Source organism: Paenibacillus dendritiformis (genome assembly GCF_945605565.1).
Taxonomy (GTDB): Bacteria; Bacillota; Bacilli; order Paenibacillales; family Paenibacillaceae; genus Paenibacillus_B; species Paenibacillus_B dendritiformis_A.
In genome coordinates, this window is record NZ_OX216966.1 from 3,961,281 (window position 1) to 4,018,951 (window position 57,671).

Here is a 57,671-nt window from a genome sequence, read left to right on the forward strand (position 1 = left end):
CAGCGGGAAAATCGTACAGCATCGCTTCGAAATAGTCCTGGGTATGATCATATTGGCTTGTTCTGTAAAAAACTTGTTCCCCGGGCTTCCCTAAATAAAGATCAAACCCGCATTGCCCGGTGGCAGGCATATGGTATAAATCGGCCTTATTGGCCAATTGTACGCGGATGGCCAACTGACCAGAGCGGGTCTGGAAGGCAAGCTGCCCGCCTGCTGTATGGTTAGCGAGCACATCGACAACGGGAGGGATCGGATGCCGTGAATGAAGAGGAAGTCTCCGGAACAACCGCTCCTGCTCGAACCAGGAGAAGCCGCTTAACCGAAACGGTTTTTCTTCAGGGGATAACCACTTCAACCCCCACAGCCCATTTTGTTCCACACGCATATCAGGATCAAGATCGGATCCTTTCTTATCATTCCCATCCATAGGTTGGTCAGCCATGATGAAGATAAGCCTCCTTGAACAGTAGTGTGGTTTCTCTTCGATATTACCATAATATTTCTGGAGTGCATTCATTCACTTGTCTCGTCATAATTTCGTAACCGCAAAGATGATTTCACGTATAAAGTCTTAACCCCGATCCGACGATTGGCCGGGGCACGAATGAATTCATACGAGAAGCTGAGGGACATCCTATGAATTACGAACGTACAGATCAAGCCGATAGAGGGTACCGGATGGCTGAGCAGAAGGCAGCACACTATTTTGCATCCCTTTCTGCGCAGGTCAGGGACAAAACTTATGTGCCTGCACTGACAGAAGATTTTGAGCTATGGAAAAAGGACCATATTCATACTTCATCATGGCTATCCTTGTTGTCGCGCAGCAAGAGAAAACCTGATTCTTCGGATTATTATAAATATATACAATGGCTGAATTCTACCGGAAAATTGGATGCTTACTTGGATCGAAGCGTTTCCTATATTTACATGAGGGATCTGGGCAAAGCTCTGGATTCAACTGACACACAGACCCGAATTCAGCGTGTCGTGGGGGACGTCAAAAATTACTTCCTTCAGTCTACCGCGACAAAGGGGGGAGAACTGACCGAATATATGAGTGTCGCCGGAGCATATCGATGGGCGCAGAAGGAGGGGGTAGAAGACGCCACGATATGGGTGATCAACAAACTGAGGAGCGTATCCGCTCATATTCCGGAAGGAATGAATGCGGAGCAAGCCCAGCGCAAGCTGATCAAAATCATTGTCGGGGTTGTTCTCCATGTCATTGAAGAGATGGATGACGACCTATTGCCTGCGGAACGCGCCTGTAGACTGGATGAAGCCATCAGGCTAGGCTATTCCTATGGGCTGACCTATCCTTTTATTGACGACTTGCTCGATTCTCAAGTGTTGAACACGCAAGAGAAAGAACAATATTCCCGGATGATACGTTCCGCGATCATCACGGGAGCGGTGCCGGAATGGGGAGAGTGGGGCGGTAATAACAAGGAATTGCTCCATTTCATCCACTCGGAGCTCCGGGATGCCTTTAAGTATATTAAAAGATATCAGCGGCCGGAGACAGAGAAAACATTTTTCGAGCAGTCCTATGTGTTTTTTCATTCCCAGGATATGGACCGTGCCAAGGAGCTCTCGAATCCGAATTACAGCAATGAAGAGCTGTATGTGCCCATCATTCTGAAATCCTCTTCTTCCCGATTGATCGTCCGCTCGGTCATTCGCGCGCCCGTGGATGAAGGCTTTAATCATCGCACCTTCTGTTATGGCATCTACAACCAGTTGGCCGATGATTTTGCGGACATGTTCGACGATATGAGAGACGGTGCCGTAACACCCTATACCTATTATTTAACATACCACGGTCAGCGCAAGGATTTGATCAATCCCTTTGAATTATACTGGGCGGTCATCGCCCATTTGATCCATAACGTGTATCGCTCCGATGCCAAGACCCGTGAGGTAATCCTGGATCGTGCCATCAACGGTCTAAAACGTTGTAAACAGCGCGTCGGAATTGAAAAATATAACGAAATTATGGCTATCTTCGCCTCCGGAATTCCGGAATTCAATCGTCTCATCCAACATCTGGTTCGCAAAGCGGATGATGTCGATTTCCTCGATAAACTGCTTCGGGACCATATGGTGACCGTTCTGAAAAATGAACGAAAAGAAAAGGAACAGTTTTTCGATACAATCAAAACGGTTCGCGACCAGATTAACGAGCTGTTGCCGATTCCGAAGCATCACGGAATTCCGGCGATGAAGGAAACGCTTATTGATGCCGCCAATTACAGTCTCGAAGGGGACGGCAAGCGCTTGAGACCGATGCTGGCCTGGGTCATGGGCATACAGGAATATGGCTTGAATGCTTCAGCGATTGTGCCGCTGCTGCGCTCATTGGAGTATATGCATACCGCCTCCTTGATCTTCGATGATCTGCCGTCTCAGGATAATGCGTCTACGCGTAGAGGACGGCCGACCCTGCATCAGGCACATAACAGCGCCACTGCCGAATTAACCGGCCTGTTCCTGATTCAGAAGGCGATTGAAGAACAAGCATCCCTTAATGGGTTCGATGCGAGCACCGTGCTTGCCTTGATGCGATATTCGTCCCAAAAGGCAGCAGATATTTGCATGGGTCAGGCGATGGATTTGCAGTCCAAAGGCAAAGCATTGACACTGGAGCAAATGAACATGATATGTTTTTACAAAACCGGAATTGCATTTGAGGCTTGTCTCGTCATGCCTGCCATTCTCGCCCAGGTGACCGAAACGGAAATGGCGGCTTTGCAAACATTCGCCTATCATGCGGGCATTGCCTTTCAGATTAAGGATGATTTGCTTGATTATGAAGGAGATCAGCATGTGCTCGGCAAACCCGTCGGCAAGGATGCGGAAAACAACACTTCGACTTTTGTAACCATCCTCGGTGATGAAGGCGCCAGAAGAGAGATGTGGGAACACTACTGTCTCGCCAGCGAAGCGTTGAGAGCAGTGCCCCGCAATACTTCTTTTCTGAAGCATTTATTGAATTATTTGGTGAACCGGGACCGTTAATAGCAGTAAGCAGCTCTTTTGCAAAAGCAAGAGCTGCTTTTTCTCGTTTCAATCAGGCGCTTGCGGGCTCTCGAGATGCATTCTCCGGCATTCCTTGAATGTATGTAAGCACAAAGAGCCCCCTCGTCAAAAAGAGAGAGCCTGCAACGCTGCATCGCGTTCGTCCTTTCACTATGCGATGTTTATCATTATTTCACCACGCAGGAGAAAGGGTTATGAAAAGGGTAAAGCTAAAGCCAGATTCTTGGCGCGCAGAGGGATATTCGTTCATTCCAAGCTGTCCTGGAACGAATAATGTATCTAAAGAGACGAGGAGGCGATCTGAATGCCGGTCAAAAACGGGAGCGAGTATATCGAGCGGATAAACAATAATTCCCCGGACGTCTGGATCGCGGGAGAGCAGGTGCAGGGAGCTATTTCGGAACATAAAGCTTTCAAAGGACTTATGGCTACACAAGCTTCCATGTACGATATGCAGCATGCCAAAAAATCGCAAGCAACCATGGTATATTCTTCGCCCTTGACAGGCGATCCGGTCGGATTGTCCTTCAAGCAACCGAAAACAAAGAAGGATCTTGCGCTGCGCAGACAGATGATGCAGGCCTGGGCAAGCATTCATCACGGCTTCCTGGGACGTTCTCCTGATTATATGAACACCGCCATTATGGCTTTCTCCGCTGCGGCTGGGGTACTTGAGGAGCAATATCCAGAGTATGCAGCCAACTTGAAACGGTATTACGAAGATTGCCGGGAAAACGATATTACGCTTTCTCACGTGTTCATTCAGCCGAAGGCGGGACGAGTGTCCACTTTTCTTCGGACATTCGAAGAACCGGAGGCGGCTCGAATCATCGACAAAAATAAAGACGGTCTCGTGATTCGCGGAGCCTTTCTGTTAGATACACAAGGAGCAACTTCGGATGAGATTTTGGTATATCCCACTCCTTTCTCTTTATCAGGGGCGGAGGAAAGTCCCTATTCCTTCGCCTTTGCTGTTCCGAGCAGCCTGGAAGGCGTCAGCTTTATCTGCCGGGAAAGCTTTGTAGGCGGAGAATCCACTTACAATTATCCGTTAAGCTCCCGGTTTGAAGAAATGGATACGCTCGTCATTTTCGATGATGCTACCGTTCCATGGGACCGTGTCTTTGTATGCGGGGATGAGAAAATGGCGTACCGTTTATTGGATGAAAGTCATTTTCATACCTATGCCGGCACGCAGATCCTATGCAAAAACATTGCCAAAACGGAGTTTCTGTTAGGAACCATTGAAATGCTGGTTAAGGCCGCCGGATTGGAGAGTCATGGCCATATCATCGATAAGGTGACAGAGGTGATCGTAGCCGTTGAGACGCTCAAGGCATTTCAGCTTGCCGCCGAGAAAGGGGCTTCTCCCGATCGATGGGGCAATATGCTTCCCGCCCGGAAACCGCTGCTTGCTGCGAATGTATATTTTCAACAGGTCTATCCGCGAATGATTGAAATCATTCAACTGATTGGCGCCAGCAATCTGATTATGATTCCGGATGAAAAGGATTTTGATGCGGTTATGAGCGATCAATTGAACCGATACATGAAGGGCATCGATCTGGATGCCAAAAAAAGTGTTCAGTTAGCCAGATTGGCATGGGAGCTAAGCGTCAGTACATTTGGCGGCAGGCAGACCGTCTACGAGCGTTTCTTCTTTGGAAATGCTTCTGTGGTGAACAATCGGCTGTACACGGATTACCAAGGGGTCAGGGATAAATATAGAGACAGAGTCAAAGACTTTTTGTCATAGCTTTCCATCCCAATTCTTTACCTAAAGGTCCGTACGAAGGTCCAACAATTTTACTCTAACCATGAAAAAGAACAGGCAGTCGATAGATCGCTACGTAGAAGCGCCTATCCGTACCTGTTCCTGCTATAAATCGCTCCTTATACAACATTCTTACTTCTTTATATCGTTGTCAAACCTAGCAGCCAAGATTGCTGCCCGTAGGGACGCCAAGCAAATTGGCGAAAATCGTGTAAAAGTTAATTCGATTCGTCACGGCAGCAGGGTTAGCCCCATTACATTCCTTCACGCCGTTGATGGACCGAATCGTCTCGCCGAAGCCTGAACCATTGACCATTGCGTTATGCGGGGTCATCGTCCCTGCTCCGTTCTGCGTGTTCCAGAACCACAAAGCTGTTTTCCAGGCTACGGAAGAATCCTGTGCGACCAAGTCCGGATTGGTTAGAAGGGGGAGTCCTAAAGCAGCGCCGGCAGCGCCATAATTAAAGTTCCAGCTTAATTGGAGCGGTCCTCGCCCGTAGTACTGCTTGCCTGGAGCGCATGGGTACAGCACACTCGAATTATCGCAATAAAACGGATAGTTGGCTGTATCTAACTCAACGATGTATCGTAAATGTCCCGATTCTTGGGCAACGTTTCCTAGAAAAGCGGCGGCTTCTTGTTTTTTGATCGTGTCGGTTCCCGTATTGGCGAATGCGGGGTAGGCGGAGAGGGCGGATACGAAACCGGAGTAGGTATAAAATGGATTGCGGTCAGGGAACATTTGGTTGAACTGCGCTTCGGTAACGACGAATCCGCCGCCGGTACCGCCGCCCGTTGGGGTGCATGTTTTGCTGGCGCTTTGTGGTGAAGTCGTCACCGGACTGGTAGTGTCATTCTGGGCGGCAACGGTATACGTATACGTTGTTCCGTTGGTCAATCCCGTATCAGACGAGGACAAAGCATTTGTCCATCGATACCAGCTGCCGTTGCGATAGATATCATAACCGGTTGCACCGGGAATGGCGTTCCAGCTTAAGGTGCAGGTTGCATTGGACGCACTGATATTTAGGGTAGGGGTGGATAAAGCTCCGAATGCGGTAAACGGAAAGATAAGAACGGTTCCTAGCATAATGACAAGCATGACGATTGGTTTGAGAATACTTCTTTTCATAGCAGACCTCCTTAATATGCGAAGCGCATGTCACCAACACTTCAGTGAATTGGAAATCGTCTATTGCGAATACAAACCTCACACATTCATACTCCATCACTCCTAACTTGATTAACCCGAGCTTCAATCGAAAAAATGAAAAAGGCCCCAATTTCTTAGAGTAATCGTGTTTCTTTGGAACAAAATTACCTAAGAAAAGGGGCATCTTCGAGGTAAATATTAGCATATTCATCAAAAAAATCAAGAATGATTTTCGGACATCGAGATGTTTTGTGTGCTGAATGAATTTGGCGGTTATCGGGGCTTTCTTCCTTTTACGTGATGATGGTATGATATTCCTATATCTTATTGGAAGGAAGCGGGATTCTATTGAAAACGATTGGACTTATAGGCGGAATGAGTTGGGAATCAACAGCTGAGTACTATAAAATTGTTAACGAAGAAGTTAAACATAGATTGGGAGGATTGCACTCCGCAAAATGTCTATTATACAGCGTTGATTTTGAAGAAATTGAACGTTATCAGGCAGAAGATAGGTGGGCAGAGGCTGGTTCACTATTAGGCGACGCTGCCCACTCATTAGAAAGAGCAGGAGCAGACTTTATCGTTATTTGTACAAATACAATGCATAAAGTAATGGAATATATTGAAGAAAAAATAGACATACCTACTTTACATATCGCTGATGCAACGGCAAATCAAATTAATAAATCAAATATCGGAACGATTGGGCTGTTAGGTACGAAATATACAATGGAACAAAATTTTTATAAATCACGATTGGAGTCAAACGGGATCAAGGTTTTAACACCCAATCCTTTAGAACGAGAAATGGTTAATAAGGTCATATATGAAGAGTTATGTGTAGGCAACATTCAGCAATCATCAAGAGAATATTATAGACAAGTCATCAAAAACTTGGTTGATGCTGGGGCAGAAGGAATCGTTCTCGGTTGTACGGAAATTGGTTTATTGGTAAAACCAGAAGATTCAGAAGTGCCATTATTTGATACGACTGTGATACACGCTGTTGAATCCGTTAATCTGGCATTAGAATCATAATTCGGACAAATAGCTGTCCTGCACCGTTGCAGGACAGCTTTTCCTATGCTTGGTTCCGATGCATAAAACGGGCTCGGTCTATTTTACGCTTACTTTTAGGCTCGATAACGTTTATAATAAATCAAGCACAAAGTATATAAGAAAAGGTGTCATGGATGAGCATATTAAACGTAGAACGACTAAGCCACGGCTTTGGAGACCGTGCAATTTTCAAGGATGTATCCTTCCGCCTGCTCAAAGGCGAGCACATTGGCCTTATCGGCGCCAACGGAGAAGGCAAGTCCACATTTATGAATATCATCACCGGCAAGCTTCAACCAGATGAAGGCAAGGTTGAATGGTCCAAGCGCGTACGTGTCGGCTACCTTGATCAGCATGCCGTACTTAGCAAGGGCTCAACGATTCGTGATGTGTTAAGGGGAGCCTTCCAATATTTATTTGACCTGGAACAAGAAATGAACGACATGTACGGCAAGATGGGGGACGTAACGCCAGAAGAGCTGGAGAAGCTCCTCGAGGAAGTCGGTACGATTCAAGATACGTTAACCAATCAAGATTTCTATATGATTGATGCCAAGGTCGAAGAGACGGCACGCGGCCTCGGGCTGAATGATATCGGTCTCGATAAGGACGTCAACGATCTGAGCGGCGGTCAACGCACGAAGGTGCTGCTGGCGAAGCTCTTGCTCGAGAAGCCGGACATCCTGTTATTGGACGAGCCGACAAACTATCTGGATGAACAGCATATCGAATGGTTGAAGCGATATCTGCAAGCCTATGAGAATGCATTTATTCTCATCTCGCATGATATTCCGTTCTTGAATAGCGTCATTAACCTGATCTACCATATGGAAAACCAGGAGCTAACGCGCTATGTCGGCGACTATGATAAGTTCCAGCAAGTCTATGAAATGAAGAAGCAGCAGCTGGAAGCTGCTTATAAGCGTCAGCAGCAGGAGATTGCCGACCTGAAGGACTTCGTGGCACGCAACAAGGCCAGTGTCGCTACGCGCAACATGGCGATGTCGAGACAGAAGAAGCTGGATAAGATGGAGATTATCGAGCTGGCGAAGGAAAAGCCGAAGCCGCAGTTCAACTTCAAAGATTCCCGTGCTTCCAGCAAGCTGGTGTTCGAGACAACAGATCTGGTCATCGGTTATGATGAGCCGTTGTCCCGTCCGTTGAACCTCCGAATGGAACGCGGTCAGAAGATCGCATTGGTTGGTGCGAACGGTATCGGTAAAACGACGCTGCTGCGCAGTATTCTCGGCGAGATTCCAGCGATATCCGGCTCTGTGGAACGGGGAGATAATCTCGATATCGGCTATTTCGAACAGGAAGTCAAAGATGCGAACTATAATACGTGCATCGAAGAGATCTGGAACGAGTTCCCTTCCTTCACCCAATTCGAGGTGCGTGCGGCACTGGCGAAGTGCGGGCTGACGACGAAGCATATCGAGAGCAAGATCGCCGTGCTCAGCGGCGGCGAGAAGGCGAAGGTTCGCCTCTGCAAGCTCGTCAATATCGAGACCAACCTGCTCGTGCTCGATGAGCCGACGAACCATCTGGATGTCGATGCGAAGGAAGAATTGAAGCGTGCACTCAAGGCATACAAGGGCAGCATCCTGCTCATTTCCCACGAACCTGAATTTTATCGTGATGTCGTGACGGAGACATGGAATTGTGAATCCTGGACGACGAAAGTATTTTAACATTGGAGCGTAAAGCCGACTCTATCGCAAATGATGCGATAGAGTCTTTTTTTCATGCTCTACCTCGTTCATAACGAAATCATCGCTATTCTAACCGCATGGGAATTTCCTTTGTTCCGGTTCGTGGAACATATTGCCGCAGATCCAGCGATAAGAGGAACCGGCGTAGGAAGAAAATTAATGACCTCGTATATCGAAGAATCCGTACAGCCCATTCTATTGGAGGTGGAACTCTCAATCACGGAGTTGGCCCAACGGAGAGTAAGCTTTTACGAGCGATTGGGGTTTCATATCATTTCGAACATGTGCAGCCTCCGCTTCAGGACGGGCAGCCTGGTTTACCGCTCAAGATGATGAGTTATCCTCAATCTCTCACGGAAGCGGAGTTTATCCTTTTTACAGGAGTCCTGTATACAAAGGTGTATAAGGTTAGTGGAGCACAGCAGCACATCAACTCGTTTTGGAAGTCAAAAAATATGAATAATTAAAATCCTTTTTGGTGGGAGAGAGAAAACGTGGTTACATACACGATGCTGAACAGGAAGGAACTGCCGCTACCAAGCATGGCAAGCGATTCGGCAGCACGCTGCAAGACAATCTTCCAGAAGAAAATCGTCGTTCGTTTTTTATATGTTCATTTATTACTGGCCTTCTGACTCGCCACTTGTCCAAAGAAAATAAAGTATTAGACTGCCGCCGCTAAGCTAACGGGCAGGATAACTCCAATATGTGCTAATATATAAATGTTTAGAGGGTAGATTCAATCTGTCTTGAATACCAGCCTCATTAAGCTATCGAGATCGTTAGTTGAACTTTGCTCAGCTGCGATTTACGAAAAGCGATCCCCTTGTAGAGGAGGGAGAGCTCGCTTTTTATGCAACGAATTGCTTAGCGTACGTTTTCCGCGTTTTGTCGGCGGTACCCAAACAGAATTAAATAAAGAAGGGAGATTACACCATGTCGGATGAGATCACAGTGCACCCCGTCGCCTGGCCACCTGCCCCGATCATGACCGAGCGGCTCGTGCTCCGCCAGTCCGAGGCCCGGGACCGTGCGGCGCTGATCGACCTGTTCGCCTCACCAGAGGTGGGCACCTACGTCGGCGGCTCCCGACCGCGTGACGAGCTCGAGCGCGCGCTGCCCGAGGTGCCCGGGCAGCGCTTCGGCTTCTTCGTGGTCGAGCTCAACGGAACAACGATCGGCATGATCACGCTCGATCGGCGCGACCCGGAGCGTAAGGGTCACATCCGTCCAGAGGGCGGGGAGCCCGGGCTCGGCTACATGTTCCTGCCGCAGGCGTGGGGACGCGGGTACGCCACCGAGGCGTGCGCAGCGGTGCTCGACTGGTTCTCCGACGCGCATCCCGGCGAGCCGGTGGTGCTCTCCACCCAGACCGCCAACGAGGCCTCGATGCGCGTCGCGGCGAAGCTGGGGTTCACCGAGGTGGAGCGGTTCGAGGACTACGGCGCCGAACAGTGGCTCGGCGTATGGTACCCGGACACGCCGTCCGAATGAGCTCATGCCCGACAAGGCTCGGGTACCTATTATTATGCAACATGCGGACAGCTTCCCGGATGAACGCACGATGGAACACTGGCTTCATGTTCTGCACGACCTGTTGGAATTGAAGCTGGTTAATGATCCGCACCCAGTACGGTATGCACCAATTAATCAAGAGTCGATAATCGACCTTTACCGGGAGCTGTTCCAATGGGGTAGCGAGCATGAGGATGACTCGCTGACAGGCTTAATCAGCAATATCCTGGGATTCGATCATCCGCTGATGGAGAAGTATACACAACTAAGAACGAGAATGGAAATGGGCATCCGGCAAAAATTAGAATTGGAGGCTATGGCAAGCGGTGGGGACAGCCATTATGTCAGATAACGATGCACAATACTTTTTTTATTTTTCGCCGCTAAGGCACTAGGAAAAACTTTTCTGAACAGGGGAATTCAACGTGCAAACATTATTAACTTGTCGAACAGACCCTTTAAAAATATGAACCACATGAATGAAATGTTAATCCAAAACTGGAACAGTTATGTTACAGATTACGATGACATATATATTTTGGGAGATTTTTTATTTGGCGGCACAGGTGAAGATGCCAATAAAGTATTGCGAAGGTTAAAAGGAAAAAAATATTTAATCCGCGGTAATCATGATAAATTTTTACATGATCCTGAATTTGATTCGACAGCATTTGAATGGGTCAAAGACTACTATGTGCTGCATTATAATAAGCTGAAGTTTATTTTATTTCATTATCCAATATTGGAGTGGGAAGGGTATTTTAAAGATACAATTCATTTATACGGCCATGTTCATAATCCAAACAAAAGTAATATTCAAAGAGAATGGCTGTTTTAGGAAATAATGCGGTCAACGTAGGTGTGGATGTGAATGATTATTTTCCAGTAAGCATGAATAAGATTCTAGCCAAAGTCGGGAAGTAGGGGCATATGTTCATACAAAGCAGATGTCCAACGTTTCGGAGTTCTTTTATTACCTTGGATATTTTACGCATGGAAGGATAACCTTGGTTTTCGCCTTTGATTTCTCCATGCAACCCCATATATCCAGTTATCAAAGAACAACATAGGTTGATTTTACCAGAACGCGCTGTAAGGTTTTTGAAGTGAGGGACTTTTTGCTGCATTGTTTCCATGTTATTATTCGTATATACTGGGTATATTAATTGATTAATCACTAATATGAAAAGGAGAAGTTACATCAGATGGCAAAAATCGAGACGACCACGGTTAACCGCAGATCGGACATCATTTCGGCTGCGATCGATGTATTTGCGGAGATCGGATACTTTCGGGCAACAACAGCACAGGTTGCGGAACGGGCCAAAATATCTCAGCCGTATATTTTTCGTTTTTTCTCAACGAAGGAAGCTTTGTTGCTTACGGCGTTGGAGGTGTCCTGGGCACGGGTGATCGATTCCTTCCGCAAGGTCGTGGAGTCCGCGTCGCCGGAACAGCTGGAGACCGGCCTGATTCAGGCCTACGAAGATATTCTGGACTCGTATCAAAGTGAAGTTCTGCTTCAGATGCAGGCTCAGACGATCCGGGAAGACTCGATCCGGGAAGCAATGCGCAATGGATTCGGGGAAGTCCGCCGAATGGTTCTGGACGCTTTCAGGGCAGCCGGCATTCCGAATGCCGAGGAACGGACGATGCTGTTCCTGGCCCGTGGCATGCTGTGCAACGTTTCGGTAGCACTGGCGATGCCCGAATTGAAGGAAATATGAGAAGGGTACAATCTTATAACATGATGTGATTGACTAATCAATTACAACATGTTATGTTGGTTTCAGGTTAGTGATTAATCAATTACAAATAAATTATAGAGGTGATTCCTTTGGAAAAAGCAATTGTAGTTGGAGCAACGGGAGGCACGGGAGCTTCGGTTACAGAGGAGCTGGTTAAGCGAGGAATTCGGACGGTGGCCTTCGGGCGTTCTCGCGAGAAGCTGGAGCAGCTAAGGGCTAGACTAGGCAATCCGGAACATTTGACGGTTGCCGTAGGCGATGCCTTCCATCCGGACAGCATCGTCATCGCTTCGGAAGACGCGGACGTCCTGTTCCATTGCGCGAACGTACCGTATCATGAGATGGTAAGCAAGTTGATTCCTCTCGGGGAATCGGTGATGGAGGCCGCGGAACAGATGAGCTTGAAAGTAGTGGTGATCGACGGCATTTATCCTTATGGAAGAAGACAGATGGCGCGAGCGACCGAGGAGCATCCGAAGCAGCCGCATACGAGGAAGGGCAAGATCAGGCTGGCTTACGAGAACATGCTGTTCAGCGACCGGTGGAGCCGGGCCAGGGTCATGATCGTTCGCTTGCCGGATTATTACGGGCCTGCAGCGAACGAGGCTTCTTATCTGGGCTCTACACTCGAAGCGATTGCGACTGGCAAGATGGCATTTTTCATCGGTAATATGCGTGTCCCCCGGGAGTTCGTCTATTTACCGGACGCGGCGTTCATGATCGCGGAGCTTGCCGATAGGGACGAAGCCTATGGGCAGAATTGGCATATTCCGGGCGCAGGATTGATTTCGGGCAGGGAAATCGTGAGAATCGCCCGGCAGGCAGGCGGAAGCGACAAACCGGTCATTCCGCTCGGAAGAGTCGGGCTGTCCTTGCTCGGCATGGTCGTCCCGGTAATGAAGGAGGTAGTGGAGATGCTCTATTTGACCGAAGAACCGCTTGTCTTGAGCGGGGACAAATACGAGCGGTTGATCGGACCGGTACGAGCGACGGCTTTCGAAGAGGCAATCACGGTTACGGTTCGCGAATTGCAGAGAAGAAACGGGTCTTTTTTTGTGGCTAATAGTAATTGATTAATCACTAACTAATGGAGGGATGAAGAAGACACGAAAAATAATGTCTTGCCTGCAAGCAAGCGGCTCTCCTAAGATTAGGGGAGCCGCTTTGACTTATCCGAGCGGCGACTCAGTAACGGGTATGCGTACTTGCAGCCGCGGGTGCGCAGCCATGCAAGCAGAAGGGACTGACCCATGCAGGTCAGTCCCGGTAGATACAGCTTCGTCTAGCTATTATTCTACAAGCTTCCAGGAGTCATCGCTTCCCGGAATGCTCTGTGTCCACCACTTGGCTTGATAGGTCTTGCCTTCATAGCGAACTAAGTCCCCTTCTACATATATATTGCCCGGCACGTAATTAACACTGCCGTCTTCATTTGGAACCACTTCTTTTTGCCAGGCTTGCGAGGTATCTGGCGCTTGGCCTTGTACCCACCATTTCGCCGTGTATTTCTCGCCTTTGTAGATGACAGAATCACCTTCGTAGTAGATCTTCTTCGGATCATACGTATCCGCAAGTCCATCGAAAACGGTAATCTGGCGCTCTGCAGAGGCTTGCAGGCCTTGACTGTCTTCTACGGTGTATATCAACTCATATGTTCCTGGAGCAGAGGAATCAACCGTTCCTTCGATCACGATGCGATCGGTCAGGTCGCCATCCTCTTCATCCGTAGCGGTAACCCCTTCTCTCGGATCGAAGTGCTCGCCAACGAGAATCGTTTTATCCGTTGCGCCATGAATCACAGGCTTGTGATTGATCTTTTCTTCAACGGTGATAGAACGTTCAGCAACCGCTTGCTGCCCTTGGCTGTTCTCTACGGTGTACACCAGCTTATATGCTCCTGGAGTAGAGGAATCAACCGTTCCTTCGATCACGATGCGATCGGTCAGGTCGCCGTCCGTTTTGTCCGTAGCGGTAACTCCTTCTCTCGGATCGAAGTGCTCGCCAACGAAAATCGTTTTATCCGTTGCGCCATGAATCACGGGTTTTGAAGCTACTGGCGGAGTGCTTCCATTTCCGAATGCTTTAAAAATATCGGTAAATTGGTATTGCGCTGTTACGCCACTATTATTTTCCAACATCGCATCCCGGTTCATCGACCAGAAGGAGGTCATCGCCAGCCCTTTCTCGATCGCATGGTCCACAACCCACTGAGACCACTCCGTCGTAAAGACTGGATGAGCCGCGCCTTCAAAGCCGATAGATGGCGTCGTTCCAATGATTCCATAAGCCTCTTCATCGGTTAGATCCGCGTTGGCATACTGCTTGTAGTATTGCTTCACTTGATTCTTCGTCGAATCAACGGCTCTCAGCGAAGCGGAACCATAGTTCTCGCCAGGCAGGAGCGTTCCGTTGCCATAGCACATCGTCATGATGTTCACGACTTTGACATCCACGCCGGCAGACAAGTAAGCTTCCAACACATCCAATTGAACGGAAGTCAGACCGCTTGGCAGGACAGGGAGGGTTAATACGATATCGACTCCCGTTGCATCTTGCAGCTTCTTAATCGCCTTCGCATTGGCGACATTGAGGGCTTTGTTCTGAGCGCCGCCCTCAATGTCGAGGTCTAGTCTCGTCAGTCCATAGCCTTGTACCAGCTCCAAATACGTATTGAAGAGGATATCGGTGTCTTGAGTGACTTCCCAGAACGTAACACCGTTCAAGCCGCCAAGGGAGATTGTGACATCTCCGCCCATCTCGCGCAGCTCCCGGATGGACTGCTTCATTCCTTGATATTGGGCGTTGTCTGCGTTCTTTTCATTCAGTACGGAGTATCCGCCCCAGCCCCATTGCACTTTACCGTCAACGATTTGCTTCGAAATGGATTGAATGAAGCCGAGATTGAAGAATTTCACGCCGGTATCCTCGGAAATTCTGGCGAGGTTAGGGGCGCCATTGTTGGAATAGCCCGGCTTGGTAACCCATGCAACCATATCGATGAATGGAGAATTGACTTGCTTCGGCCACTTGATTCCTTGGCCAACTCCGAAGTCATGCCCCGGAGCTGTCACTTCGACAACTGTAATGTTGCGTTTTTTCTCGGCCGATAATCCTTGTGAATCCGTAACGGAGTACACAAGCTCATACTTGCCGGCCACATTCGTATTGACTTCTCCCGTCACGGTAATATGAGATGTCAGATTTCCGTCTTCTGCGTCCGTAGCGGTTACGCCGGCCAGCTTATCGAAGATATCGCCGACTTGAATCGTCAGGTCTGTTATCCCATGCAATACAGGCGGTTGATTCTTGCTTGGAGCCTCATCACCCAGAATGAGTTGTCTGTTCATTTCCGGGCTGTTATTCGACACCCGCTGAACAAGCTCCATGCTTGTAATCTCGGCATCTCCTTTAAGTTTGAACGTGTAGGAAGCGCCAGGTTCAATCGTTTTTGCGTCATAGACCGATTTCAGGTCGACGACCGTGTAACCATTTTCATAGGTTACGGAGCCAGCCAGATAATCGCCGGAAGTCAACGGTCCATCTGTCTTGATATACAGCTTCGGCAGCTTAATCGTTTTTGCGCCTCGTTCCAAGCCTCTCAATACTTGATTCGATTCGGTCAAAGACTCGTTATTGAAGAGGGTAATTTCATACCCTTTATTGTTGCCCCAAGGCTCTGTATACGGTTTCACAGCAGCCGTCACGTCCAACTTGGTATATTGGATCTCATGTGTTTTCAACGGCTGGCTTCCAAAGAGGCCTTCTTTCGTTGCCTTTGTTAATTTGTCACGCTTGGCAGGGTCCGCAGTAGGGGCGTCATTGGAAGCCATCCATGCAATGACGCCGCCCAGGCCGCGCTCAAGCACATATTTCGTCTTCTCTTGAATGGATCTCTCATTGTCATAGGTGTAGAATACGCCAGTTGTCTCATCATACAGATAAGGAGCTTTTGCAGCATCATCCCAGTATTCTTTGAGATTCGGGTAAGTGGCCTTCAACTTGTCGAGATTGCGATAAGACCAAGTCCCAGTTCGGCGGCCGCCGTCCCCAAGGACGAGAGGGGATTCGCCAACCGCGCCGCGGGATGGAGTCTGATCCGCATCCTTGGCGGATAATGCGGCTTGACCGAATAGTCCCGGATGATTCGGATCGGGTCCTTGCGATACTTTATCCCAGCCGCGGGTATAGTAGGCTGCCCCGATGACAATCTTGTTCGGCTCGGCACCTTGCTGAATCAAATAATTCACGCTCTCGTCAATGGACAGATTGTTGCCGGTGAGCGGTTCATTGGGATTCGGATATAAGCCGGTATGATGCCCGCTTACTTCATCCCATGCGCCGCGCATGTCATAAGTCATGATATTGGCAAAGTCTACAATGTTAAATAACTTAGGCACATCAATGCCGATATCAATCTTCTTTTTGGGAGCGGGCAGGGCAACAGACAGTTCATACGTTTTCCCAAGCTCGGCTCCTTGTTGATTCAATGCGTTTTTTAAGTCTTGCAGGAGCAAAATATAATTATTTTTATCCTCCGGGGTGGCGTATTTCGTGCCTTCATCGTTTTTATTATCAACAAGATCAGGTTGTCGCACTTCAGCCGGGAACTCCCAGTCCACATCGACGAAGTCCATGTTCGTGTACTTAACGAATTTCATAACATTCTGAACCAAATTCGCGCGTTTCGAAGCATCGGCCGCTACAACGGAGAAGTCGCCTGATTTCGACCATCCGCCAAGAGAGATGCCGATTTTCAGATTCGGGTTTTCGGCACGCAATTGCTGCAGGGCGATGAGGACTCCTGCATTGGCTGCGTCCCATTGTACGCCATCCTGACCGACAGGAGCGCCTACAGCCGCATCCTTGTCCGTAAAGACGAGGTTGCCTTGGGCATCAAAATCAAGGAAGGCATAGTTCAAGTGGGTTAGTTGATCGGCGGGTATATCCTTGGGATAAAAGTTCCCTTGTCCTCCCCAGATCGACCAATCGCCATAGTACATGACATTCCGGATTTCCTGTGCTGAGCCCTGTTTGAGATCAGGTTCCTTTGCTGCGGGAACAGTCGTTCCTGCATAAGCCGGCGCCAAGGAAGAGACGAACATCATGATGGTCATTACCGTCATGGCGAACAATCTTCGGGCACTCTGCTTTCTCCTAGTCTTCATCCGTTATTCACTTCCTATCAATAGATTATATTAATAGGCAGCTAGGGGGTATTGCTTACCATGAACAATACAAAAATAACGCATACGACGAATAGAGTGTGGTGTCTATTCGCCGGCAACTGGCTGGCATAGAATTTCTTCCTTAGCCCCTTTAGCTTTGCGTCACTAGATTTCCCTAGCTTTGCCTAGTAATACCTCGACAAAAATGCATACGCTTTTACTTTTTATGGCGACTATTTATCCTGTATCTTGTATAACGATGCATGTTTGCACCGTTTAATATACAGTAATTTTACGTTTATTTAATGGGTCATGCGGCTTATTTGTGAATATATGAACATGGGCCCATCTTATTATTCATTCGAAACAAATAATGTGAAAATCCGGAGGCGAGAAGGGGATGTATTTTGATTCCATATGGTTTTCTGCTGTGCATCAGCCCAGTAACTGCGCCATTCCCTTGATATTCCTTGTTATGCATTTTTACCGATTTCAGATGGCCGGAAAGGTTTGGGCAATAGGTCTTAGGGAGGAGATGAGATATATCTTGGTTTGGATTAACTAGCCAGAGTTCGCAAAATGATAACCGAATATAACTATCCTTATTTTAAGTCAAATCCATGGAAAATGTCGTTCTTTCGCTAGATGAAAAAGAGGGATTCAGCAAGTTGCCTACACATTTGGATTTGTAGTACGATGATAATGAATCCAAGTAATGGTAGATTATAGCTCGTATTACAGAGGATAGGAGTGTTACTACATGCTGACGCCACTGAAGGGTAAAACGGTCGTCGTAACCGGAGCCAGCAAAGGAATCGGCAAAGGAATTGCGAGAACCTTCGCCTCGCAGGGGGCCAAAGTCGCGGTCGTCGCACGCAGCCTGACGAAAGCGGAAGAAACCGCGGCGGAAATCCGGGAGAACGGAGGCGTTGCTCATGCCTTCCTAGGCGATGTCGCCGATTTAGAGTCGATGAAGTGCGTTGCAGGCGAGACGGCAGGTATTTTCGGGGGGATCGACGTGCTGTGCGCCAATGCCGGTATATTTCCGAATGCGCCGATTGAGGAGATGACCGGCGAGCATTGGGATCAGGTGATGAACACGAATGCACGCGGGACGCTGTTTTCCCTTCAAGCCTGCCTGCCCTTTCTGAAGAAAGCGGAATACGGCCGGATCATCGTTACCTCTTCGATTACGGGGCCGGCCACCGGCTATGCCGGCTGGTCGCACTACGGCGCAAGCAAAGCCGCTCAGCTTGGATTCATGCGCAGTGCGGCGCTCGAGCTCGCGCGTTACCGCATTACCATGAATGCCGTCATGCCCGGCAACATCATGACGGAAGGCTTGGAAGGCCTTGGTGACCATTATCTGCAGGCGATGACGGCGTCCATCCCGCTCAAGCGGCTCGGAAGCGTCGAAGATATCGCTTACGCCGCTCTCTTTTTGGCTTCGAAGGAAGCAGGTTATATTACGGGGCAAACCATCATCGTGGATGGCGGTCAGATTATTCCGGAAAGTCTGGAAGCGATGGGGCAAACCTGATTCGATACCATAGGACACATGTCATCATGAACCTCTGCTGGCCGAGCTCAATGTAATCATCATATTATATGTATAAGTGGAATACTGTCACACAACCGATATGGTAATCAACGAATTTATTGATTTATTTGAAATTCATGAAAGTGAAGAAATGGAGATGCATAAAAATCAACACATGGAGACTTCTGTATCGGAGAATACAGACTCTATAGATCATGCTGAGAAAGGAAATGAATCCGATGAAGCAAATAAATAGTTATATCGATTCCGTGTTTTATAAACAAGATGCTCTTTTGGAAGAAGTCATTTTGTCCATCAAAGAAAAGGGGATGCCTTCCATCTCGGTATCTGCTTCCTCTGGAAAACTTCTAACGATGCTTGTATCCATTTCCGGAGCCAAAAACGTTCTGGAAATAGGGGCCTTGGGAGGCTATAGCGGGATTTGTCTTGCCAGAGGATTCGGTAAAGAAGGAAAATTAACTTCCCTTGAGTTAGAGGAGAGATACGCAAAGCTGGCATATAGCAATCTATCTAAAGCTGGGTTTGGCGATCAAGTATCCTATATTATCGGGGAAGCCATGCAGAGCCTTGACAAATTAGCCGGGGACAATAAGCGATTTGATTTTTTCTTCATTGATGCCGACAAAGAAAATTATGAAAACTACCTGAGGTATTGCATTAGACTGGCGGAAGCGGGTGCTTTAATCGTTACAGATAACGTACTTGCAGGCGGCAGTGTAGCAGACCAGGAAGTTCAACCTAAACGTTACACTGAATTAATGAAGAAATTTAATGAAACTGTGGCCAATCATCCTCAATTAGAATCCCTGCTTATTCCAATCGGTGATGGGATGACCGTTTCAAAAGTAAAGAAATAACCTCGGCAAGAAAGGGCCGTCATCCATACACCGCCGAAAAGGGAAGATCTTCCTTTTGAGTTGCAACATCTTCCTGTAAACCCCAAATGTGATGGGCGAGCGGAAACAAAAGAAAAAGAATCGAATCACTTTAAGACGGGTTCGTAGCATTGATCTTTCTAATTTCCACTTTTCGGATTCGATGTCGGTCCTTCTCCCTAATAATAAAATGCAATGTTTCGTATTTCCACGTTACATCTTTCTTTAGCGACGGCCGTAAGGTATAGAGCCATCCTCCTATGGTATCCAAGTCTTCGCTCTCTAGCTCTACATTCAAAATATTACTTATTGTATCGAGCGACACCTTGCCGTCAACTAAGATGTGATCCTCGTCGATGATTTCGACATCGGGAGTTTCTTCTTTATCAAATTCGTCTCTAATGTCTCCAACTATCTCTTCTAATATATCCTCGATCGTTATTAACCCGGATGTTCCACCATATTCGTCAACAAGTATTGCAATATGAACTTGCTGCTGTTGCATCTTGTGAAGGAGAGTTTTTACGGGACTTGCTTCTGAAATGCTGAGAACCGGTTGTATTAACTTTGACATGTCCACATCGGGATTGTCATGTAATTGCATAAAAAACTGTTTTGTATTTATGAAGCCGATGATCTGATCCTTATGCCCATCCATGACAGGAAAACGTGTATATTGTTCCGTTTTCATCATGTCAATGATTTGGTTTTTTTCATCCTGAATATCAATACATACCATGTCCGTTCTTGGTACCATAATTTCGCGAGCAAGCAGTTCGTCGAAAGTAAATATCTTGTTTACATAACCGTATTCGGACTGATTAATTTTTCCGCTTTGATAACTCTCTGTTAAAATAATGCGCAATTCTTCCTCAGAGTGTGCTTCTTCGTGCTCTTTAGCCGGTTTTAAACCAAATAAGCGTACAAACCAGTTAGCCGAGCCATTTAAAGCCCAAATAAATGGATACATGACTTTATAAAAAAATATAAGAGGTTTTGCAGTAAGCATACTGACTTGTTCCGCTTTCTGTATGGCAACGGTTTTGGGCGCAAGCTCACCGAGAACCACATGCAGAAATGTGATGGATGCGAACGCGATCGCAAAAGATAAAATCGTACTTACTCCAACCGGAACGCTGAAATGCTCAAAAAGGGGGTGCAGCATACGTTCAACTGTAGGTTCACCAAGCCAACCCAAACCCAAAGCTGTGATGGTAATCCCTAATTGACAGGCTGACAGATAGCCATCTAAGTTGGACGTTACTCTCTTTACAGCCAAAGCATTCTTTTGGCCTTCCATAACCATTTGATTTACCCTGCTGGATCGTAATCGAACAATAGCAAATTCAGCAGCGACAAAAAAAGCTGTGGCAATAATTAAGATAGCTACAAGAAATAAATTAACCGTGAACACGCAGGAGCTCCTTTCTTAATTAACTATATGCTAATGAAATAGGAGACACAGCCATCATGGATCATGCTAGGCTGTATCTCCTTATCTTAAAATCCTTTATATTGTGGTTCTTCGTTTTCTAACTGCTTAACCCGGCCTTCTACCTGGTCAACGATTTGTTGTGTCTGTTGGGCAGCGTCGGTATAGAGGGACTTTGCCTCCTGATTTTCCGTCGCCAATGCGAACTGTTCAAGACTGGCTTGTGCGCTCTTCAATGAAGCCAGGCAAGTTTTCACTTGGGATCCTACTGTCATTTGTGTCACCACCTTTCCAAATGAGTAGTCAAGAATTCTAATCTGCTTTAGTTGAATTTAACAATTATAACGTGCCTTATTGAACTTGGAATGATACATGGAAAATTAATGATTGGGTTCCCGGTAATATAGAACCTGTCATGGAAAATGTATCGGGGCATTTGGTTCAGTGTTTTGACAAATAATCTGTGTTGACATGACGAAGGGAGGTACATTACGTGCCGCAATGGCTGGAGATCGCTTGGCGTACATTTATGGCCGTCATTGTTCTTTTCCTTATGACCAAGCTGTTAGGGAAAAGGCAAGTGACGCAGCTGTCCGTATTCGAATATATTACCGGAATTACCATCGGGAGCCTTGCCGCTTATGTTTCGATGGATTTGGAAGCCACGTGGTATTTAGGACTCGTGTCATTAGGTGTGTGGGTTGCTGTGACATTAGGGATTGAATTTTTACAGCTGAAAAGTAAAACCGTCAGGGATTTTGTTGACAGCAGAGCTACGGTCTTAATCAAAGACGGAAAAATAATGGAAGACAACCTCAAAAAAGAACGGATTACCACAGATGAACTATTAGAGCAGTTGCGTCGAAAACAGGTTTTTCAAGCTGCCGACGTTGAATTCGCCATTATGGAGCCGAGCGGGGAAGTCAATGTCCTGCTAAAAAGGGAAAATCAACCGCTAACTCCAAAACATCTGGGGATAAAAGTAGCGCCGGAACAAGAACCGCAGACGGTAATGATGGACGGAAATATTATGGATGAGCCGCTGGCCACCATAGGCTTGAACCGGCAATGGCTGAATACGGAATTAGAAAAGATAGGGGTTGCGGCCGAAAATGTTTTTCTCGGTCAAGTGGACGCGCACGGACAATTGTATGTCGATCTGTACGATGATCAAATTAAGGTCCCAGAGCCCCAAAAACGCGCTGTTCTCTTCGCAACATTAAAAAAATGCGAAGCCGATCTGGAAATGTTCGGACTTGCCACCCAGAATCGTGATGCGAAACAAATGTATGAGCAGTGCTCTCAGAAATTGATAAACGTTATTTCGGAACTAAAGCCTTTATTACATCGGTAAAGGAGAAAAAACTATGGCGAACAATAAAAAGAAAAAATTAACCCCCGTTCAACAGGAGTATCAAGAACTTGCCAAAAAGAGAGAGCCGGCGCGGCCGGTGTTCAGAAATTGTGTCCGGGCATTTATTTCTGGGGGACTTATCTGCTTCATCGGACAGTGTATACAGGACTTGTTCATTCATTGGGGCGGATTCGATGAGAAAAAGGCGAGTAATCCTACCGTTGCTGTGTTAGTCCTGATTTCAGTCATTCTGACCAGCCTGGGTGTATACGATAAAATCGGACAGTGGGCTGGAGCGGGTTCAGCCGTACCTGTAACCGGATTCGCCAATTCCATGGCCTCGGCGGCAATCGAGCATCAGAGCGAAGGACTTGTATTGGGCGTTGGAGGAAAAATGTTCAAACTGGCCGGGCCGGTCATTGTGTTCGGGACGGTAGCCGCGTTTATTATCGGGATTCTTACCTTTATTTTCAACCCCTCTGTAGGAGGTCATTGACGATGCTCAAGGGACATCAAAGCTGGATTTTTGAAAATCGGCCAGCAATTCTTTCCACAGCAACCGTCGTTGGGCCTTTTGAAGGACAAGGTCCGCTTGCGAATGATTTCGACATTATTCATGGAGACCTGATGCTGGGACAGGACAGCTGGGAAAAAGCAGAAAGGACGTTAGTGGAGGAAGCGGCCAAGCTTGCGATCGAAAATGCGGGCCTGACAAAAGAACAAGTGAATTTCTTCGTCGGAGGAGACTTGTTGAATCAAATTATCAGCACAAGCTTCGCCGCTCGAACGATGTCCATTCCCTATATCGGAGTGTTCGGGGCATGCTCCACATCGATGGAAAGTCTGGCTCTCGCTTCCGCGCTTGTCAATTCCCGTTCAGCGAAATTTGCGCTCGCGAGTGCCGGCAGCCATAATGCCTCTTCCGAGAAGCAGTTCCGTTATCCGACCGAATATGGATCGCAAAAGCCCCCTACCGCACAGTTTACCGTTACTGGCGCCGGAGCGTCTGTCGTCGGGCAGCACGGGGAAGGACCATACGTCACATCGGCAACGATCGGCAGGGTCATCGATATGGGAATCGCCGACCCGTTTAATATGGGAGCGGCGATGGCCCCGGCTGCCGTAGACACCATTCAGGCGCATCTTCGCGATTTGCAAATTGAGCCGGGTTACTACGACCTGATCGTAACGGGCGATTTATCCAAGGTAGGGTATCAGCTCGCCTGTGATTTGTTTGCAAAGCATAAAATACCCATCGAACAAACCGAATATAAAGATTGTGGAATGTTGATTTACGATTTCGAGAAGCAGATGGTTCAAGCCGGAGCAAGCGGCTGCGCATGTTCAGCCGTCGTCACTTATGGCCATCTGTTGAACAGAATGCGCAAAGGGGAGTTGAACCGATTGCTCGTGGTCGCTACCGGTGCGCTGTTATCACCGCTGTCTTATCAGCAAGGGGAAAGTATTCCTTGCATTGCTCATGCCGTTTCGATTGAGAATGGAGGGGTGAAGTGATGATTTATTTGTGGGCTGTCATCGTTGGCGGAGCGATTTGCGTATTCGGACAAATCTGCTTCGATGTATTCAAGCTGACCCCAGCGCATACGATGACCCTTCTTGTCGTACTGGGAGCAGTTCTGGATGGGATCGGCGTGTATGATCCGCTGATCAAATTTGCCGGCGCCGGAGCTACGGTCCCAATCACAAGTTTTGGCAACTCTTTGGTGCACGGAGCGCTTGAAGAGTTGAAACAAGACGGGTGGATCGGCATCATCACCGGTATATTCGAAGTAACCAGCGCGGGGATCTCCGCGGCAATCATTTTTTCCTTCCTGGCCGCCTTGTTCGTAAAGCCCAAAGGGTAAAGAAAAAGATTCAGAATACCCGCTTCACGACAATGGCATACTAATTCCGATACACATACGTACCAAAAGCAGTATCCGGGTAAACCGGATACATTTTTTTATAAAAAATGAAACGAAAGGTCCGGAAACATGAAAAAGATCATTCTCCTTCTGATTGATTCGTTAATGCCAACCATATTGGACGATTGCATACGCCATCGAACGGTGCCAGGACTGAAATTTTTGATGGATCGTGGCAAGTATTGGCCCAATTGCGTGACTGTGTTTCCCACAATGACGGCATCGGTCGACTGTTCATTACTTACAGGCACTTATCCAGACCAACACCGGATACCCGGGCTTATTTGGTATGATCCGGAGAATGAAGAAATCATTAATTATGTTAACGGATGGAACTGCATTCGCAAGCTTGGCTTGTCCAACTGCGCACAGCATGTCTTGTTCAATCTCAATGAAAAACACTTGAGCACCCGGGTGTCGACCATTTTCGAGGAGCTGAATCAGCGAGGAAAGACATCGGCCTCCATCAATGCGATTGTCCACCGCAGTGTCACCCGGCATGCCGTCCGGCTTCCTTTTCTCATGAATGTATCGACCGGATTTCGATTTATGAACCGCAGTATAGCAGGGCCTGACATCATGACGTTGGGAGCTATGGTTGATGCGAAAATGAATCAGGAACTCCCCCGGACCATGCTGCGCTATACACGCCGCTGCGGCATCAATGACGCATATGCCGCTTATGTAACTCGAGATCTTATTCGCTCGAATCAACTGCCGGATTTTACGCTTGTTTATTTTCCTGACAATGACCACGAAATCCATAAAAAAAATCCAGCTCATGGAGAGGAGCCTCTCATCCGCGTCGATCAGCATATTCAGCAGATTTTGAATGCATTTGATTCATGGGAGGAGGCAGTCAACCAGTGTGTGTTTATTACGACCAGCGACCACGGACAGACCAGAATCGGGAAGGGCGATCACTTTAACATCGATCTGGATCAACTGCTTCAAGCGTTCAGCGTACTGCAATTGGGGCACAAGGTGTCCAGCACTCACGATCTGGTTGTATGCAATAATGAACGAATGGCTTATCTCTATCCTCTCCGCATGGATAAGTTCCAGGCCATGATAGAACAGCTGGCGAGCGAGCCGCGGATTGATCTCATCGCATGGAAAGATAAAGGGCAAGTAACGGTCATAGAGAGCGGATCGGGAAGAACAATGCATTATCAGCCCGGAGGCGTATATACGGATAAATATGGTTGTTCATGGACCGTAATTGGAGAAGAATCCGTGCTAGATTTGAAGATTAACGATGGGCATATACAGTATGGAGATTATCCGGATGCGATGGCACGGTTATACGGCGCGTTACATTCTCAAGATGTTCCGATGATCGTGATCACCGCTCGTCCGCGATATGAATTCAAAAGCCGTTATTATCCGGTTCATCTGGGCGGCGGCAGTCATGGTTCATTACACAAATATGATTCCGACATCCCTCTAATCATCACGGGAGCGGCACATGCCATGCAAGAACCACCGCGCTTGGTCGATTTGAAAGCTTACATCCTTGAATTATTGGGTGGGAGCTGAATGGATCAATTGTTAGAAATAATACTGAAACTTACCACCCATGAATTTGGTTTTCCCAAGACAAAATAAGTGCAGATCTTTTGTTAAAGGGGAACAGGTTCATGTGGATCAAATTCTTTGCCTTATCAATCTGGAATGTCATTGATCCGGTTTATTATGCATGCACCAGATTGAAATGTATTGGCCAGGACAGAACATTTCGAGTCAGACTTACGTCGTTCAGAGGCAGACAGGTTATCTTAGCAGACGGAACCATGATCAAACGAGGCGACATCTTATTAAAAATTCATTTGTATAATGTTTTCCTGTTGAAAAGCATGTATCCGATAAAAAGCGAACTCAAAAGGGGAAAGCTCCTGTATCGAGTCATTGAAAACTCGATGCCTGATCTGGCCGAATATGTGCGGAATCATCCAAAGCACGATGATATTAAAGGGCTCATCGGGATAACGATGCTAAATCGGGGAGGAGGCGGATTAGGGTTTGAAACGATACAGATCGAGAATGTGTTGTATAAATGGATCAAATATGTAACGATGATGCCAATCTATTTTTTCTCGGCAAATCATCCCTTTAAAAACATAAGAAAACAAACCCCCGCCTATATGTTCATGTCCAAAAATGTATTAATGAAAAAGTACGGAACCGAATCTGCGGAAATCAAGGAAAGAGACTATTGGTCAGGCACAATGTCGCCATCAGGGGCAAATGATCTGATGCCACAGGAAGGCTCGTAATCACCTCGGTTGAAGCAATATGGAAATGCCGGCTCACCAATATATAATCCAATCGCAATCGTGGCCGAATAGAAGGGAACGTATAGCAAGGGATACCGGCATGATGACATGCGTCTGTTGCGAATCGTTGCAGCTTATGCCAAGCCTTCGTGCCGGGTCTTGTATTAAAGTCACCCATTGCGATTACAGGGCAAGTGTCCTGCGTAATTTTATCGCCAAGGAAGTCGATTTGTCTCGAGCGAATATACGGAGCAAGACTTAAATGCGTAACGTATATTTTGACGAGGTGCCTGTGGATGTGCACGGAGACTTCCAACACAGCCCGCTTCTCGAAATCGAAGGGCGAACGATGAAACACATAGTTGTGCCGGGATACGATCGGAAAGCGGGACAAGACGGCATTTCCATACTGTGCAATTACAGAACCGGACTTCGAAGAAGATGAAATGGCCGGGCCAAAAAAGGAATGACGCATGCATAAACGATCGGATAACCACTGTAATTGGTCCGCATAACCGCTTCTCCGGGAAAAATGTTTGTCCACTTCATTTAACGCAATAATATCCGCTTGGCTATCTTCTATACCTTGGGCGATTCGCTCCAGATTTAATTTCCCATCGATTCCTCTACCATGATGAATGTTGAACGTTGCTACCTTGATCTCCATGTTTTTCCCACCAACACGAGTATAGGTACTTTACAGCTAGTATGATCCAAAATACGGTTCATATGCATACTGCAGGTAAAATGTCTTTTCCTGAAGAAAATATTGTAAAAGTCCATTAGGAAAGTGATAATAGAAAACAAGGACCTATTTCAGAAATTACATATGTTTTTTTATGATTCAAGTTGTTATTTCATCATGAGATAACGACAAGGCAGGAGGCAATGATAATGGAAAATAATAAACCGATGGTCATCTGTGAACAAGGAGAGCTAGTTGGAACTCAGGAAAAACAGGCTTTGGCGTTTTATAATATTCCTTATGGAGCGGATAAAGGGAGATGTAAGCCAGTTGGAGAACCCTCTAAGTGGACTGGAACAAGGGATGCAACCAAACCAGGACCTGTATTCCCTCAATTGCCAAGCCGGCTTTCGACAGTCGTTGGGACAAAGAAAGAAGAACGGAATCAACAGGAAGATGCCTTCATTTTAAATATATGGACAAAACTCACCAATGAAAAACGGCCTGTTCTTTTCTGGATCCATGGGGGAGGATGGTTGTCAGGCGGCGGCTCCTTGCCATGGTATAACGGAAGTGAGATGGCTTCCAACGGAGATGTAGTCGTCGTTACTGTCAACTACCGATTAGGAGCTTTAGGAAATCTATATGTACCAGGCATATCTGAGGGGAACCTTGCATTGCAGGATTTAATTGCTGCCTTGCATTGGGTTAAGAAAAACATTGAAGCATTTGGCGGAGACCCTCACCAGATCACGGTAGCCGGGCAATCAGCCGGTGCATGGTATTCTGTCGCATTAATGGCATGTGAAGAAGTCAAAGGCATGTTTAACCGCACAGCATTATTTAGTTTTCCCGCTTGTACGAAAGCTTTGGATGAAAATGCTTCACTGGAATTATCTAATTTGCTATTAGAAAGATTAGGAATTGATGAACGCAATAAGGAAAAGATTTTGGGTGTGCCTATTGAAGATATCCTATCTTCGCAGGTGGAAGTTATAAGGGAAGTGCAACGCAGAAACAATGATCTGCTCACCGCGTTTTTACCCATCGTAGACGGCGTGTTGCTCAAAGGGGATATTTGGAGTGAGGCCATTCGAATTTCTGGCGGGAATGTAAATGTAATCGCTGGAATAACTGGCGAGGAAACAGCCGCCTTTTTCCATCAGACTGACTTGAGAAATAAAGATAACTACTTTGAACTAGTGAAGAGAAGTTCGGATGAGATCTTTGGCCAGACCCATGAGTTTATGCTCAGTATTAATGAAGGCGGCAGTGATACTTATTTATTTCACTTCAACTATCCATCGCCAGATCCCTATTTATTAGCTTGCCATTGTATGGATTTGCCGTTTGTATTCGGAAATTTCGAAAAGTGGGATAATGCCCCGATGCTTGCGGATATTCATGTGGAAGAAGCTCTACATTTATCAGACCAGGTTCAAGGTTATCTGCTTCGTTTTATCAAGAACGGTTCGCCTAATCATGAAAATCGTATAGATTGGCCTGTATATGAAAGAAAACAAAGAAATATTCTTATCTTTGATAAAAAGATAGAGCTAAAATCTTCATTATGGCCATTTTCGGATACGCCGGCATATTGATCAGCGCGCTCCTGCTGATCCGGGTCGCGATCCATGCAGTGCGGAATTTGAAGCAAATAAAGGAGTAGCGCAAGCGCGGCAAAACAAGAAAAACCGCCGGGAATCGGCGTGAAATGGATCATGTTTGTGTTATGCCTAAAGACATGGTAAAATATAGGTGGTCAATTATTTTCATTACCGAAGGAGTGAAGCTGTGAGCACCCTTGCTACGAAGCCAAAGAGCTTGGGGGAGCTAATACACTACCATCGGCAGAAGAAGGAAATGACTCTGTCGAAGCTGCAGGAAGCGGTCGGCATTGATAAAGGCAGCCTGTCGAGAATTGAAAACAGCGAGGTCAAACGCCCTGATTTTCAATCCATCTTGTCCATCGCTGCGGTATTAGACATTCCCCATAGTGACATCGTAGAAAAGTACATCGAGATTGGACATAAGTCGGAAGTCGTATACACTATATTACAGAACGAATTAACAACACTTGAACATCCTTCGCTGATACCGAAAATAGCCGCCAAGTTTCTTGAATCACCAAATGAAGACAGCCTGTATTTAGTAGGGAAATTGTATCGCGATACAGAGCCCATCGCTAACGACTCCATTAAACTTTCGTTGTACGACCTCATCCTTGATTACTCACGTTCCCACGGAATTATGCCTTACATAGCTAAAAGCATGTATCAACGTTATCTTATTGAACGAAATGATTTCAGCAGATTGAAGGAAACTTACTATAGTGGAAAGTACATTTTGCATTACATCGATTTCTTGCCGGAAGACGAGCAACTTGAGTTACACTATAAGTTAGGGGTTCATGCTTACAACTTGAGGTTCTACAACGAGAGTATCGACCATTGCAAAAAAGTACTCGCTGAAGATGGCGGTCAAAGTCCTTATAAAATATACGCGCTTGGTGTGCTTAGAGACGCGCACTTTAGTATAAGGGAATACAAAGAGGCTGAAGTGTACTCCATTCAGTACAAGCAATTCAACTATCCACATACGCAAGAGAATATTGGCCTTATGGATGCATTATTTGCTGCAACGAAGGGGAATAACAAGCAAGCCATCGAACAGCTCTTATCCTTCCTTGAGACTTGCAGTGATATTTCGGCCATCCCTGCATCCAGACAATTGCTTCGTTTGTACCTGCAACAAAACAGTCTCGAAGACGCTAAAAACCTATTAGATAATTGCAAAATCAATCCGCCTGATATAGGCACTTGTAATCCTTTAATTTGTTCTAGATATGCTGATTACTTGCAGGTTAAGGGAGAATATTACCTTGCTGTTGGAGATTATGACAAATGTATAACTTATATGGTGGAAAGCGCATTGTGGCATTCCAAAGTCAACGATACTGCTAAAGAAAAAGAGTGCCTTAATAAGGTTATGCGTATCCACTTAGAGCACAATGTCTCCCCACAATCTACATTTGAAAAATTGAGCGCATACTATCAAAGCGCCAAAGAAATGGAGGATCAAGCATGAAGAACTTGATGAAAAAACTATATGTCAAATCTCTTTTCTACACAGTTATCTTCGTAACTACGGCGGCGGCATTCTCTGGTGACTCCGGAAGCATTCATCCTTGGTAAAGCACCTTCATGGTGCTTTTTTTAAAAGTTAAGCACGTACTTTATTAAAAGCACTAAAGAAATGGAGGGTTAAGCATGAAGAACTTGATGAAAAATCTATATGTCAAATCTCTTTTCTACACAGTTATCTTCGTAACTACGGCGGCGGCATTCTCTGGTGACTCCGGAAGTATTTACCCTTGGTAAAGCACCTTCATGGTGCTTTTTTTATTTTGTTCATATCATGCTTACGGTCACAATTATATCAATACGAACGGTAACTATGTGATAAACTAGTACGTACACGTCAGGCATTGGCGTGGCCTGATTCAGCTTAACCTGATTTGGAGGCTTGTAAATGGCGGATGTGACCTTTTACCGTGACGAAGCGCTGCCTTTTCTAGAAGCGAAGCGATGCCATAAGAATGACCTGGCGTATCAGAAGCATTTTCACGAGGAGTATTCCATCGGTTTAATCGATGAAGGCGAGACGCAGGCATGGTGTGATGGCGTCTTGTGGCGCGTTGGAACGGGACGAATGATTAGCTTCCCGCCGCATATTCTCCACGCCTGTCAGCCTGCGGAAGATGCGCAATGGAAATACAAAATGCTGTTCATTAAGCCGGAATGGTTCGCTCAGCTTGAAATGCCCGATATCAACCGGCTTCATATTCCGTTCTTGCTCGAAAAGGGGAAGAATGAAGCTTGCAGCAAGCGGCTCAATCGTATTATGGACGCACTGATCCGGAGCGGGTCGCCGCTCGAAACCGAAATGGCGTTAATCGAACTGGTCCACAAGCTCGTAAACAAGCATGCCTCCGATCTGGCGCATGAGCCTTATGGCATGTCATGCTGGAACCGAAGTACGTCAATCTGATCAAGGAATATATCCATGCGCATTATACGGATCGGATCACACTGGAAACGCTGGAGCAGAAAGCCGGGATCAGCCGTTATCATCTCATTCGCATGTTCAAGAAAAGCACGCATCTACCGCCTCATGCGTATCAAAATCTGCTCCGCATCAATCATGCCAAGAAGGAATTGAAAAATCGGCGGCCCATTGCCGAAATTGCGGTGGATACCGGCTTCTATGATCAGAGCCATTTTGCAAAAGCCTTTGCTAAAATCGTCGGGACAACCCCTCAAACTTATGCCATGTCCGTATAGATAAGCGCAATTTTTTACAATCCTCTCCTCCTGTCCTCTTGTACATTGAATCTGTAAGACAAGAGGAGGGACCACTGATGGTGACAACGACTAATTTGGAAAAAAAATTTGCCGAGGCCATGAAATCCATTGCCCGCCGAGCCGATGTGAAGACTTATGTCGAGCAGACGCCGGCCATCTACCAGCTGCTGCAGCGTGCAGCAGCTAAGTATGTGACGGGGGAGAAGCGGGAGGATGGTCTTGAGGCAGGTCGACAGCTGGCTGATAAAGGGTACGCCATCTCGCTTGAATATATCGGCGAAAATACGGCAGATGTCCAAGCATGCGAAGCGGCGGCTCTGGAGCTGTCGCTGCTCGTTCATGCGTTGGCAGAGCGTGGAATACCGGCTCGCGTGTCGTTCGATCTGTCCCACATCGGCTTATCGCTAGACGGCAATCTGGCATATATGAATCTGACAGCACTTGCCGCTCTAGCCCGGCAGGCCGGCATCGAGCTGTTTGTCAGCATGGAAGAATCAGCCAAGACCGATGCGATACTCGCGATCTATGAAAGGGCGACGTCCGCCTATGCGAACATCGGCATTACGCTGCAGGCACAATTGAAGCGGACGGCTCAGGACTTGAACGCATTACAGCCGATCCCTGGCCGGATCCGCATCGTGAAAGGGGCGTATCAAGAGCCGGAGCAGCTCGCGATACCGCGTTCATCCGCCCTAAATGAGCGATATGTGCAGCTTGTGGAGCAGGCTATCCGCATAGGCCATCGGGTGTCGATCGCCACCCACGATGAGTCTGTCATTGATGAGGTCATCAAGCGGGGATGGATCCATGAGCCGGGCGTTGAGTTTGAGTTGTTATACGGGATTCGGCCGGATTTGAGCAGCCGATTGAAGAAGGCGGGTTATCCCGTTCGCGTTTATTTAACGTATGGCCGTGAATGGTATTTGTATCTATGCCACCGGATCGCCGAATATCCCCCCAATCTATTCCAAGCGCTCCTCGACATCACGAGCACCGGAAAGGCAGATCCCGTACTGGAGTATGAATAAGTCTGAGTCTGGCACGACTCGACTGTATCCTCTATACGTCCATCCCCAAGAACGGCAAGCCATTCCGGTTTGCCGCTTTTCCGTATTTTCAGCCGCAGCACCCATCAAAAGAGGAGAGGGGCCCGTAATAAAGAACGTAACAAAAACTTATAGGAGACCAAGAACAAATGATATGCCGACTGATTGATGTGCTTTGATTTCTTAGGGAAAATGGGGTGAAAATCCAACTAACAGGAAAGGATAAGAACGAAGTAAAAAGACAATGGAGGTACAAAATGCCAAGAGAACACAACCACAACAGAGAGGTTGTGGAAAGCATCGTTGTTCCGGAGCCCATTTCTTTCAACGTCGAACCTGATGGGGGGATCAATTATCGAAAAAAGCTCAATGAAGTCCCGCTTGTTCCAGTCAGCGGATCTAAAATTGAGATGTCTGCGATTGAGGCGCCGAACCGGGTATCATCCACGACCTTCGCAGGAGGACAGCGTGTACTGTATCGATACTCCCCGGATCGAACGAAATTGGTATCCGTTCAAACGGTGGGCAAAGTTCGCGTCAAAGTGCGTGACGAGAAGGCCCGGCCTCTTGAAGGGGTTCAGTTTACTGTCATCGCGCTGATGGAGGACGAGGCGCCTATGAATCTGGCCATCCTCACTACCGATCAAATGGGATACGGCTCGATCGATCTCTCTCACATTGAAGCCGATCCGCTGCTTGAATTACGTCTGATACCAGTCACGGAAGATTCTACTCGGGAGAACGTCTCTTTTGAGATCTTGCACGCTCATATGTACGAAGGAATACGAGACGCAGGCTTACCGCATGAATTGATCCTGAATAAAGACTTGTTAAAACGAATCATACGCGTGCCGTCCGGCACCGGAACGATCACGATCGATTATCCTGACTCGGCAGACATTCGGAATTCACCCGCCTCTTTTGATCAGTCAATCTCGGTAGAAGGGGCAGACTGTACGCTGTCGATTGCCCGAAATTTTGCAACAAGACAGTTTTTCTTCCGGCAGATCGTGAGGGAACAGACTCCCGATCTGCAGTATGACTTTGGCATTCATGATCCCGATCAACCGTACCGCGGACTTTTTCCAAGGGGAGAGATCAGAAGAGCAATCGGCTTCGATGAGGATATGTATGCGATTCAGGCGGGCAATCCAGTGCTCGGCAAAGTCAATTTGTATCGCCAAGCATGGATGCCGATGGGACACAGTTTGGGTGAACTGCTGTACTCCCTAGCGCTTGCCCCTTGTGAAGAGACCAAGATCGCGATCATCGAATGGTCGCGGCATGAGGAACATGCCCGTCGGGAGTTCACGGCCCAAGCGGAGCAGCTGCAACACGATCTTTTTCGCGATCGTGAAATCGGAGAAGTGGTCCAGTCCGTACTCAACGAGATGCAATCGGGAAGCAGTTGGGGCGCTCAAGCTGGCGCAGGATTGAATCTGGGCTTTTTCTCAATCGGCGGAGGGGGCGGCTATTCAAGCAGTTCCTCGGAAGGACACCGCCAGATACAGGCTTCAACCATTCAAAATCTCGCTGATGCCATCGTGCAGCGGGCGTCCGCTTATCGTTCCCTCCGTTCCACGATCATTACGCAATCCACTCAGGCGGAACGAGAGGAGATCCGAACGCGGACGGTGCGCAATCACAATGTGAACCACGCTCTGACAATCGAGTATTTTGAAGTGCTCAAGCATTTTCGCATCCGAACCGAACTCGTCGAGCAAGCGGATGTGCTGTTGATCCCTTACGAGGTCCCCGCCTTTTTGTATCAGTCGCTACCGGATTTTCAAACCTTTCGAACCTCCGGATTCTCGTTGCCTTTTGTAAAATGGTTGGACAAGCACGCCTCAGATTTGCGTCAGTTGCTTCCTTCCGAATATGCCCATTGCTTCGAGGCATTACGACGGGTGTTGAACTGCGGTGACGTGTACGGGTATCAAGAGCCGTTTGCGACGGCGTCCCGCTGGACGGTCGAGATGAACGAAGCATGGAACTCCGACATTCGTTTGACCATCAATACATTCGACGGAGAAGCGGTCGAGTTGGGTACCTATCAGGAAAAGCCGGGGGGAGTTGTCCGTTTCACTTCCGACCCTATCGATCTGTCCAAAGTCGATACTTTGGAGATCGTGTATGATGCGCCTAAAAAATTGGTCACGAAGACTCTGCCTTCGCCGACCGGTCCACTGGTGTATACGGAAGAGGTGGATCAAGAGTACTTGCTTAAGCGCATTCGCCTGATAGCCCATACGGATCCATCGGAGTTTTTGCGAGGCACGCACAGTTACAAAGTAGGGGATGAGCCTAACGCGGCGGTGCCTATCGTCTTGAAAAAAGGAGCCAACTCCCACGTGATCAATCTCAGGGTGCCTAAGATCGATTTTTCCGGATATCGGGGACAGGCGCATCGCGATTATTGCTGCATCAAGGAGCTTGCGGCCTTGATTCGCGAAGATCCGATGAAATATTTGCGTGCTTTGTGGATGGCAGAAGATCCGGACCGACGTGCCCTAAGATTGGATGCCTACTTGTTCCAAGGACAATCACTGCTCGATCAAATTCAGAATGAAGCAGTCGGAGTGATCGGTAACCTGGTAGCCTTTCCGTTGCTCGAGAACGGCCAATTGAAGCGGCACGCCTCCATGGCAAGGCTGGTAGCGGAACGGCATATCACCTTACCGACGCGCGGTGTGTTTGCCGAAACCCTGTTATCCAGATGCAACGCGACGGAGCAGCGGGACGTTACGCGCATCATCGATTCGGACACAGGTTGCAATGTGCACGCGCCCGATATCACGGGAATTACTCCGGGGACCCGCAAATCGGATGCTCATCTCTCTCCGACTCCTTTTGCCAGTCCGATGATCGCGATTCAGAACGCTCCAGAGGCACCGGCGCCAAAAGGATTGACCTCCGCGCTCGAATTGCTTGGCAAAGCAGAACTCTTCCGCAACATGTCGTTGGGAGCGGAGACGGTCAACGCCATCAAGTCTTTGTCATCGGAAGCGTTGCATGAAGCATCCGAATCGGAGCGCCAAATCGTAGATAACGTAAGCAAAGCGCTGAACGCGGAAGCCGGGGAATCGTTGCGCACATCGAATCCAGCCAAAGTATACGATCACTTGCAAAACATCGAGTTGGCCAGAAATAGGGGAGCTATCACGGAAGAAGATGCGAAAACGGCGGTTCGCAATCTGCTCGGTGCTCCCGGCGGAGATTTGACAGGGGAGTTGGTGAGTCTAAATCTGCCGCGCGGAGCCGAAGACAATAACTTTCATGTAAGCGGCTCGCTCTTGAAAGACCCGAACGGGAATCCATTTGTTATGCGCGGAGTCAATAACCCGCATATTTGGTGGGACACCGAATCCTACAACTCACTTGCCACGATTCGTTCGTATGGCGCCAATAGTGTGCGTATTGTCTGGGAAACGAAAGGCCGGGCCCACCGTCTGAAGCAAATTCTCGAACGCTGCAAGCAGTTGAAACTGGTCGCGATTATCGAGCTGCATGACGTAACAGGAAGCAACGACGCTGAGCGTTTGAATGACATGGCCAAATATTTTGCACAGGACGATATCAGCACCGTCCTGAAATCGCATTCCAAGTATGCGCTGATCAATATTGCCAACGAATGGGGCGACAACAGCCTGACCGATACCGCTTGGCGCGACGCCTACAAAACCGCTATCACAACAATCCGGAAAGCGGGGTTGAAGAACCCGATCGTCATCGACGGTTCGGGTTACGGGCAAAATTCTTCTCCCATCAAGACGTATGGCAGCACGTTGCTGCAGCACGATCCAAACAAAAATGTCTTGTTCTCCATTCACATGTACGGCAAATGGAACGATGCGGGTAAAATCGGGAAGGAACTGAAAGCGATTAAAACTATGGGGCTCTGCGTCATTATCGGCGAGTTCGGATACAACTACAACAATGGTAACAATAATTTGCACTGCAAAGTAGACGCTTTTGAGGTTATGAAGCAGTGTAAATTGAACGACATTGGTTATTTGGCTTGGTCCTGGACCGGGAATAACAGTGAAAATGCTTGGCTCGACCTCGTGGAAGCCAGCGATTGGAAAACTCTCACGGAGTGGGGCGATCACGTGTTCAACAGCAAATACGGTATCAAAAAGACGAGCAAGCTCGCTTCGATCTTTTAAATTAAGTCGGACTTCGGTCCGGCTTTTTTTGTTTTCCCGTCTGCTCTAAAATTGACTAGTGCATCGAAAAGAATCGCCTGGTCATCCAACATACAATTTAATCTCTACGCTACATGTGATCAAGCTTATATATTCCCGCTAAACGTAATGCGCATCTTTCCGTCATAGATTAATTCAGACTTTGTACGTTGGCGTAACACAGCGCACCTAAGATAGTGATGTCAGATAAAAGCATTAACGGAGGGAAATCACATGATAATAACACGATTTAATTACAGGCGGCACTGGTACAGGCATTTCTATATGAATACTACTAATTATCCTCCAAGCTCCCCCAAGGGAGCCTTTTTCGTTTGGTGAGGAAGACAAAGGTAGACATCGAAATCCCGAAACCTCATAGTGGAAATCGGTTATTAGGAATCCCTGACGTAACCGTTTTTTGGTAGGCGGATGTCATAGGAACACTAGCGGAGTTAATTTCATAAAATATCCAGTCGAGATTGGGGATGGGCAGCATGGCGGTCTGACCCAGATCTAAATATTCTCATTTAACGATTGTCACCTGCTGGGACAGTGAAATGAATGATACGGAGGGTATAAAATGAGCGATTTCCAGAAGGATCTGCAAAACTTGAATGTCGGCAAGTTCAGTTCGACGGGGATGACGCCTGCGTCGGGGCAAAATCAGGGAGGTCCGGGGGATCCCCGCTTATGTGTTGGCTTTTGCTTTTTTTGTGTAGGCTTTTGCGGCGGGTTTTGTTCATGCGGCAACTGTTTCCGCTGCAGCAACTGCTTCCGCTGCAGTAACTGCTTCAACTGTGCCCACTGCAGTAACTGCGCACGTTGCGGGAGCTGCGCTCGCTGCCGCTGAGTACCGAAAAGCTCGCTTGGCGATCCGCAAAAACGATATGCCCCTGCAGATGTTTCGTCCTGCAGGGGCTGTTCCTTTTTTTGTTGCAGGCATGAAGGACAAAACGCTCTACATAACTTAAAAGCGAGGGGAAACCGAAGTCCTGCGTACAATGCGGTTTTTCCTCCGGCAAAACCTTAAGGAGGAATAAAAACTTGAATCCTTCTATGCGTCTGAAAGTGAAAGGGGATACGTTCTTTCTCCCCGATGCAAATGGTGGCGTCTACTTTCGCAACAATACGGGTTCGTTCCGAATGGAAGGCGACATGATCGATCGGTGGATTGAAAAATTGATGCCCATGTTGAGCGGGGATTATTCCATGGCGGAGCTGACGGACGGGTTGCCGGAACCGTACAGGTTACGGGTTTATGAAATTGCGGAAGTACTGCTCAATAACGGCTTTGTCCGGGATTCCAGCCAAGACCGCCCGCACAGCCTCCCGGAAGCGGTAGAACGGAAATATGCCGCACAGATCGAATTTCTGGACAGCTTGGGCGGTTCGGGCGCTTACCGCTTTCAAACCTATCGCCAGGCTAATCCGATTGCGGTTGGTTCCGGTCCGATATTTGTCTCCCTCGTTGCGGCCTTGTTGGAATCCGGATTGCCCCGGTTTCGCATGCTGATCACGAACCGGGCGACCACGGATCGCCAGCGGATCTCCGAGCTGACGGCGACCGCCCGTCTATTGGACAGCGAGATCGAGGTCGAGGAGATCTGTCCGTCGAATGACGGCTTCCTCGATTGGCCGGAAGTCGTGCGGCTCGCAGATTCCGTTCTATACGTCGCTCAGGATGACGATCCAGGAGAGCTTAGAGCACTGCACGCGGCCTGCAGGGACGCGAAGAAGCTGCTGATACCTGCCATCTACTTGCGACAGGCGGGCATAGCAGGGCCGTTGGTGCACCCGGATTCGGACGTCTGCTTCGAATCCGCATGGCGCAGGATTCACCGAACCGCGCTTGGCGATGCGGATCGGCCGACCGCCGTCTCTTCAACGCCGGAAGCCATGCTCGCGAATGTGGTCGTATTCGAATGGCTTAAGACCGTGTCGGGGACGACCTCTTCGGAATTGAACGGACAGCTGTTCCTGCTGAATCCGGAAACATTAGAAGGCGAGTGGCAGTCGGTACTTCCTCATCCGCTGGTCAGGGGTCTTCGCCCGGCCGAACCTACGGATCCGTTCGGCCTTCCGTTTGATCAACGTAAGGATCGGCAGGAAGCAGACCGTCTCCTTTCCTATTTCTATCGCTTGACTTCGGCGAAGACCGGCATTCTTCACCGTTGGGAGGAAGGGGACTCGAAGCAGCTTCCGCTCTCGCAGTGTCGCGTCCAGGCAGTCGACCCGCTGTCGGAAGGCCCCGCCGAGCTGCTGCCGCAGATCGTCTGTATGGGAATGACGCACCATGAAGCAAGGAGGGAAGCGGGCTTAGCCGGCATTGAGGCGTACGTATCGCGACTGGCCGGGGTGCTGAAGGCGGCCAAATCTGCGCAGCCGGATTCCGCAAGCCTGCTCGACTTGCAACCACATGAATATGTAGGGATCGGAGCGGGAGAGACAGCAGCGGAAGCGATCCTGCGCGGACTTCGGAAATGTCTGTTCGAGGAGCTGAAAAGTCGTTCCGATTCCAGTCTGCCCTCCGTGTATCGCATCACATTAAGCAAGGTTGAGGACGATTTTTGCCGCTATTGCTTGCGCGCATTGGAGACGATGCAGGACGCCCCGGTAATCGGACTGGGACAAGAAGCGGCGGGCTTTCCGGTCATCTGGGTCGGTACGAACGGGTACTGGTACGGCGGAGTCGGAGTCAACCGCACGATGGCGCTGCGAGAAGCGCTCCGGCAGGCGCTGATGAAAATCCAAAACGATGCGGCGGACATCCAAGGCCAAATACTGGAGCGCACTTCGGTCAAGGTGGAAGATGCCTTGCCGCAAAGTCTGACGATCCCCGGCTTCGATGAGTCGGAATACGGCATGATGCTGCAGTCCGTCCGGCAGATTCTGCAAGGGAACCGCAAGCGAATCGCGGTCGTTGATTTGTCGGCAGAACCGTTTATGCAAGAAGAGCTGGCAGGCGTGTTTGGCGTATCGCTGCGAGAGGAGGAGATGCATTGAGCGCGATCGTGACGGTCATCGGGGAAGGACAGCTCGCGGATTTGGTAATCAAGCAATTGTCTGCCGATGACCGCTATCGGCTGGTCTGGCAGAGGAGCATGGAGTCCGGAGAAGCGGCAACGGGAGACTTGGCGCTCGTCTTGAACGATGCTTGGGATCCGTCCGTTCATCCTGCGGCAGAGGAGCGGTTCCGACAATCGGGAACGCCCTGGCTGCGCGGCTTTGTTGCATTCGGAGAAGGGATTGTCGGTCCGCTGGTTCGCCCGGAGGGACAAGGATGCTCGCAATGCGCAAATACCCGCCTCCTGCTGGCGGGAAGCGACCGCAGGGAATCGTGGGGCCTACAGCAGAAGCTGGCGTCGCATGGGGGAATTGCCCGGGACGCTTGGGCGTCTCGCACGGGATTATTGCAGGTGGCGCACCTTGTTGCGGCAGAAGCCGTGAAGATGCTGGAGGGCGTACAGCCGGAGACGGAAAGCCGGATGTACTTGATCGATCTGCATACGCTGAAAAGCTCGTCGCACTTCTTCCTGCCCGATCCGCTGTGTCCGATCTGCGGCCGATTGCCGGAAGATGATGCGCAGATGGCCCGCATTACGCTGCAGCCAAGCCTGAAAATCAGCGCCGAAACGTATCGCAGCCGTTCTCTAAATGAGCTGAAGGATGTGTTGTCCACAGAATACCTGGATACCAGGACCGGTTTTCTGAACGGGAAAATGGTTGACCTTGTGTCTCCTTTCGCCGATGCGAGCATCAATTTGCCCTTGTTCGGCGGAGATGAGGCTTGCGCAGGCCGGACTCACTCCTATGCGGATAGCGAAATGACGGCCATCCTGGAGGGTTTGGAGCGTTATTGCGGTCTGTCTCCCCGCGGCAAACGAACCGTCGTTCATGACAGTTTCCGCAATGTACAGGACCGGGCGCTCGATCCTCTCCGTGTAGGCGTCCATGCGAAGGAACAGTATGAACGCTCCTGCTTCCCGTTCAAGCCCTTCGATCCCGAACGGCCGATCGATTGGGTATGGGGCTATTCGTTCCTGCAGGAGCGTCCGATTCTCGTACCGGAGCTGCTGGCCTATTACAGTGCGGGCTGCGGACACGGATTCGTCTATGAAACGTCAAATGGCTGCGCGTTGGGCGGCAGTCTGGAGGAAGCGATCTTCTACGGGATGCTGGAAGTGGTGGAGCGCGACTCCTTCCTCATGACCTGGTATGCGCGGCTGCCCCTGCCTCGCCTGGATCTCCGCTCGGTCCCGGACCGGGAATTGAGATGGATGACGGATCGTTTGGAGGCCGTGGCGGGCTATGACGTGTATTTGTATAAGTCGACTATGGAGCATGGCATACCAAGCGTGTGGGCGCTCGCGAAAAACAAGAAAGAGCGGGGCGTGAACCTCATTTGCGCGGCGGGCGCCCATCCAGATCCGATCCGCGCGGCAAAGAGCGCGATCCACGAGGTGGCGGGCATGCTGCTCACGGTCAGCGAGAAATTCGAGGAAAACCGTCAGCAGTATGAACGGATGCTTCTCGATCCATACCAGGTCGTTCAGATGGAGGACCACTCCATGCTGTACGGGTTGAAACAGGCCGAGGAACGGCTCGATTTTCTGCTGAATGACGATCGTCCGATGCAAACGTTCGCCGAAGCGTTTGAACCGAAGGGCTGGAACGCCGATCTGACCGATGATCTGAAGGCCATGTTGGATGTTTTTCGCCACTTGAATCTTGAAGTGATCGTGGTCGACCAGACGACTCCGGAGACGCGCCGCAACGGACTCTATTGCGTGAAAGTACTCATTCCCGGCATGCTGCCGATGACGTTCGGGCAGCATCTCATCCGTGTGACGGGACTGGATAGGGTGCTCAGGGTCCCTGCGGAGCTGTCTTATACGCTGGAGCCCTTGTCGCCCGAGCAGCTTAATCCATATCCGCACCCGTTCCCATAAAGTACGGCTATGGGGCGGTGCGGTTGATGCCAGGGAGGAAAGCGATGAGTCTGATGAATCTGGACGATTTTCTTCACCGTTTGCAATATGATCCGGATAAGGTCAAGCCCTTGGATTGGGAGACGGATTGGGATGACGCGCCACTTCCTTACAAGCTTTATCGCGGCTTGCCGATGTTTCCGCTATCCAGGGAAGTGCCGGCAACGCTCGAAGGCAGGGATACGCCCGGTGTGCCCAGCCTTCGCGATATCGGGCATTTCCTCTACTATGTATACGGGCTTGCCCAATTGACCCAATCCGTCATGGAACGGGATCCATCGGAAGAATCGGGAGGCGTCTTGCAGATGTGCCGGCGCTTCGTTGCTTCCGGAGGCGGGCTATATCCGAGCGAACTGTATCTCTATCTGAAGCTTGGCGAATTGCCTGCCGGCGTATACCATTACGATGCGGCGCATCATCGGTTGGCGTTGCTGCGCGAAGGGAATTTCGATGATTTTTTGACGAGGTCGCTCGGTCATCGCTCTGAGGCGAACGGTTGCTTCGGTGCCGCGTTCGTATCTACCGTTTACTGGAAAAACTTTTACAAATACAATAATTTTGCCTTCCGGCTGCAGGGACTGGACGCCGGCGTTGTGATCGGACAGCTGCTCGAAATCGCGAAACGATTCGGATTTTCGTCTGTCGTGCATTTTCAATTTCTCGATCAAACCATCAATCATCTGCTCGGACTATCGGAACAGGAGGAGAGCGTGTATGCGGTAATCCCGTTATCGACGGAACCCGCGATCCGGTGGGTGGAAAGCGGGAACGAGGAGGAGGACACGGTGTCCGCCTCCGATCTGTGCCGGGAGTTGTCGCCAATCAGTCATGATCACTATGTCAGGTCACGGCGGATCGCAGATTATCCGCTGCTGCTTCAGATGAGTGCTGCGTCCCGACTGGATTCGGCGCGATTGTTTCGTCAGATCCGGTCAGATGAGCAAGCAATCCCGGATCAAGCGCTCACACTGCCTCTGCCGCCTGTAGACCGCTTGTCGTATGATTTGGCGGCGGTGTGCCGCAGCCGGTTCTCGCCCGAGACGGAATTTGTCTTGAAGCCGATCGGTCTCTCACGGCTTGCCGCTCTGCTTCGGGAAGCAACGGCTTCCTTCACGTATCGCAACGACCTGGATGGCCCGCAGGAGCGGGCGGAACCCCGCGTATGCCTGTATGGCTGCTTCTACGGAGTCGAAGACGTTCCGGATGGCGCCTATCGTTACGATGGCGCCTCGCATTCGCTGCGGTCGGTGTGCCTTGGAGATCACCGGCAACGGATGCAGGAGGGAATGTCGGTTCCCAATATCAATTTGTTTCAAGTTCCGCTCTGCTTGCATGTGGCAGGGAAGAGGGGGTTCTTGCAATCGCAGCTCGGCAAGCGGGGATACCGTATACAGCAAATGGAGGCCGGGATGCTCGTACACCGATTATTGCTGGCAGCATCCGCCCTCGGGATGGGAGGCCGTCCGCTTCTCGCGTTTGACGCCAATTCCAGCGATGCGCTTTATCGGACGGCTTCCCGGGATGAGACGGGACTGATTTTCATACCGATCGGTCCCTATCGTCACCGATTGCGATTGGCGGGCAGCTTGAGCCGTTAAAATAAAAGAATCATCGCTAACAACATTGACGCAAACCGTCATGTCGTTAGCGATGAACCCCGCTCTTTCAACCGGATTCCTCTTACCAATGATGGTGATCCCACGGATGATGGCCATGCGCGTGGGGATGGTCCCATGGATGGAACCAATCATGATGGTAGTCGACAGGGCAGCAATCCCACCCGGAAGATAGATAAGAATGAAGGTAGTCATCCATATGCGGATCCCATGGATGCTGCATGAAAGGATGGTTCATGGACGGATAGTGAGCATGCTCCCAGGGGTGAACCATATCGGGGTGCACATGCTCCAGGGGCTGAACCATCGCAGGAAAGTGCACGTTCTCCCCGGGATGAGCCATTACGGCTTGCTGTTCGTCCCCCCAAGGATGACACATTCCGGGATGGTGTCCGTGATGATGAGGAATATGGTGCCAGGTAGAATGGGACTCGTGAAATACGTCATCGCGAGGTCTAATTTGAATATTCGACTGCTCGAGTGCTTGCTCGGACGGATCGGAACCCTGCAAGCCGACCGGTTGAACGTAAGTTTGATGGCATGTCATGGTTGGTTTTCCTCCTAATCTTTTGAGGGGCAATGCATTGTGAACAACCCTCTTCTTGTAAAACTCGCTTTGGAAGCCTTCGCTCGGAATAATTTACAATATGCCGAGATTGGAAAAAGGGCACTTGACCCGATAAAATGGGCAGCTGGAGGAATACTGATGTCGGTTGACAAGAACATGGAGACATTACATGCCGCGTAAAACGCGGCTTTTCGTATGATTAGGCCAATCAGAATTTCTGGTTGGCCTATTTTTGCAGGTATATAAAGATGGCGGTAAGCAATGGTTGCGCATTTTTCAATTGACGCATAAGTGAATAGTGTATATAGTATATATATACAGTAGCCACTCTATTGACGGCAGCGAGGTGAGGGAACCTGAATATCATCATATCCAATGCATCGAACGATCCGATTTACATACAGATTAGGAACCAGATCAGACAGAGCATCCTGAGCGGTGAATTGCGTGCAGGCGACAGCCTCCCTTCCATCAGGCAGCTGGCCAAGGATTTGCAAGTGAGCGTCATTACGACCAAGCGTGCTTATGAAGAGTTGGAGAAAGAGAAGCTAATCGACTCTGTCAAAGGCAAGGGTTGTTTCGTATCGGGAGCAAATAAAGATTTTATTCGGGAGCAGCGCATGAAACAACTTGAAGAAAAAATGATGGAACTCATTCAGGAAAGCAAGGAATTAAGCATGAGTCAACAAGATGTAATCGATCATCTGACTTTATTGTTCGAGGAGGAAGAGGCACCATGAATGCAATAGAATTACGCAATTTAACAAAAACATACTCTCAATTTACTGTCGATAATATATCTTTGGATGTGAAACAAGGCTACATTACCGGTCTGATTGGTCCGAATGGCGTTGGCAAAAGCACATTGATCAAGATGATGCTTGGCATCATTCGTCCTGACTCGGGGAGCATCAAAATACTGGGCACCGATATGCCTAAACAAGAAGTTGACATTAAGCAGCGCATTGGCATTGTGTCGGATGACTGCTTCTATTATGAGCATCTGACGATTCGTGACACGAAGAAGATGATCGCACCTTTCTATAAGAAGTGGAACGAAAAGAAGTTTAACAGCTATCTTGAACAATTCGAGTTGTCCCCCAAGAAGAAGATCGAACAGTTATCCAAGGGGATGAAAGTCAAGTTTTCCCTTGCCGTTGCCTTATCGCATGAAGCAGAGCTCTTAATCATGGATGAACCTACCTCTGGACTGGATCCTGTGTTTCGAAGGGAAATGCTCGATCTGCTTGCGGATATGATGCAGGACGAGAGAAATTCGATTATCTTCTCGACCCATATCACAACGGATCTGGATCGGATTGCCGACTACATTGCTTTCATCAATCGTGGAAAGCTCGTTTTCAATGAAGCAAAAGATGAAGTGCTCGAGAGATACGCCATCGTAAAAGGCGACTCAGAGCTGCTCGATTCGGATATTCGAAACAAATTTGTCGGGATTCGCGAAACGGCTGTTGGCTTTGAGGGTTTAGTAGATAATAGACAGGAGGCTGAACAATTGTTCGGGAATTATGCTGTTTTTGACACACCATCCTTAGAAGACATCATGTATTTCACCGCCAAGGGAGGACGCAAGGGAGGACGCATTTATGCTTAACTTGCTTCGTAAAGACTTCATCGCTTTAAAAAGCTCACTATGGATGAGTCTCATGTATCTTGCTGTATTCAGTGCCGCTTTTATACCAAGTCTTTCATCGTCTATTCACCTTGTGGGTATCTATACCGCTTTCGCCACCCTTAGTCTCGGTACGATGAGCGATATCAAAAACCATAATCATAATTTTCTGGTTACGCTGCCGATTAGCCGCAAGCATATTATTAAAGCCAAATACATAACGGCCATCATTTATACACTTTTTGGAGTTCTTGCTTCTTACGGGATTCACTCTATCGTCAAACTAGCAGTCCCAGAGCTTAACAAGCCAGACTATTCAGTCATGGACATACTGGGCCCAGTAGGCATAGCGCTTGTTCTAGCTTCCATCTATTTGCCGCTTTTTTACGCACTTAGTAAAAAAGGAAACACTATTATTAATGTCGTATTCTTGATAATTCTAATTGCTCTTAGTCAGCCTACGGCTATTTTTATGAATATGATAAACGAGAGAGGCTTCAGCAGTGACCCAACGTTATTTCTAATCCTGATCGGTATCTTACTGTTGTTCATTGCTTCCTATTACGTAACTGTACAGCTGTTCACGAGAAAGGACTTATAGGAGGCCGCGCAGTTGTATGGACAAGGTGATAAAAAAAGGAGAACTCGTCAAATGAAAGATAAAAAATGGATACTTTTGGTGCTGGCCGGATGGTCAACATTAGTCGTGAGTCTGTTCCTAGCTGGTCTTGCCGGTGATGCTGCTAACCAGTTGCTCGGCCTATCAGGAAATTCTCGAACGTTCGTTCAGGGTATTGTAATGAGCGGGCTGGTTGTTCCGATAATTTTGTATTTGTATCCGCATGTCTATAAGATCACTGGTGTTCAATCCAAACCATCAGTATACTCCTGGAAAAGGCTTCCTCACTTTATGACTGGGGTTCTCTTGGCAACTGCACTGGCTTCATTAGGGTTCATCATAGCCAGTTCTCAAGGGTGGGTTGTCATTGAAAAATGGCATACCCCCGATCAGTGGCTAGCTGCGCTGATTACCAATGTTATCGTTGCTTTTCTATATGAAGCTTTACCAGAGGAATTAGGATTGCGAGGCATGCTGTATGATCTCTTACGCCATCGATTCGCGGCTTGGCTAGCTGTTTTATTTCAAATTATTCTATTTATACTTGTCCCTGTTACAGCTACCTGGCTTCAAGTGCTCTGTGGATTTCCTCCCGGAAACACCATTAACGTCTTTTATGTCACATTAATTCTAAGTTTTGGAACATGTTTGCAGCTGCTCCGTCTATGGACCGGGAGTCTCTGGGCGTCGATTGGTTTTCACCTTGCCTACTTAGAAATCATCAGGTTTGTCATCTTCCCGCATAAATATGGCGGACCAATCATAACCTTCCACGAATCAGAGCCTGGACTCGCCTGGTTAATCTCTGTCAGTATGATTATTGTTGGGGGCATCGTTGTTTCACTCGTTATCCTAGGGGCGAAGCGTTTTATACGGAAAAGAGATAATAGGCAGGAGGCCGCACAGTTGTATGGCCAAAGCGATAAATAAAAAAGGAGAGCCCGTGAAATGATAGATACAGAAAAAAAGGGGTAAAATTGTTCATTCGACGCTATTTACAGAATGGTTCACTCCATATAACCAACCAGAATTTAATTCATTTACGGCCTTTTTCGCCGTTACCTTACTCCCATCTGCACTAATGGGTGCAGTCAATGACATCTTTTCTAGAAAATAAATCCATCATGGCTAAAATATAAAAAGTCAGATGGAAGATGTTTGTCGGAGGACAAGAACATATACGCATTTAAAGTCGCGGAAATCGCGGCTTTTTTGTTTTAACGATGTTTCTTGTCCCGGGGAAAGGACAAGAACTTACATCGTTAGCCTGCTGATTTTTATCGATAATTTGCCTTTTATCGTTTTCTTTTACGGATACCCTTAGTAACCTTATCCGTTTTAGAAAAATTTAACACTGTATGATTACCACTCATTAAAAATTGCCCTTTTTAGATAATACACTTGCTTTTTCACGTAATCCTTTTGAATTCTTTAGAAATTGCTCGATTTCATCCATATAACCCGGTATTGTAATCTGTCTCGGAGCGAAGAGACTAATGAAAAATGCCCGCAGATTCGAATTCGCCGTTTGCTTGCTTAACATGGAATGATCGGCATCAGGGAAGACAGCTACGGTCAGCAGCTCGGGTTTTACGATATCGCGATATACCCGCTCCGTATCCTTCACATCGACCTGCAGATCTTCTTCACCCAGAATCAATAGCACGGGCGAATTGAAATTACGGAGATCATCGGTGGCATCCGACAAGAAATTTTTGCTGACAAATGTCCATCTGTCTTTCGACATAAGGCTAGTTTCGCGAGCGATTTTGACATACTCTTCATAGGAAGCATGTTTTTCCAAAAGGTTGCGCACTTGCCGGTCATACGCCTCTTTGTCTTGAATTTCCGCTTCGGAGTACCCATCTTTCTCCATTTCTTTGCGTGTATAGTATTGTCCTTGACTTATCCAATTAATGGCGGGCGATAGAAGAAGGCTAAATGCGAGCGGTTCCTTCTCGGCAAGCTTGGGAATGACCCAGCCTGCCTGGCTTGCCCCCCAAACCCCAACCTGTTTCTCGTCAATCATCGGCTGCTCTTTTGCCCATGCAATGGCCTGACGCGCCTCTTCTACACGATCATCTATACTCTGATGCAACCAGTTGCCTTCAGACCCGTTAATTCCTCTTTTGTTAAGGGACAAAGAGGCGTAACCAAGGGAAGCTAACCGCTCCCAAAGCGGCTTATAGCCATCATCATGGGAGGCGTCAATGGGGCCGTCGCCATGAATAAACAAAACCAATCCCAGCTTGTCCGAGTAGTTTTTAGGCAGTACGAAAGTACCGGTCAACTTGCCCTGGGGCGTCTGGATCTCAACAGCTTGGTCAACCATGTCAAAGCTGTGTTGCTTCAAAATATAAAGTCCTGCACCGCCAATTAACAGGACGATGATCATAATGGCAATCGTTATTTTCTTTTTCATCTTATTTCTCCTTGTGAAAAATTCGTAGTTATTTCAATCTCAGGACCATATAGTTCCATTTCCATTCATCAAATAAAAAATGACTTAGTATACTATTTTCTTGCGAATGAGTATAGAATGATAACTGCTCGTACAGATGCTTGGCCCGCGGGTTTTTACCTGAAACGTGCAAGCTTAGTATATTCAGGCTTGGCTCTGCTTGAACAAACTGCTGTGCCCATTCCAATAGCAATTTTCCAACTCCCTTACTTCGATGATCGGGATGGACAACAACGGCAGCAATATAACATTCTCCAGCTTGCGGTTTATGGTCTAATAACGATAACCCGATGAACAGTTTAAGCAAGTTCCATTTTCCAAAGCTGTTAAAACTTCTCCACGAAGGAAGCTGTTTCTTTTCTTCCTTTATCTCTGAATTCGCATTCCATTTGATAGACAATGTTCCGATAACTTCTCCCTCTTCCAGAGCGACAATCCTTCGACTTGCCGGTTCAGCGGGAATGTGTTCAAGAAGCTTCTCGAAAAAAAGAGCAAGATCTTCATCGCTCATGTTCGTAAGGTGTTGAAATTTCCCGCGAAACCCGTGAACAAGCAGGCGGCCGACCTGTGGATTGTACTTGGCCTGCATCGGTTCAATCGTTATCCGCGCCGCATTCATGATCATATCCTCCTTCGGAATTTGTAACCCGCTCTATTAAGACTTGCAGTTCGTATTGCTATCTCAACGATACACTTTAGGTCAGACCTAAGGTCAAGTGTTTCCATTTAAATGATTAACCCAGTACGAATAAAATGGATGACGTAAATTTATACAGAAAATAGATATAAGAGTCTGCAGCATTGAAATAGTAAATGATTTTATTTACAATATTTGCATATGCCTTTATTTCCACAAACGATAACTGACTTTTGGCGGGTGCAATTTTTGAACGGAGACGTCCTCTATAGTGATGAAGTCTTTACTGTCGCCATCATGCGGTTTTCGCCGAGTTCCAGTCCTCCGTCTCGGAACAAGACTTGGATGACGCTTATGTGGAATTGGATCACTGGGCGGTATTCGGCTCTTTTGAGCACAACCGCCTGGCCAGCGCCGCCAGCATGTACCTGGGAGGACAATGGGCAAATTGCGGATCTCGGCGTACAGACTCTATCAGATAATTAACTTACTTCATGCAACTGAAACCGCATAGAATGCGGTTTTTTTGTTTTATGTCATCAAATCTATCGTTAATTTTTGTGTACAAAATGAACTTTTATAACCTCTGCGATCTCTTATCTATGAAAAGGGGAGTGAACATGAGAGTAAGCCATCTTGTCAAACACGCCCAAAAAGGCAACAAGGAAGCATTATTACAACTCATCATGGCCGATAAGGACGCTTATTATCGTCTTGCCTATGCATACATGGGTAACGAGCATGATGCCATGGATGCGATGGAGGACATGATAGTTGCCCTCTATGAAAAGATTGATCAATTGCAAAATGGCGAAGCATTTTACAGCTGGAGCAAAACCATTCTCGTCAATCGGTGCAAAACATTACTTCTCAAAAAGGAGCGGTTTCTTCCACTGGAAGACGAGCGAGCACCATCACTTGCTGCATTAACCAACGATAATCCATATCGCGATACAGAGTCCGAGATGGACATGCAAGTACTGCTATCTCATCTAAATGCACAGCAGCGGGAAGCGATCGAGCTTCGTTATGTTCATGATCTTCCGTATTAGACGATTACGGACATGACCGGCGCGCCGCTTGGAACAATTAAGTCAAGAATCTCACAGGGAATACTAAAACTGAAAGTCATGATCGGAGGTGATCGCAATGATAACGATCGAGGAGAAGTTACAGGAGCATAAAGAGACCTTGAATCAGATACAGGCTCCGTCAGACCTTGAAGGCAGACTTCGAGATGCGCTTCACAATGTTCCCGCCAAAAAAAGAAACAAGAATAAAGCTCGGGCATGGGTTGCATCAGTTGCCGCTGCGCTCATTCTCATGGTTGGAGTATATGAGTATCCGGCCTTAGCTTATTACGGAAGCAAGTTGTTTAATAGCGTCAGCTTGAACTCTCTCAGCTTTGCTGAAGTGATGGGGCAGGGATTCGGACAAAGGGTAAACAAAAGCACAACGCTTAAGGATGGCACTGTCCTTACCATTAATGGCGTGATTGCGGACGATAATGTATTTCGCATGTATTACACGATTGATCGGCCTGCAGGCACCGAATATACTGACCATGATTTTGTACGTTATATCTTTGAACGAGTGAATGGGTTCTTGACTGATTCAGCTCCGCTAGGAGGAGGCGGCAATCCCGGCAAAAACAAGAGCCAGTTCGTGGGATACATCGAATTCGAGCCAGTCAGTCCATTTTCTCGAACATTAACCCTTACATTCAATGAGTGGCTGGATAATGGGGAGAAGATATCCTATCCGCTCTCCTTCGAGTTTGAAGCGAACAAAGCGATGAAGAGTATCATTAAAGAGGATCTTTCTGAATCCATCGCTGTCGATAAAGGCATGATTCACTATGACTCCATTACGGCTTCGCCAACTTCCACCATCGTGAAGGGGCATTATGAATTAGAGGAATACCCAAGAAGATTTTCAGGAAAAACCAAGCTTTATGTGAATGGAACAGAAGTTGGATTGACTAGAGCAGGGAGAAGTAATCCAGACTTCCAATTGAAATTTAATCCGTTCCCTACAGACAATATTCAGTCCATTGAGCTTGAACTCGTCAATTTTGAAGGGTATCACAAAATACAAGAACCCATCTCGCTTGCGTCACCATCCGATCGATCCATTAAAGTAGGTGATGAAAAGTTATGGATTCGAAGCGTTACGAAAACCGATACAGGCTATGATATCGTCATTGCCAGAAAACAATTTACGTTCTTGGAAACGGACAATTTATCCATACAAGCTAGCGGCAAAGTAATTCCTGTATCATCGATTTCCGAAGAACGACAGTAGGATTTGAAGAACGGCAACATTCTAAGGGAGCAGACGTATTCTTTTAACACAACGGACAAACCGGAGTTCCTGCTGCTGGACGGATTCCATTATATTAAAACCTACAATAAGAAAATTTCGATTCCTGTAGATAGCAAAAAATAAAATCATTCACCCGGAAGATAGACACTTTTGAAAAAGAGTGGGTGTTCTCCGGGTTTTTGTTTAATAAGAAATATAACAATGGATTCAATATAGGAAGTCACCTGAAGCGGGACAAACTTCTTAGGAAAGGAATGATCATTTTGAAAAATATCAGGATACTAAAAATAGGGATGTGTGTCGGGATACTCAGTTTAAGTGTTGCAAATGTAAACCTCTTTACAGGTGAATCATTACAGATAGAAGCAAACGAAAAAACAGAGCAACTCAAACATGCAAATCATGCAGCTCATAGAGAGTTCGCTCAACTTGAGAAAAAGTTTGATGCTCGGCTGGGCGTCTATGCGATCGATACGGGTACAAACCAGACAGTAGCTTATCGACCTAATGAAAGGTTTGCTTATGCATCTACCTACAAAGCTCTGGCTGCAGGAGCTTTGTTACAGCAAAACTCAAATGATCAACTTGACGAAGTTATCACGTATACAAAAGATGATCTAGTTGAATATTCACCTGTTACAGAGAAACATGTAGCTGCCGGGATGACACTTGGAGAAATTGCAGAGGCTGCTGTTCGTTACAGTGATAATACGGCAGGGAACCTTTTATTTAAAGAGCTAGATGGACCTAAAGGATTTGAAAAAGCGCTCAGACAAATTGGTGATCGGGTTACTCAGGCAGATCGTTTTGAAACAGAGTTAAACGAAGCTATTCCTGGTGACATTCGTGATACAAGTACAGCCAAAGCACTTGCTACCGATCTTAAGGCTTTCACAGTCGGAAATGCGCTCCCGGCTGACAAACGTAAAATACTTACGGATTGGATGCGTGGAAATGCTACAGGAGACAAACTCATCCGCGGTGGCGTACCAACAGACTGGGAAGTTGGTGATAAGTCAGGAGCCGGGAGCTACGGAACACGAAATGATATAGCTATCGTTTGGCCACCGAATAGTGCACCTATTATCATCGCGATTCTGTCCAGCCGAGATAAGAAAGATGCTACCTATAATAATGAACTGATTGCACAGGCGGCTAAGGTTACAATGAATGCTTTCACTTCCACCGCTTCTTATTCACTATAAAGATGGCAAATTTTATTGCATCGAACAGAGGGAAGTATTAGCTGTACTCAAACAACGTAAAGTAAATGCTTATCCAACTGTAATTATCTTGAAGGAAACTAAGTCGCCCAATTGGCGACTTGCAACGCTAACAAATGCGCGAGCATCTGAAGCGGGAGCTTCCGCTTGGGTTCATGCCGAAGACGGCGGGAATGAAATGCTGTTTCCCAATGAAGAATTTCAGGTATATGATAATCTTGAAAAAGGGGCGAAGGTGGCACCGTTTACATTTAAAGTTCCATCTTTGCTTCCAGAAGGCTATGGTTTTAGGGATTTGAGCATTCAGTTCGATGCTACGCCGAGTGTCCGCCTATCGTACGAGACTAAAATAAGCAAAAGTAGTGGCAACTTCAGCTTGAGAATCAAGCCAGGCGCTGATCTCCAGAAACAATATGAGCAGATTTTCGAAATCGAGCAAGATGGAACCGATCAGGAGGATAGCGGGAAATCGCATGACCACCTGGAAGGGACAGCCGGAAAGATATTATTATATCTGGAAGGATCAAGGCATAAGCTATGAATTAAGCTCCTACATCTTGTCCAGCAATGAAATGGAGCAAATCATCGCTTCCATGAAATTTCCCGATGCGAATGTGAACCAACTTCATGTAGATAATGATTATCATGGGAAAATCTTGACCTCTTTGTATGACACCGAGGATATCCGGCGCGCTCAGGATCTGGTTAGTTTTAAAGCCGCTTTTCCGCGTAAGCTGCCTGGAGATTTTGTGGCTAACCGTTCCTATGTTTCCCGTAAAACGAATTTCAATCATGTAGAAAATGATGAGGATTCCATGCGCAAGCTGTTTGCGGTCTCTTATAGCCGAGACGATCGCGATCGGAACAATAAAGCTGCCTCCGGCATCCAAAGCGTTTCATTTAAGCAGATGTTAAACGGGGATATGTATCAGAAGATGAAAAAGAACGGCCGGGTTTCTTTTACGAAAATTGACGATGAACGGAACAGTGTAAAGCTCAAAGCCATAAAACTCTTCAGGGGCAGGAAGTGCTTCGTACAGAGCCATATAATCTAGATGGTTCACCTAAGGCTTCTGACGATCTTAGCTTAATCAGCTACTTCTGGTTGGACGGCCAGGTTTGTTACCAAGTTGTGTTCCAAGGCAAGGGATCGTTCCAGGGCCAGGGATCGGAAGAACAAAAAATAGTGCAATATTTAATGAAGCCGGACCGGTAATTAAAGTCGGTAATATAGTTGCAGGATAAGGAAGCGCCCCAACAGGTTCATTGACCAGGGGGCGCTTTTTGATCCGAAGAACCTTATGACCTTCAGCGGAAAAGTTTAAGTTAACCACCAGCAAAGGCTGTCGATCCGATTCCGACCGTTTTCAGTTTCGCACGCAGCCGACCGAATGGTGGAATGGAATTATTGAGGGCGAAGTCCTTATCGTGGACGCACCAAGCCGGTTGTCCTACACTTGGGCCAGCGCAGGGGAGAAGCACTCGGTCACCTGGACGCTGCAGGATGTAGGGGACGGGAAGGTTAACCTTCATCTCGAACAAACCGGAATCTCAACTGCGCAAGGACTCGAAGGTGCTAAGTATGGCTGGAGTGGATGGTGCGGCAAGCTTGAAAAAGTGTTGGAACAATAGCCGCATTCGGTGCTAACTATTTAAATGATTGAAACATGGAGAGCATGAGGGGTTGCCATCTCACATCATCAAAATTATAATTTACGGACACACCCTCAATATTCGAGCAAAGGGGATGTTAGTCATAAGCGAATCTAATCAGGAATATATCGTAATCTCGGCTGCGAGGGAAAACAATCTCAAGAACGTATCCCTGCGCATTCCCAAGCGGAAGATCACGATCTTCACCGGGGTATCCGGATCCGGCAAGTCATCTATCGTCTTCGATACGATTGCAGCAGAATCCACGCGATTGCTGAATGAGAACTTCAGCATGTTCGTGCGTAATTTCCTGCCGCGCTATCCGCAGCCAGATGCGGACGCGATCGAGAACCTGAGCATGGCTGTTATTGTGGATCAGAAACGGCTGGGCGGCGGTTCCCATTCCACGATGGGCACGATTACCGATATTTCTCCCATTCTCCGTCTTCTTTTCTCCCGAGTGGGTCAGCCCTATGTTGGACAAGCACACATGTTCTCGTTTAACGATCCGCAAGGCATGTGTCCAGAGTGCAACGGGATCGGTCGCAGGCTGGGCGTGGATATGAGCAAGGCGGTAGACATGTCAAAGTCGTTGAATGAAGGGGCCATTATGCTGCCGGACTATTCGGTGAACAGCTGGGACTGGAACATTGTCGTACAGTCGGGGTCCTTCGATCCTGACAAAAAGCTAAGCGATTATTCGAATGAGGATCTGGAGCAACTGCTGTACGGCAAGGCAAGGAAAGTGAAGATGGATTTCGCCGGTAAGGCAACGAATATTACTGTGGAAGGCGTCATTGAGAAGTTCAGCAACAAATACATCAAGCAGGATGTGAAGACGAAGTCCGAGCGCACGCAAAAAGCCGTTGCACCGTTCATCACCGAAGGTTCGTGCTCCAGCTGCCACGGTGCGAGACTCAGTCAGGCTGCGCTCAGCTGTAGAATCAATGAACTCAACATTGCGGAGATGTCCTCCATGGAGGTCGGGGAGCTTATCCGCGTCATTCGGGAGATTAACGATCCTGTCGCCGCGCCGATTATAAAGTCGCTAACAGAGCGGCTGCAGCATCTGGTGGATATCGGACTTGACTACTTGACGCTGGATCGTGAGACGGATACATTGTCCGGCGGCGAGTCGCAGCGCGTCAAGATGGTGAAGCACCTGAGCGGCAGTCTGGTGGATGTCACTTACATCTTCGATGAGCCCAGCGTTGGCTTGCACCCCCGTGATGTACACCGGTTAAATGAGTTGCTGCAGAAGCTGCGCGACAAAGGCAATACCGTGATTGTCGTCGAGCATGATCCCGATGTGATCAAGGTGGCGGATCATATCGTCGACGTCGGGCCTTACGCCGGCAGCCGCGGAGGTACCATCGTGTATGAAGGAAGCTGCCAAGGCCTGCTGGAGTCAGGTACATTGACAGGCACCCATATGAAGCGGCCGCTCCAGCTGAAGCAAGATTGCAGGCAGCCATCCGGCAAGCTGTCCATCAAGGATGCCACTCTGCACAACCTGCAGAACGTGAGTGTAGATATTCCAACCGGAGTGCTGACAGTAGTTACGGGTGTCGCCGGCTCGGGCAAGAGTACGCTGATTAACGAAGTATTCCTCAGCCAGCATCCGGATGCGATCGTCATCGACCAATCGGCGGTAGGAGTGTCAACACGCTCGAATCCCGCGACCTACACGGGCATTATGGATGATGTGCGCAAGGCGTTTGCTTCCGCGAACAAGGTCAGCCAAAGCTTGTTCAGCTTCAACTCCAAGGGGGCTTGCGAGAACTGCCAAGGGCTGGGTGTTGTGTATACAGACCTTGCATTCCTTGAAAGCGTGAAGCTGCCATGCGAAGTATGCGAAGGCAGACGGTTCAAGGAAGAGGTGCTCGCGTACAAGCTGAACGGCAAATCAATTGCAGAAGTGCTGGAGATGACGGTCGAGCAGGCATTGGATTTTTTTGAGCTAAAAGAGGTTGTCCGCAAGCTGCAAGCGATGAGCGATGTAGGGCTGAACTATATTACGCTTGGCCAACCGCTCAGCACGCTATCGGGCGGGGAATGCCAGCGCATCAAGCTGGCAAGCGAGCTGCATAAGAAGGGCAGCATCTACGTGATGGACGAGCCGACGACCGGCTTGCATATGTCCGATATCGGTCACCTTCTGGGGATCATGAACCGCCTCGTGGATGCAGGCAATACAGTGATCGTCATCGAGCACAACCTTGATGTAATCAGCCAAGCAGATTGGATCATCGATATGGGACCGGACGGAGGCAGCAAGGGCGGCCAGGTGGTGTTCGAAGGCACACCTACGAAGATCATCCATGCGGAGCAGTCGATCACGGGAAGATACTTGCACTAATGCGTTACATCCACGATTGGGGCGTGGAGACCGAACATCATTATGCGGCAATTAATCATGAAAAGATACTGAAATCACAGGAACATTATTCGGATTGAAGCAAAAGAAATGGCCCAGGTTTTGCTGCACAATTGAAGGACTTTTTATTAAACTAACGAAAGCTGAATAAGATATATGGACGAAGCTGCCGGCACGATCGGCAGCTTCGATACGTTAATGCTTGCAAAAGGTGATTTTTTGAAGATCGATAGGTTGATAAGCATGATTAGTGTATTAACAAATAAAGAACGAGTCACTATACAAGAATTAGCGGATAAATTTGAAGTATCTAAACGTACAATATTTCGTGATTTAGATACATTAAACATGGCTGGAATTCCAATTGTTTCTTTTCCGGGGATTAGAGGCGGAATTGCAGTATCAGAGGGATATAAGGTAAATAGAACTATTTTATCAGAAGAAGATATCAAAAACCTATATGTCGGATTAAATGGATTGAGAAGCATTGAAAGTGAAGACTCAATACAAAATTTAGTGAAGTTGAAACATGCTTGATTCGCTTTTATACTTCTAACATTGATTGGGTCGCGGATTTAGTTATTGGCCTTCAAGGGAAGGTTCGTGCAATTCAACCAACATCGTTACGTCATACAGTGAAGAAAAAACTTGAAAAATGGATTACCTCCTATAAAGATGACATATAGCTGTCATCT

General features: G+C 47.9%; 48 protein-coding genes, 3 pseudogenes and 1 riboswitch (1 of these 52 only partly in view). Of the genes and pseudogenes, 42 read left to right on the top strand and 9 right to left on the bottom strand.

From position 1 onward, the window contains the following. Positions 1-517, bottom strand: the 5' end (the start) of a protein-coding gene (locus tag NNL35_RS17555; protein WP_238535310.1) for an SGNH/GDSL hydrolase family protein. It extends 686 nt beyond the left edge of the window; the window shows 517 of its 1,203 coding nt (coding positions 1-517); it begins with the start codon at positions 515-517; the stop codon falls past the left edge of the window. 119 nt (positions 518-636) lie between these two features. Here NNL35_RS17555 and NNL35_RS17560 point away from each other — a divergent pair, with 119 nt between their 5' ends. Both NNL35_RS17560 and NNL35_RS17565 read left to right on the top strand, forming a co-directional pair. Beyond that, entirely contained in the window at positions 637-3,021 is a 2,385-nt protein-coding gene (locus tag NNL35_RS17560; protein ID WP_040730686.1) for a polyprenyl synthetase family protein, read from the top strand. A 325-nt stretch (positions 3,022-3,346) separates the two neighbouring features. After that, entirely contained in the window at positions 3,347-4,798 is a 1,452-nt protein-coding gene (locus tag NNL35_RS17565) for a 4-hydroxyphenylacetate 3-hydroxylase family protein (protein WP_006676134.1), read from the top strand. A 175-nt stretch (positions 4,799-4,973) separates the two neighbouring features. Here NNL35_RS17565 and NNL35_RS17570 read toward each other — a convergent pair whose 3' ends face one another. After that, positions 4,974-5,948 (bottom strand): glycoside hydrolase family 19 protein, encoded by a 975-nt coding sequence (locus NNL35_RS17570; protein WP_006676133.1) that lies wholly within the window; start codon positions 5,946-5,948, stop codon positions 4,974-4,976. 369 nt (positions 5,949-6,317) lie between these two features. Here NNL35_RS17570 and NNL35_RS17575 point away from each other — a divergent pair, with 369 nt between their 5' ends. From NNL35_RS17575 to NNL35_RS17615, 9 genes are all read left to right on the top strand, one after another. Then, complete coding sequence (locus NNL35_RS17575; RefSeq protein ID WP_006676132.1) at positions 6,318-7,010, top strand: aspartate/glutamate racemase family protein; 693 nt, start codon at positions 6,318-6,320, stop codon at positions 7,008-7,010. Positions 7,011-7,165: 155 nt separating this feature from the next. Beyond that, positions 7,166-8,722 (top strand): ABC-F family ATP-binding cassette domain-containing protein, encoded by a 1,557-nt coding sequence (locus tag NNL35_RS17580; RefSeq protein ID WP_006676130.1) that lies wholly within the window; start codon positions 7,166-7,168, stop codon positions 8,720-8,722. Positions 8,723-8,776: 54 nt separating this feature from the next. Beyond that, entirely contained in the window at positions 8,777-9,076 is a 300-nt protein-coding gene (locus NNL35_RS17585; protein WP_006676128.1) for a GNAT family N-acetyltransferase, read from the top strand. A 161-nt stretch (positions 9,077-9,237) separates the two neighbouring features. After that, on the top strand, positions 9,238-9,378 hold the full coding sequence (locus NNL35_RS17590) for a hypothetical protein (RefSeq protein ID WP_158000433.1): 141 nt from the start codon (positions 9,238-9,240) through the stop codon (positions 9,376-9,378). Positions 9,379-9,679: 301 nt separating this feature from the next. Further along, positions 9,680-10,237, top strand: a complete 558-nt coding sequence (locus tag NNL35_RS17595; RefSeq protein WP_006676126.1) for a GNAT family N-acetyltransferase — start codon at positions 9,680-9,682, stop codon at positions 10,235-10,237. 34 nt (positions 10,238-10,271) lie between these two features. Next, positions 10,272-10,610, top strand: a complete 339-nt coding sequence (locus NNL35_RS17600; protein ID WP_254553625.1) for a hypothetical protein — start codon at positions 10,272-10,274, stop codon at positions 10,608-10,610. 123 nt (positions 10,611-10,733) lie between these two features. Next, the gene (locus NNL35_RS17605) at positions 10,734-11,096 is read left to right on the top strand and encodes a metallophosphoesterase family protein (protein ID WP_006676124.1); all 363 of its coding nucleotides are present in this window, start codon (positions 10,734-10,736) and stop codon (positions 11,094-11,096) included. Between the two features lie 367 nt (positions 11,097-11,463). Further along, the gene (locus NNL35_RS17610; RefSeq protein WP_006676123.1) at positions 11,464-11,985 is read left to right on the top strand and encodes a TetR/AcrR family transcriptional regulator; all 522 of its coding nucleotides are present in this window, start codon (positions 11,464-11,466) and stop codon (positions 11,983-11,985) included. A gap of 110 nt (positions 11,986-12,095) precedes the next feature. Next, positions 12,096-13,079: an SDR family NAD(P)-dependent oxidoreductase gene (locus NNL35_RS17615; protein WP_006676122.1), complete on the top strand. Its 984-nt coding sequence runs from the start codon at positions 12,096-12,098 to the stop codon at positions 13,077-13,079. 216 nt (positions 13,080-13,295) lie between these two features. Here NNL35_RS17615 and NNL35_RS17620 read toward each other — a convergent pair whose 3' ends face one another. Continuing rightward, entirely contained in the window at positions 13,296-17,171 is a 3,876-nt protein-coding gene (locus NNL35_RS17620; protein WP_040730683.1) for a glycosyl hydrolase family 18 protein, read from the bottom strand. Positions 17,172-17,282: 111 nt separating this feature from the next. Beyond that, positions 17,283-17,367: riboswitch (cyclic di-GMP riboswitch) on the bottom strand. 564 nt (positions 17,368-17,931) lie between these two features. Between NNL35_RS17620 and fabG the strand changes: the two genes are divergently transcribed. Beyond that, complete coding sequence (fabG, locus tag NNL35_RS17625; protein ID WP_006676120.1) at positions 17,932-18,711, top strand: 3-oxoacyl-ACP reductase FabG; 780 nt, start codon at positions 17,932-17,934, stop codon at positions 18,709-18,711. 239 nt (positions 18,712-18,950) lie between these two features. Then, the gene (locus tag NNL35_RS17630) at positions 18,951-19,589 is read left to right on the top strand and encodes an O-methyltransferase (protein WP_006676119.1); all 639 of its coding nucleotides are present in this window, start codon (positions 18,951-18,953) and stop codon (positions 19,587-19,589) included. Positions 19,590-19,719: 130 nt separating this feature from the next. On the opposite strand, the gene NNL35_RS17635 is transcribed toward NNL35_RS17630, so the two are convergent. Then, positions 19,720-21,021 (bottom strand): hemolysin family protein, encoded by a 1,302-nt coding sequence (locus NNL35_RS17635; RefSeq protein ID WP_006676118.1) that lies wholly within the window; start codon positions 21,019-21,021, stop codon positions 19,720-19,722. 86 nt (positions 21,022-21,107) lie between these two features. Continuing rightward, complete coding sequence (locus NNL35_RS17640) at positions 21,108-21,314, bottom strand: DUF1657 domain-containing protein (protein WP_006676117.1); 207 nt, start codon at positions 21,312-21,314, stop codon at positions 21,108-21,110. A 218-nt stretch (positions 21,315-21,532) separates the two neighbouring features. On the opposite strand from NNL35_RS17640, the gene NNL35_RS17645 reads away from it, so the two are divergent. The 6 genes from NNL35_RS17645 to NNL35_RS17670 all read left to right on the top strand — a co-directional run bounded on the left by NNL35_RS17645 (position 21,533) and on the right by NNL35_RS17670 (position 26,594). Then, positions 21,533-22,393: a DUF421 domain-containing protein gene (locus tag NNL35_RS17645; RefSeq protein ID WP_006676116.1), complete on the top strand. Its 861-nt coding sequence runs from the start codon at positions 21,533-21,535 to the stop codon at positions 22,391-22,393. 13 nt (positions 22,394-22,406) lie between these two features. Then, on the top strand, positions 22,407-22,889 hold the full coding sequence (gene spoVAC / locus NNL35_RS17650) for a stage V sporulation protein AC (RefSeq protein WP_006676115.1): 483 nt from the start codon (positions 22,407-22,409) through the stop codon (positions 22,887-22,889). Positions 22,890-22,891: 2 nt separating this feature from the next. After that, on the top strand, positions 22,892-23,908 hold the full coding sequence (gene spoVAD, locus NNL35_RS17655) for a stage V sporulation protein AD (protein WP_006676114.1): 1,017 nt from the start codon (positions 22,892-22,894) through the stop codon (positions 23,906-23,908). After that, a complete protein-coding gene (spoVAE, locus tag NNL35_RS17660; protein ID WP_006676113.1) occupies positions 23,908-24,258 on the top strand; it encodes a stage V sporulation protein AE in 351 nt (116 codons plus the stop codon). Before spoVAD ends, spoVAE begins: the two co-directional genes overlap by 1 nt. A gap of 129 nt (positions 24,259-24,387) precedes the next feature. Continuing rightward, positions 24,388-25,857 carry an alkaline phosphatase family protein gene (locus NNL35_RS17665; protein WP_040730680.1) on the top strand — a complete coding sequence of 490 codons (1,470 nt, stop codon included), beginning with the start codon at positions 24,388-24,390 and terminating at the stop codon, positions 25,855-25,857. 101 nt (positions 25,858-25,958) lie between these two features. Then, the gene (locus NNL35_RS17670) at positions 25,959-26,594 is read left to right on the top strand and encodes a YkoP family protein (protein WP_006676110.1); all 636 of its coding nucleotides are present in this window, start codon (positions 25,959-25,961) and stop codon (positions 26,592-26,594) included. Here NNL35_RS17670 and NNL35_RS17675 read toward each other — a convergent pair. Next, positions 26,518-27,261, bottom strand: a complete 744-nt coding sequence (locus tag NNL35_RS17675; protein WP_006676109.1) for an endonuclease/exonuclease/phosphatase family protein — start codon at positions 27,259-27,261, stop codon at positions 26,518-26,520. The two genes, NNL35_RS17670 and NNL35_RS17675, sit on opposite strands and share 77 nt — an antisense overlap. A gap of 227 nt (positions 27,262-27,488) precedes the next feature. Here NNL35_RS17675 and NNL35_RS17680 point away from each other — a divergent pair, with 227 nt between their 5' ends. From NNL35_RS17680 to NNL35_RS17720, 9 genes are all read left to right on the top strand, one after another. Beyond that, positions 27,489-28,880, top strand: a complete 1,392-nt coding sequence (locus NNL35_RS17680; RefSeq protein WP_006676108.1) for a carboxylesterase family protein — start codon at positions 27,489-27,491, stop codon at positions 28,878-28,880. A 193-nt stretch (positions 28,881-29,073) separates the two neighbouring features. Continuing rightward, positions 29,074-30,366, top strand: coding sequence for a helix-turn-helix domain-containing protein (locus tag NNL35_RS17685; protein WP_006676106.1), 1,293 nt, complete (start codon positions 29,074-29,076; stop codon positions 30,364-30,366). A gap of 444 nt (positions 30,367-30,810) precedes the next feature. Continuing rightward, entirely contained in the window at positions 30,811-31,329 is a 519-nt protein-coding gene (locus tag NNL35_RS17690; protein WP_238535309.1) for an AraC family ligand binding domain-containing protein, read from the top strand. Continuing rightward, a complete protein-coding gene (locus NNL35_RS17695; protein ID WP_238535308.1) occupies positions 31,302-31,622 on the top strand; it encodes a helix-turn-helix domain-containing protein in 321 nt (106 codons plus the stop codon). Before NNL35_RS17690 ends, NNL35_RS17695 begins: the two co-directional genes overlap by 28 nt. A 77-nt stretch (positions 31,623-31,699) precedes the next feature. Then, the gene (locus NNL35_RS17700; RefSeq protein ID WP_006676105.1) at positions 31,700-32,671 is read left to right on the top strand and encodes a proline dehydrogenase family protein; all 972 of its coding nucleotides are present in this window, start codon (positions 31,700-31,702) and stop codon (positions 32,669-32,671) included. A gap of 275 nt (positions 32,672-32,946) precedes the next feature. Further along, positions 32,947-36,855 (top strand): cellulase family glycosylhydrolase, encoded by a 3,909-nt coding sequence (locus tag NNL35_RS17705; protein WP_006676104.1) that lies wholly within the window; start codon positions 32,947-32,949, stop codon positions 36,853-36,855. A gap of 1,065 nt (positions 36,856-37,920) precedes the next feature. Then, the gene (locus tag NNL35_RS17710) at positions 37,921-39,879 is read left to right on the top strand and encodes a putative thiazole-containing bacteriocin maturation protein (protein ID WP_040730677.1); all 1,959 of its coding nucleotides are present in this window, start codon (positions 37,921-37,923) and stop codon (positions 39,877-39,879) included. Then, a complete protein-coding gene (locus tag NNL35_RS17715; RefSeq protein ID WP_006676102.1) occupies positions 39,876-41,825 on the top strand; it encodes a TOMM precursor leader peptide-binding protein in 1,950 nt (649 codons plus the stop codon). The genes NNL35_RS17710 and NNL35_RS17715 overlap by 4 nt, the downstream gene beginning before the upstream one ends. A gap of 44 nt (positions 41,826-41,869) precedes the next feature. Next, a complete protein-coding gene (locus tag NNL35_RS17720; protein ID WP_006676101.1) occupies positions 41,870-43,462 on the top strand; it encodes a SagB family peptide dehydrogenase in 1,593 nt (530 codons plus the stop codon). 82 nt (positions 43,463-43,544) lie between these two features. Here the strand turns inward: NNL35_RS17720 and NNL35_RS17725 are convergent, their stop codons facing one another. After that, complete coding sequence (locus tag NNL35_RS17725) at positions 43,545-44,027, bottom strand: hypothetical protein (RefSeq protein ID WP_138985618.1); 483 nt, start codon at positions 44,025-44,027, stop codon at positions 43,545-43,547. Between the two features lie 377 nt (positions 44,028-44,404). On the opposite strand from NNL35_RS17725, the gene NNL35_RS17730 reads away from it, so the two are divergent. The 5 genes and pseudogenes from NNL35_RS17730 to NNL35_RS17750 all read left to right on the top strand — a co-directional run. Beyond that, complete coding sequence (locus NNL35_RS17730; RefSeq protein ID WP_040730674.1) at positions 44,405-44,788, top strand: GntR family transcriptional regulator; 384 nt, start codon at positions 44,405-44,407, stop codon at positions 44,786-44,788. Continuing rightward, positions 44,785-45,663, top strand: a complete 879-nt coding sequence (locus tag NNL35_RS17735; RefSeq protein ID WP_006676098.1) for an ABC transporter ATP-binding protein — start codon at positions 44,785-44,787, stop codon at positions 45,661-45,663. Before NNL35_RS17730 ends, NNL35_RS17735 begins: the two co-directional genes overlap by 4 nt. Further along, entirely contained in the window at positions 45,656-46,282 is a 627-nt protein-coding gene (locus tag NNL35_RS17740; RefSeq protein ID WP_006676097.1) for an ABC-2 transporter permease, read from the top strand. Before NNL35_RS17735 ends, NNL35_RS17740 begins: the two co-directional genes overlap by 8 nt. A 12-nt stretch (positions 46,283-46,294) precedes the next feature. Then, positions 46,295-47,230 carry a CPBP family intramembrane glutamic endopeptidase gene (locus NNL35_RS17745; RefSeq protein ID WP_238535307.1) on the top strand — a complete coding sequence of 312 codons (936 nt, stop codon included), beginning with the start codon at positions 46,295-46,297 and terminating at the stop codon, positions 47,228-47,230. A 46-nt stretch (positions 47,231-47,276) separates the two neighbouring features. Further along, positions 47,277-47,417 (top strand): annotated as a pseudogene (locus tag NNL35_RS17750) (YfzA family protein); the annotation flags it as partial. A gap of 255 nt (positions 47,418-47,672) precedes the next feature. Here the strand turns inward: NNL35_RS17750 and NNL35_RS17755 are convergent. Together NNL35_RS17755 and NNL35_RS17760 are read right to left on the bottom strand one after the other, a co-directional pair. Continuing rightward, entirely contained in the window at positions 47,673-48,722 is a 1,050-nt protein-coding gene (locus tag NNL35_RS17755; protein ID WP_006676094.1) for an alpha/beta hydrolase family protein, read from the bottom strand. A 28-nt stretch (positions 48,723-48,750) separates the two neighbouring features. Then, the gene (locus NNL35_RS17760; RefSeq protein ID WP_006676093.1) at positions 48,751-49,380 is read right to left on the bottom strand and encodes a GNAT family N-acetyltransferase; all 630 of its coding nucleotides are present in this window, start codon (positions 49,378-49,380) and stop codon (positions 48,751-48,753) included. A gap of 638 nt (positions 49,381-50,018) precedes the next feature. Here NNL35_RS17760 and NNL35_RS17765 point away from each other — a divergent pair. The 9 genes and pseudogenes from NNL35_RS17765 to NNL35_RS30815 all read left to right on the top strand — a co-directional run bounded on the left by NNL35_RS17765 (position 50,019) and on the right by NNL35_RS30815 (position 57,662). Then, positions 50,019-50,582 (top strand): annotated as a pseudogene (locus NNL35_RS17765) (sigma-70 family RNA polymerase sigma factor). After that, complete coding sequence (locus NNL35_RS17770; protein ID WP_337999296.1) at positions 50,548-51,702, top strand: DUF4179 domain-containing protein; 1,155 nt, start codon at positions 50,548-50,550, stop codon at positions 51,700-51,702. The pseudogene NNL35_RS17765 and the gene NNL35_RS17770 overlap by 35 nt, the downstream one beginning before the upstream one ends. Before the next feature lie 275 nt (positions 51,703-51,977). Next, entirely contained in the window at positions 51,978-52,928 is a 951-nt protein-coding gene (gene bla, locus NNL35_RS17775) for a class A beta-lactamase (RefSeq protein ID WP_040730670.1), read from the top strand. Beyond that, a complete protein-coding gene (locus NNL35_RS17780) occupies positions 52,894-53,487 on the top strand; it encodes a hypothetical protein (protein WP_138985617.1) in 594 nt (197 codons plus the stop codon). The genes bla and NNL35_RS17780 overlap by 35 nt, the downstream gene beginning before the upstream one ends. A 16-nt stretch (positions 53,488-53,503) precedes the next feature. Then, entirely contained in the window at positions 53,504-54,001 is a 498-nt protein-coding gene (locus NNL35_RS17785; protein WP_254553626.1) for a hypothetical protein, read from the top strand. A 307-nt stretch (positions 54,002-54,308) separates the two neighbouring features. Then, positions 54,309-54,578: pseudogene (locus NNL35_RS17790) on the top strand (SRPBCC family protein); the annotation flags it as partial. 124 nt (positions 54,579-54,702) lie between these two features. Next, on the top strand, positions 54,703-56,958 hold the full coding sequence (locus NNL35_RS17795; RefSeq protein ID WP_040730699.1) for an ATP-binding cassette domain-containing protein: 2,256 nt from the start codon (positions 54,703-54,705) through the stop codon (positions 56,956-56,958). 174 nt (positions 56,959-57,132) lie between these two features. Continuing rightward, complete coding sequence (locus NNL35_RS17800) at positions 57,133-57,513, top strand: helix-turn-helix transcriptional regulator (protein ID WP_006676088.1); 381 nt, start codon at positions 57,133-57,135, stop codon at positions 57,511-57,513. Next, positions 57,510-57,662: a hypothetical protein gene (locus NNL35_RS30815; protein ID WP_476638820.1), complete on the top strand. Its 153-nt coding sequence runs from the start codon at positions 57,510-57,512 to the stop codon at positions 57,660-57,662. The genes NNL35_RS17800 and NNL35_RS30815 overlap by 4 nt, the downstream gene beginning before the upstream one ends. The last annotated feature ends 9 nt before the right edge of the window (positions 57,663-57,671 follow it).

Excerpts from the sequence above, each read along its gene's own strand:
- NNL35_RS17740 (WP_006676097.1), top strand. The coding sequence starts at position 45,656 with ATGCTTAACTTGCTTCGTAAAGACTTCATCGCTTTAAAAAGCTCACTA.
- NNL35_RS17610 (WP_006676123.1), top strand. The coding sequence starts at position 11,464 with ATGGCAAAAATCGAGACGACCACGGTTAACCGCAGATCGGACATCATT.
- NNL35_RS17565 (WP_006676134.1), top strand. The coding sequence starts at position 3,347 with ATGCCGGTCAAAAACGGGAGCGAGTATATCGAGCGGATAAACAATAAT.
- NNL35_RS17570 (WP_006676133.1), bottom strand. The coding sequence starts at position 5,948 with ATGAAAAGAAGTATTCTCAAACCAATCGTCATGCTTGTCATTATGCTA.
- NNL35_RS17600 (WP_254553625.1), top strand. The coding sequence starts at position 10,272 with ATGCAACATGCGGACAGCTTCCCGGATGAACGCACGATGGAACACTGG.
- NNL35_RS17720 (WP_006676101.1), top strand. The coding sequence starts at position 41,870 with ATGAGTCTGATGAATCTGGACGATTTTCTTCACCGTTTGCAATATGAT.
- NNL35_RS17780 (WP_138985617.1), top strand. The coding sequence starts at position 52,894 with ATGCTTTCACTTCCACCGCTTCTTATTCACTATAAAGATGGCAAATTT.
- NNL35_RS17620 (WP_040730683.1), bottom strand. The coding sequence starts at position 17,171 with ATGAAGACTAGGAGAAAGCAGAGTGCCCGAAGATTGTTCGCCATGACG.
- NNL35_RS17640 (WP_006676117.1), bottom strand. The coding sequence starts at position 21,314 with ATGACAGTAGGATCCCAAGTGAAAACTTGCCTGGCTTCATTGAAGAGC.
- NNL35_RS17585 (WP_006676128.1), top strand. The coding sequence starts at position 8,777 with ATGCTCTACCTCGTTCATAACGAAATCATCGCTATTCTAACCGCATGG.
- NNL35_RS17670 (WP_006676110.1), top strand. The coding sequence starts at position 25,959 with ATGTGGATCAAATTCTTTGCCTTATCAATCTGGAATGTCATTGATCCG.
- NNL35_RS17800 (WP_006676088.1), top strand. The coding sequence starts at position 57,133 with ATGGACGAAGCTGCCGGCACGATCGGCAGCTTCGATACGTTAATGCTT.
- NNL35_RS17755 (WP_006676094.1), bottom strand. The coding sequence starts at position 48,722 with ATGAAAAAGAAAATAACGATTGCCATTATGATCATCGTCCTGTTAATT.
- NNL35_RS17605 (WP_006676124.1), top strand. The coding sequence starts at position 10,734 with ATGAATGAAATGTTAATCCAAAACTGGAACAGTTATGTTACAGATTAC.
- NNL35_RS17735 (WP_006676098.1), top strand. The coding sequence starts at position 44,785 with ATGAATGCAATAGAATTACGCAATTTAACAAAAACATACTCTCAATTT.
- NNL35_RS17665 (WP_040730680.1), top strand. The coding sequence starts at position 24,388 with ATGAAAAAGATCATTCTCCTTCTGATTGATTCGTTAATGCCAACCATA.
- fabG (WP_006676120.1), top strand. The coding sequence starts at position 17,932 with ATGCTGACGCCACTGAAGGGTAAAACGGTCGTCGTAACCGGAGCCAGC.
- NNL35_RS17630 (WP_006676119.1), top strand. The coding sequence starts at position 18,951 with ATGAAGCAAATAAATAGTTATATCGATTCCGTGTTTTATAAACAAGAT.
- NNL35_RS17705 (WP_006676104.1), top strand. The coding sequence starts at position 32,947 with ATGCCAAGAGAACACAACCACAACAGAGAGGTTGTGGAAAGCATCGTT.
- spoVAC (WP_006676115.1), top strand. The coding sequence starts at position 22,407 with ATGGCGAACAATAAAAAGAAAAAATTAACCCCCGTTCAACAGGAGTAT.
- spoVAE (WP_006676113.1), top strand. The coding sequence starts at position 23,908 with ATGATTTATTTGTGGGCTGTCATCGTTGGCGGAGCGATTTGCGTATTC.
- bla (WP_040730670.1), top strand. The coding sequence starts at position 51,978 with ATGATCATTTTGAAAAATATCAGGATACTAAAAATAGGGATGTGTGTC.
- NNL35_RS17675 (WP_006676109.1), bottom strand. The coding sequence starts at position 27,261 with ATGGAGATCAAGGTAGCAACGTTCAACATTCATCATGGTAGAGGAATC.
- NNL35_RS17690 (WP_238535309.1), top strand. The coding sequence starts at position 30,811 with ATGGCGGATGTGACCTTTTACCGTGACGAAGCGCTGCCTTTTCTAGAA.
- spoVAD (WP_006676114.1), top strand. The coding sequence starts at position 22,892 with ATGCTCAAGGGACATCAAAGCTGGATTTTTGAAAATCGGCCAGCAATT.
- NNL35_RS17700 (WP_006676105.1), top strand. The coding sequence starts at position 31,700 with ATGGTGACAACGACTAATTTGGAAAAAAAATTTGCCGAGGCCATGAAA.
- NNL35_RS17560 (WP_040730686.1), top strand. The coding sequence starts at position 637 with ATGAATTACGAACGTACAGATCAAGCCGATAGAGGGTACCGGATGGCT.
- NNL35_RS17760 (WP_006676093.1), bottom strand. The coding sequence starts at position 49,380 with ATGAATGCGGCGCGGATAACGATTGAACCGATGCAGGCCAAGTACAAT.
- NNL35_RS17595 (WP_006676126.1), top strand. The coding sequence starts at position 9,680 with ATGTCGGATGAGATCACAGTGCACCCCGTCGCCTGGCCACCTGCCCCG.
- NNL35_RS17770 (WP_337999296.1), top strand. The coding sequence starts at position 50,548 with ATGATAACGATCGAGGAGAAGTTACAGGAGCATAAAGAGACCTTGAAT.
- NNL35_RS17580 (WP_006676130.1), top strand. The coding sequence starts at position 7,166 with ATGAGCATATTAAACGTAGAACGACTAAGCCACGGCTTTGGAGACCGT.
- NNL35_RS17680 (WP_006676108.1), top strand. The coding sequence starts at position 27,489 with ATGGAAAATAATAAACCGATGGTCATCTGTGAACAAGGAGAGCTAGTT.
- NNL35_RS17695 (WP_238535308.1), top strand. The coding sequence starts at position 31,302 with ATGCTGGAACCGAAGTACGTCAATCTGATCAAGGAATATATCCATGCG.
- NNL35_RS17725 (WP_138985618.1), bottom strand. The coding sequence starts at position 44,027 with ATGACATGCCATCAAACTTACGTTCAACCGGTCGGCTTGCAGGGTTCC.